This window comes from Acidovorax sp. FJL06, assembly GCF_003852545.1.
Classification (GTDB): Bacteria; Pseudomonadota; Gammaproteobacteria; order Burkholderiales; family Burkholderiaceae_C; genus Acidovorax.
In genome coordinates this window covers 1-56,115 of sequence record NZ_QAJR01000040.1, presented here as the reverse complement: position 1 = coordinate 56,115, position 56,115 = coordinate 1, and the positions used below count along the sequence as shown (strand labels likewise).

Genomic DNA, 56,115 nt, shown 5'->3' with positions numbered 1-56,115 from the left:
GGTCGCCTCGTGGCGAATCAAGGACCGTGAGTACCGGGGAATGTCCGAAGCCGTGACGCTGCCTGATTCCGCAGAGCCGCCGCTGCAGGTCTGGGTGGCCGTGGACATTGCTCACCACAAGCACTTCATGTACGAATTGATTTGGGTACTTGTGAGCTACGTGGCATTGGCAACGCTGGTGGCTGGGATCCTGGGCTGGTGGGCCGCAAAGAATGGCTTGGCCCCCCTTCGCGCCATGCGGTCCCGCGCCATGGCCATCACGGCACAGCGACTGGACGAGCGGATGCCAACCCAGGAGTTTCCGGTGGAGATGGCCGACCTGGCGACCACCCTCAACGAGATGCTCCGGCGCTTGAAGGAGGAGTTCGACCGCCTGTCCGAGTTTTCTTCGGACCTGGCTCACGAGCTGCGTACGCCGATCAACAATCTGATGACACAGACGCAGGTCACACTCAGCCAGGCTCGCTCCTCTGAGGAGTACCAGGACATACTGGCCTCCAACGCCGAGGAGTACCAGCGCCTGGCCCGCATGGTGGCTGACATGTTGTTCCTGGCCAAGGCTGACCACGGTCTCATTCTTCCCAGCACGGAAAGAATCGCGGTCCATGATGAAGCTCAGGCTTTGTTTGACTTCTACGAGGCCTTGGCAGAAGAGAAGCAAGTCCGACTGCAATTGATCGGGACGGCGGAGATCACAGGCGACCGGTTGATGTTGCGCCGGGCGCTCAGCAATCTCCTGTCCAACGCCATTCGCTACACCCCACCAGGCGAGCTGGTGGTCGTGGACATCCAGGGGGGCCTGCACGGAACCACCGTGGACGTCGTCAACACTGGACCTTCCATCGAGGCGCAGATGATCCCCCGCCTGTTCGACCGCTTCTTTAGGGCGGACAAGTCGCGCAAGCAGCTGGACTCGGACGGAGCGGGGTTGGGCTTGTCCATTACCCAGGCGATTGTTCACGCACACCGGGGACGGATTTCTGTGAGTTCGGCGGATGGCAGGACTTGTTTTTCGATGTATTTCCCCAGTGCACAGAGCATTGGCAAGCACCTCACGACAGATGCATGACCCTTTGGAAACTCTCATAGACTGCTGGAAGGCAGACCCGAGCAGCACCTACAACACCTGGTTCTTGTGGGATCAGCGGATCAAGAACTTCCGCTCCATTCGCCGAGGCATTGCGCAAGTGGTGGAGGACATCCGGGCCGGAACGTTTGGCAACGCCTACCGAGGCTCCTCGCTGGAGACAATCGTCGGGTCCGTGGCGGAGCAGCGCCAGATCTTCAAGGGTGCGGACCACGCTTTCCTCTGGAAACCCAAGCTGCGGATTCCGGATATCTACGAGAATGCGAGCAACCAGCTCGCCTTCGCAGATCTTCTTCACACTTGCGATCACTGCGACTGCGCAGAAGACGTGGTGGCCGCCATACAGCGCATTGATGCAATTGGCATCAAAGGCTTGGGCCCAGCAGTCGCCAACTTGCTGTATTTCATCCACCCAACGCTGGTCTCTCCCTTCAACACGGCCATCGTCAACGGGTTCAACGCGGTGACCGGGGGGCGCGTGAAGCTCGGGCGCTGGGAGCACTATCTCTCCATGCGGGAGGGCTTGCTGCGCCTGAACGCGCAGTACCGGCTGAAACTGTCGAATGATCTGGGCGCGATTGCAGGACTCATGTTTGACATTGGCAGTGGCCGATATGCAGCGCCGCCACAAGCAATGGATGCAGCGGCGACAGCTCTCTGGCAAGAAGACCTTGAACGTGTGCGCCAGGAATCCACCGCATTGCAACGGGAACTGTCCCAAGCGACCGAGAGTGATGCGACCCACACGGGTGTCCAGGCCTCGCTGCGCGACCTGGGCAAGGCGCTCGGATTTGAGGTCTGGATCGCGTCCAACGACCGGGGCCGCGCCTATGGCGGGGGGTTGCTGGGAGATGGATGCATGGCGCAGTTGCCCGCCAGCCTGGACCGAGGACTGGAGTCCGTGCGACTGATCGATGTTGTATGGGTTGATCCCCAGACCTCGCAATTCGCCGCCGCATTCGAAGTCGAACACACCACGTCCATCTATTCGGGCATCGTACGCATGCTCGATCTGGCCCTGGGCACGCCGGTTGCAGGCAACTGCGCCCTGTTTCTGGTGGCTCCAGACAATCGCAGAGACAAGGTCGCTGAGCAACTTCAAAGGCCTGCCTTCTCCAGGGTGTCGGAGCTGGGAATCCGGTACTTGCCTTACAGCCAGCTGGAGCAGAACCATGCCTCCATGAGCCGCTTTGGGTCCAGCATCAAGCCGTTGCTGGAGATTTCGCAGCGGCTGTGAGCCACGGCTATTTCGTGCGGCGCGCTTCGCTGCGCTCGGCTCTTTGGGCCCCAGGGATGCGGCGACCCACGGCGATGTCGGCAAGATGAAGTTTCTGTTATCCCGAACGGCGGGATTGACGGGTGGCGCCTTGCGTTGCGAAAGCTACAGATCGAACTCCAATCTCTACGATTGGGCGTTGCCTCGGTACAGATTTCGAGGCAGAACTTCGCAAACTCTTCGCCCCAGAAAGCCTCGGCATGAACGTCACGACAAAGCCATTGGATGCACTATTGCCTGTCAGTTCGCTGGGAAACTCTGTGCCCAAAGCACCGAGCATCCAGGGAGGCGGTTTTCTGGACGCGATGAAGCAGGCGCTTTCAACCACAAGCCAGTTGCAGAGTGAGTCTGGTCGCCTAAGCCGCGAGGTCACATTCGGCAATCCCACGGTCAGTCTTGAAGAAACGATGCTCGCTGGAGTCAAGTCGAACATCGCGTTTCAGGCCACTCTTCAGAGCCGCAACCGCATTGTCCAGGCCTACACCGATGTGATGAACATGCAAGTCTGATGCTCGGAGGCCAGAGCAATGCAAAAGCAGATGTCGCACGCACTTGCTGCTAGCGCCGCAGACATGCATGGCGAGCCAATTGGAGGAGGCCCTGTTTCGAAAGACCCCTCCAGATCAGCAGCCGACCGCCCGGAGAACCCGTTTAGAACCGAGGGGCCTGGGTGACTTCGTCCGAGGTGGTGGCCACGGCAGCATGGTGCGCAGCGTGGTAGCGGTCAGGATAGATTTCGTTGAGCTTGCGGCCGTCTTCGCCCACAGCGACGATTTCGCCTTCGCGGATGGCGCGTGCCAACTCACTCTTGACTTGTTCCCGCGTCTTCAACGACTTGCCTGCCACGATCGGATAGCGACCAGACATCAACTCATTGCGTTTGACTCCGAATTCACCGGCCACCATGATGTCACCCGTACGGATAGCCTGCTCCAATTCTTCCCGCACTTGCTCGCGGGATTTGCTAGCCTGAGTCGAAGTAGTCGAGCGATAGGCTCCGGGGTTGATTTGCTTGAGAGTCATCCCCGAGTCGCCTGCAGCAAGCATCTCGCCGTTTTGCTGAGCCTGCGCCAATTCAGCCAGCACTTGTTCGCGCGTCTTGCTGACCGCTTGGTCCGACGCAAAAGCGGGGGCTGCGATGAGGGAAAGGACGATGAGGGTGGACTTCAGTTTCATGATGGGGTTTCCTTTTTGGGTAGATGGCAATGGTTCAGGTGCAACCGCAGGCCGGTTTGGGAGGGCACGCGGTTGCCGGTGATCGTTGAGAGGGTTCAGGGCAGTTGGCGGGCATCGACCCAGCCAGCTTCGCCGCCCATATCCCGTACACCGTCACGACCGACGGGGTTGCGCTTGGCTGACTGCAACTCATCGAGGACTTGCTGGCGGGTCTTGGTCAGTTTGGGGCCCGGAACGAGTGGATAAGTGGCAGGGTAGCCACGGCTGATCCAGTACAGCGAACCGTCCTTCTGAGCGGCCAGCACGGTGCTTTCGACCGCTTGGCGGCTCACCGCATTGCCCAAATGGTCGGCGGCCAGGCTCACGCCTTCCTCCTGGCTTGGGCTTGCGTGGTAAACGGAAGTTGCGAAAGAGGCGGTGGCGGATGCAGCAAGGCTGGCGACGAGGATTGCGGTACGAACTTTCATGATGGTCTCCTGTGGCGCCGGATGCCCGATATGGTTCATCCAGGTGGCGTTTTCTGCACCACGGAGAGAAGTCTAAAAATTGCCGCCCCACATGGAGGTGACCTCCTGATTACGCTTTCGACAGCAATCTGCAATCCACTAAAACCCGAGTGCATCCCCCGCGTCGGTTCTGGGCGTCATACGACACTGCGGCCACCTCATTGCGGCAACGAGAGTCTCCCGCCGTCCTGCAGCGACGCAATCAGCGGGCAGGAGACATTCCCTTTTCTCGCATGGCATGCGCATACCAGTTCAGACAGCACCGACTCCATGCGTGCCAAATCGGCTATCTTCTCGCGCACATCCTTGAGCTTGGACTCAGCCAGTGCGCTGGCTTCTTCACAATGAGTTCCATCGTCTAGCCGCAGCAGCTCGGCTATTGCATCCAGGCTGAAGCCCAGGCGCTGAGCCGCTTTGACGAAGCGCACCCGCGTCACATCTGCATCTCCATAGCGGCGGATGCTGCCGTGAGGCTTGGCCGGCTCGGGCAACAATCCCTTGCGCTGATAGAACCGGATGGTCTCTACATTGACCCCGGCCGCCTCGGCAAAAGCGCCGATCGTAAAACTCTCCAAATTGGCTTTCATACCGCTTGACTCCGTACATGACTACGGAAGTAAGGTTACGGGATTCAACCAATTTTGAAAGGTCAAGCGCATGTCGGAGCCAAACAACGGGCGCACAGCGCTCTTCGCCGGAGGGCTGGCGGCCATCCTTGCCTCGACTTGCTGCCTCGGACCGCTGGTCCTGATCACCCTGGGATTCAGCGGGGCATGGATTGGCAACCTGACCGCGCTGGAGCCCTACCGCCCGATCTTCATCGGGGTCGCGCTGGTGGCGCTGTTCTTCGCCTGGCGGCGCATTTACCGCCCGGTGCAAGCCTGTAAACCGGGGGAGATCTGCGCGATTCCCCAGGTGCGAGCTGCCTACAAGCTTATTTTCTGGAGCGTGGCCGCACTGATTGTGGTCGCGCTCGGGTTCCCCTATGTCATGCCATTTTTCTATTGATCACAGGAGTTCTTCATGAAACAACTACTTGCCTCCCTGGCGCTCACCCTGGCCGTTGTCCCCGTGTGGGCCGCCACCCAGACCGTCATGCTGGCCATTCCCGGCATGACCTGCTCCACCTGCCCGATCATCGTCAAAAAAGCGCTTTCCAAGATCGAAGGCGTTAGCGAAGTTGAGGTGACCTTTGAGACGCGCGACGCAGCTGTCACCTTCGATGACGCAAAGACCAGCGTGCAGAAGCTGACCAAGGCAACCGCAGAGGTGGGGTTTCCATCCAGTGTCAAGCGGTGAAGCATTGACAACTGCACTGCAGCGCATGTGATGCCGTTACCTGGCGCGCACAAGCAAAAAGGATCTGTCGCATGACCCATCTGACAATCACCGGCATGACCTGCGGTTCGTGTGCGGCACACGTCAAAAAAGCCTTGGAAGACGTGCCCGGCGTACAGTCGGCATTTGTCTCCCACCCCGAAGGCACTGCCCAACTTGTCACCCTGCCGGGCACATTGCCCGATGCTCTGACTGCCGCTGTGGCCAGACTGGGCTACAAAGCAATGCTCGCCGATGTCCCCCCCAAACACAACCACGCTGGATCGCTCGATCAGGTGCGTCAGTGGACAGGGGGCGCTGACAAGCGCCGTGGCAACGAGCGTCCGCTGCAAATAGCCGTGATCGGAAGTGGTGGAGCCGCTATGGCGGCAGCACTGAAGGCCGTCGAGCAAGGCGCGCACGTCACGCTGGTGGAGCGAGGCACCATCGGCGGAACTTGTGTGAACATTGGCTGTGTGCCGTCCAAAATCATGATCCGCGCCGCGCATATCGCGCATCTGCGCCGAGAAAGCCCGTTCGATGGGGGCATGTCACCCACACCGCCGACGATCCTGCGCGAGCGGTTGCTAGCGCAGCAGCAGGCACGTGTCGAAGAACTCCGCCATGCCAAGTACGAAGGCATCCTGGACGGCAACCCAGGCATCACGGTGTTGCACGGTGAAGCGCGTTTCAAGGACGATCGGAGCCTTGTCGTCCGTTTGAGCGAGGGGGACGAGCAGATCGTGGTGTTCGACCGCTGTTTGGTCGCGACAGGAGCCAGCCCGGCCCTACCGCCGATTCCGGGTTTGAAAGAGTCACCCTACTGGACTTCGACGGAGGCGCTCGCCAGTGCCACCGTTCCCGAACGGCTGGCTGTGATTGGCTCGTCGGTGGTGGCGCTGGAGCTGGCCCAGGCTTTTGCCCGGCTAGGCAGCAAAGTAGTGATTCTGGCGCGCAGCACCTTGTTTTTCCGGGAGGACCCGGCCATCGGAGAGGCCATGACTGCTGCTTTTCGTGCCGAAGGCATCGAGGTGCTGGAGCACAGGGAAGCCAGCCAGGTCGCGCATGTTGACGGTGAATTTGTGCTGACGACGGGGCACGGAGATATCCGCGCTGACAGGCTGCTGGTCGCAACGGGGCGGACACCGAACACGCACAGCCTCGCGCTGGACGCGGCGGGGGTCACAGTCAATGCGCAGGGGGGCATCGTCGTTGACAAGGGCATGCGCACCAGTGGCCGGAACATTTACGCGGCAGGCGATTGCACCGACCAGCCTCAATTCGTCTATGTGGCCGCAACCGCAGGCACGCGCGCGGCCATCAACATGACCGGTGGGGAAGCGGCACTCGACCTGACCGCGATGCCCGCCGTGGTGTTCACCGATCCACAAGTAGCAACCGTGGGCTACACCGAAGCAGGAGCGCGCAATGGCGGCATTGAGACCGACAGCCGGCTGTTGACGCTGGACAACGTGCCACGTGCGCTCGCCAACTTCGACACGCGTGGTTTTATCAAGCTGGTGACCGATACCACCGGGCACTTGATTGGCGTGCAGGCGGTCGCGCCGGAAGCTGGCGAACTGATCCAGACGGCGGCCCTGGCAATTCGGCACCGCATGACAGTGCAGGAGCTGGCCGACCAGTTGTTCCCCTATTTGACGATGGTCGAGGGACTCAAGCTCGCGGCGCAGACCTTCAGCAAGGACGTCAAGCAGCTTTCTTGCTGTGCAGGATGAGAAGCGGGCGAGATGATGAGAGTGCCCGCACAGTAGCTCAAATCGCTATTGATTGGCGCCGACTTGCCAAGCAACAGCCAACGCCGAGCGAACTTGGTGCAGGGACACTTTTCTGAGTGAAATTTCTCAGCATCCGAAACGCTTCACGGCGCGCCCAAAGCGGCGCCTGCCAGCATTACAGAAATATCATCGACCCATCATCTTCTGGTGTGTTGCTGTATTCCAAACTTCCCCTCGTCACGACGCGCACCGAGCCCATCGGACCGCGTGGGGCCGTCAGCCTGGCTGACGTTTCAATGACTCATGATGAGGGTTAAGACCATGTTCAAAAAGATCTTTGCACCCGCCGTTGTCGCGGCGCTGTCGATGGCTTGTGCAGTTGCTTTCGCAGCTTCCGCTGGCAACGAGGCACGCGACCAGGCATCGCCGGTCAAGATGCAGGTCGGGGAAGAAACGGCACGCTACTGGAGTCATCCGAGGCTGGGAATGGTCAAGGTGGACGCCGCTGGCCGCATGCTCACGGGTGACTCTGCCAAGGATGATGCTGCGCGATCTGCAGCTCCTTCCGGCAATCCCTCGACCCGCACACGTTGACGCACCCCGGCGAGGCGGTGCAACACCCGTAGCGTCCAGGGAAGGCGGCAAGGGAGCATTGCTGCGATCAAAGTTGAACGCCTGGACATACCGCCATTCATGTGACGCAAGTCAAGGATTGATGATGATCATGCTTGACATTGCCACCATGTAAACCCTTATCGTTCCCCCAAGGTCCATCACCATCTCGATGACCACTTCTTGGAGATCGCCATGAACCACGACCACACCACAGGGCATTCAGAAGCTGCCAACGCCAGCGGAGGCAGCCGCAAATTGATCGGCGCGGTGATCATGCTTGCGCTCATCGGGGCATTCTTCTTGCTCAGGGAGCATTGGTCGCACATCGCGGGCTACTGGCCGTATCTGCTATTGCTGGCTTGCCCGTTGATGCACCTCTTCCATGGGCACGGGGGGCACGGCTCTCACGAAGGCGATTCGAGCAAAAAGTAATCTTGCAGGCACACAACACATTTGCAGGGAGGCCATTCATGTCCAACGCGGAACCGCACGATCACACCCACCATGGCCATCAGCATCATGAGGGGGTCCACGGGGATACACCGCCGCCCATGACGAAACTGAAAGATCCAGTCTGCGGTATGGACGTGACGGAACAATCGCATCACTCGGCGGAGCATGAGGGGCGGCACTACTACTTCTGTAGCGCCAAGTGCCAAACGAAGTTTGTTGAGGACCCGGACAAGTACGCTGTCACGCCTCCCGGTACCGACAAGGTTGCGCGAGAGCCAGAAGCCACTCAGCCCGGCACCATCTACACCTGCCCCATGCACCCTGAGGTGCAGCAGGACCACCCCGGGAACTGCCCCAAATGCGGCATGACGCTGGAGCCCATGCTCCCCACGCTGGATGAGGGAGAAAACGCCGAACTCGTGGATTTCCGGCATCGCTTCTGGTGGACGTTGCCACTGACCGTGGTGGTCACTGTTCTGGCCATGGTGGGGCACAGGCTGCAGTGGTTCGAAATGGCCACGCAGAGCTGGATCGAACTGGTGCTGACGGTTCCCATCGTGCTGTGGGCTGGCTGGCCCTTCTTTGTGCGTGGCGCCCAGTCCATCGTGAACCGCAGTCCCAACATGTGGACGCTGATCAGCCTGGGCACCGGTGCCGCTTTCGCCTACAGCGTGGTCGCCACCGTTGCGCCTGGGGTATTTCCATCCTCATTCCAGGCCATGGGCCGCGTGGCGGTGTACTTCGAAGCAGCAGCCGTCATCATCTCGCTCACGCTGCTCGGCCAGATGCTGGAGCTCAAGGCACGCTCGCAGACCTCGGCCGCCATCAAATCGTTGCTGGGCCTGGCCCCCAAGACGGCGCGGCGTATCGACGCTAACGGTCAGGAGAGTGATGTTCCCTTGTCCCATGTCCATGTGGGAGACCTCTTGCGCGTGCGCCCCGGTGAGAAGGTGCCGGTGGATGGCGTGGTGGTCGAGGGGAGCAGCGCGGTGGACGAAGCCATGCTCACTGGCGAGCCGGTGCCCATCGTCAAGGGGCCTGGTGATGCAGTTATAGGTGCCACCCTCAATACCAACGGCGCTCTGGTGATCCGATCTGAGCGGGTGGGCTCCGCGACCATGTTGTCCCAGATCGTTCAGATGGTTGCGCAGGCACAGCGCTCGCGGGCTCCCATGCAGCGCATGGCGGACCAGGTGGCGGGCTATTTCGTGATGGCCGTGGTGGGTATCGCGTTGCTCACACTGTTCGCGTGGGGCCTGTTCGGTCCGGAGCCACGCTGGGTCTACGGCCTGGTCAATGCAGTTGCGGTGTTGATCATCGCGTGCCCTTGTGCGTTGGGATTGGCAACACCCATGTCGATCATGGTGGCTACCGGCCGGGGGGCGACCAGCGGGGTTCTGTTCAGGGACGCAGCAGCCATCGAGAACCTGCGCAAGGTGGATACGCTGATCGTGGACAAGACTGGCACGCTCACAGAGGGCAAGCCTTCCTTCGAGCGGGTTGTTGCCATGCCCGGTCTGTCCGAGGATGAGGTTCTGCGCCTGGCAGCCAGTCTGGATCAAGGCAGCGAGCATCCGCTGGCCGATGCCATTGTCCAAGCGGCCCGCGCCAAGGGGCTGGCCCTGGACAAGCCCGAGGACTTTGAGTCCGGGTCTGGCATCGGGGTGCGCGGACAGGTCGCTGGACGCCAGCTCGCCCTGGGCAACACAGTCCTCATGGAGCAGGTCGGGGTTTCTGCGAACCCGCTGCTTGCGCAGGCAGAGGCCTTGCGCGCCACAGGCGCCAGCGTGATGTACCTGGCGGCCGATGGCCAGCTTCAAGGCCTGCTTGCGGTCTCGGATGCCATCAAGGCCAGCACGCCGGAAGCGCTGGCGACCTTGCATGCGGCGGGGCTGCGCATTGTCATGGCCACGGGCGACGGCATGACCACCGCCAAGGCGGTGGGGGCAAAGCTGGGGATTGATGAGGTTCATGGCGAGGTCAAGCCTGCGGACAAGCTGGCCCTGGTGTCCCGGCTGCAGGCCGAAGGCCGTGTTGTTGCCATGGCGGGTGACGGGATCAATGACGCGCCCGCCCTTGCCAAGGCAGACGTGGGGATCGCGATGGGTACTGGCACCGATGTGGCGATGAACAGCGCACAGGTCACCTTGGTCAAGGGCGATCTGCGAGGGATTTCCACGGCGCGGGAACTGTCGGAGGCAACGGTGGGCAACATGAAACAGAACCTCATGTTCGCCTTCCTCTACAACGCGCTGGGCATACCGATTGCTGCAGGGCTGCTGTATCCCTTCACCGGCTGGCTGTTGTCGCCAATGATCGCGGCCTTGGCAATGAGCCTGAGTTCGGCGTCCGTGATCGCCAATGCCCTGCGACTTCGCAAGGGCTGAGATGGCTCGGCAGGCCCGGATTTGATCTAGGTTAAGTCCGTGGCCATCGCTGGGGATACCATTCGCACCATGATCTTCGCCAGAAGCACCGTATCGCGCCAAGGACGCTGGATAGCCAGCGTTCTGGTCGCGGCATTGCTTCTGATGCAGTTCGCGTTGGCCGCCTATGCCTGTCCCAAGTTGGACTCTGCAGCCCATGCGGCATCGATGCAAAAAGCGAGCATGGCCATGGAAGATGCCGTCGGCATGCCCTCCATGCCCGATTGCCACGCGATGGCGGGTACCATGGATGAGCAAGATCCTCAGCTGTGTCGAGCCCATTGTGATGGCGAAAGTTTGTCCTCCCCCTCGCTCCAAGGTCTCGATCTGCAGGCGCTCGCGGCGCACGCCATCTGGGTCGCCTATGTGCTGCCTGTGATCCTGGACTCCGAGCGCCACATTGACCCTCGGGCTGTCTACGCGGAGCTGGACAGTCGAGCGGGCGCTCCCCCCATCTATCTAACCCATCAGGTCTTTCGGAATTGATCGTGCACGCCTTGCGCGCTGCCTTGCAGCGTTTGCGCAAGTCTGACTTCGTGCCCCTTCATTTCGAGGACCACCATGCCCATCATCTCCTTCGGCGCTCCCTGCGAGCGCCTGTCTGCGCACCAGCGCATTCACCCCATCTCGCAGCGCATACAGGTGCGCAACCTCCGCCAACTGCGCCTGGGCGCTCTCGGGGTCCTGTTGACCAGCATCGGCTTGGCTGGCAACCAGGCCCACGCCCTGGGCTTTGCAGAGGCCTTGGATCTGGCGGAGCAGCACAGCCCTCGCATCACGGCCCAGCGGCTGCAGATTGACGCAGCCACCAGCACCCGGCAGGCGGCGGGAACGCTGCCGGATCCCAAGCTCTCGGTCGGTATCGAGAACTTTCCCATCAGCGGCATGGACCGCTTCAGCCTCACGCGTGAGTCCATGACCATGCAGCGCCTGGCGCTGATGCAGGAGGTGCCCAACCGGGCCAAGCGCGATGCCCAGATCGCCGGTGCCGAGGCCAAGGTGGAACGCGAACGCGCCACCCTGGCGGTCCAGCGCCTGCAGATCCGCCAGGAACTGAGTCAAGCGTGGATCCTGGCCCAGGCTATCGAGCAACGTGACCAGGTACTCACCGGTCTACTGAGTGAGAACCAGCGCCTGCAGGACAGCCTGCCCGCCCGCATCGCCGGAGGCACGGCCCAGGCCGCAGACCTGCTGATGGCCAGGCAGGAGGCGCTTGCGCTGTCGGATCGCAGGGACGATCTGCAGCGGGACCGGTCCAAGGCCAGGGCGATGTTGCGGCGCTGGGTTGGCGCTCGCGCCGACGAGGCGCTACAGGGAACTCCTGGGCCGCTGAGCCGCCCCTTGGATCAACTGCGGTCTGAGGTACACCGCCACGCGGAACTTGCGCAGTACCCCGCCATGCAGGCCATGGCCTTGGCGGAAACGCGCGAAGCCCAAGCAGAAACCAAGGGTGATTGGTCCTGGGAAGTCGCCTACAGCCGCCGCGACCGACGCTGGGGCGACATGGTGTCCTTCCAGGTGACCTTTGACCTTCCCTGGCAACAGGAGCGGCGCCAGGGACCCCAGATCAAGGCCAAGCAGCTGGAGCTGCAGCGCCTGGACGCCGAGCAGGAAGACGTGACCCGCAGGCACCTGCAGGAGCTGGAGGACAGCGCCTCAGAGCTGGCGGCACTGAACAGTCAGATCGAGCGGCTGCAATCGGCGGGCATGGGCTTGGCACAGGGGCGTGCCGAACTCGCGTTGGCCAATTACCAGTCTGCCAAAGGCGACTTGAGCGCCGTGCTGGCGGCCAGGGCCCAAGTGCGGGAGACGCACTGGCGGCTCATTGATCTGCAGGCGCAGCGGGACACCGTGATTGCCCGTCTGAACAGCCTGATCGCGGACTGAAGGGAGAACCACATGACCAATACCGTTTTCAAGAAGACCACTGTGGCCGTGGCACTGGTGGCTGCTGGCATTGCCCTCGGTTGGGGCGTCTCCCAATGGCGCATTGCGAGCAGTCATCCATCTGGCGCTACCCCTCCATCGGCAGAAGCGGCGAAGGCCGACCGCAAGGTGCTGTACTGGTACGACCCCATGGTGCCAACGCAGAAGTTCGACAAGCCAGGCAAGTCGCCCTACATGGACATGGCGCTGGTTCCCAAGTACGCCGATGAGGACGCACAACAAAGCACCGGTTTGAATGTCTCGGCACAAGCGGTGCAAGCCCTCGGCCTGCGCACCGCCACGGTGGAGCAGCGCGACATTGGATCCGATGTGGACGTGCTGGGCACGGTCCAGCTCAATGACCGGGATGTGAGTATCGTCCAGGCGCGTTCTGCAGGATTTGTGGAGCGTGTCTATGCCCGGGCCCCGGGTGACGTGGTGGCCGCAGGCGCGCCATTGGCCGATTTACTGCTGCCTGAGTGGGTGGCTGCGCAGCGCGAGTTCCTCGCTGTCCGGGCGCTCAAGGAAGAGTCGCTGACGGCCGCTTCGCGTCATCGGTTGTCACTGCTGGGCATGCCTGCCTCGCTCGTGGCCCAGGTGGAGCGCACGGGCGAACCTCAGGGCCGCTACACGGTGACCTTCCCACAAGCAGGGATGGTGGCCGAACTGATGGTGCGCCAGGGCATGACGGTCTCTGCGGGTGCCAGTCTCGTACGCGTAAACGGTCTGGCCAGCGTCTGGATCGAAGCGGCCGTTCCCGAAGCGCAAAGCGGTCCCTTGCAACTGGGGCAGGACGCCCAGGTGCGCCTGGCCGCGTTTCCGGGCGAAACCCTCAAAGCCCGTGTCGTGAGCATCCTCCCGGAGGCCAACCGGGACACCCGCACGGTGCGCGTGCGCCTGGAGCTTCCCAACCCCACCCAGCGGCTGAAGGCGGGCATGTCCGGGCAGATTGTCCTGGCGGGACGCACCCAACCGGCGTTGCTGGTGCCCAGCGAAGCGGTGATCCGCACCGGCAAGCGGGCGCTGGTCTACGTGGTGGATGGCCCCGGCAAGTACCACCCCGTCCAGGTACAACTTGGCGCGGAAATCGATGACCGACTCGTCATTCAAAGCGGACTCACCGCAGGGCAGCAGGTGGTCGCCTCGGCGCAGTTCCTGATCGACTCGGAAGCCAGCCTGCGAGGCATCATGCCCGCTCAACCTCCCGGCAGCAGCGCACAACCCATCGCTGAACAGGGTTCCTCGGCCTCTGCGGCTCCGGCGTCCAAGAGCTTTACGGTGCGAGGGGTGGTCGATGAGGTCACGCCAACCGAGCTGACCCTTACCCACGAGGCCGTGCCTGAACTGAAGTGGCCCGGCATGACCATGCCATTCAAGCTGGCAAACCCAGAGCTGGCCAAGGCCCTGAAACCGGAGCAGCAGGTCAAGTTCACCTTCCAGCAGCAAGGCAAGGACTTCGTGATCACTGCCGTGGAAAGGATCAAGCCATGATCGCACGTCTGATCCGCTGGTCGGTGGCGAACCGACTCCTGGTTCTGCTGGCGACCGTGATGCTCACGGCCTGGGGCGTGTGGGGAGTGCGCAGCACCCCCGTGGACGCTCTCCCTGATTTGTCGGATGTCCAGGTCATCATCCGTACCTCCTATCCCGGCCAGGCGCCGCAGATCGTGGAAAACCAGGTGACGTACCCGCTGGCCACCACCATGCTGTCCGTCCCGGGCGCCAAGACAGTGCGCGGCTTCTCGTTCTTTGGCGACTCGTTTGTCTACATCCTGTTCGAGGACGGCACGGACTTGTACTGGGCGCGTTCCCGCGTGCTGGAGTACATGAACCAGGTGCAGGGACGACTACCCGCCACGGCCAAATCGTCGCTCGGCCCCGACGCCACGGGGGTCGGCTGGATCTACCAATATGCGCTGGTGGACCGCACCGGCAAGAACGATCTCGCCCAGTTGCGGGCCCTGCAGGACTGGTTTCTGAAGTTCGAACTCAAGAGCCTGCCCAATGTCGCGGAAGTGGCGTCGGTGGGCGGCATGGTCAAGCAGTACCAGGTAGTGCTTGATCCAATCAAACTCGCAGCCCAAGGGCTGACCCAGGGGCAGGTGCGCGAGGCCATCCTGGGAGCCAACCAGGAAACCGGGGGATCGGTGCTGGAGTTGTCCGGGGCCGAGTACATGGTGCGCGCCAGCGGCTACCTCAAGACGCTCGATGACTTTCGTTCCATCCCGCTGGTGTCTCGCGCCGGGATTCCGGTGCGCCTGGGCGATGTTGCAACGCTCCAGATCGGGCCAGAGATGCGGCGCGGCATCGCCGAACTCGACGGCGAGGGCGAGGTGGCCGGTGGCGTGGTGGTCCTGCGCTCGGGCAAGAATGCCCAGGAAACCATCCAAGCCGTCAAGGCCAAGCTCAGCGAGCTGCAAAGCAGCCTGCCCCAGGGCGTGGAGATCGTCACAACCTACGACCGCAGTGCGCTCATTGAGCGGGCGATCCAGAACCTCACCACCAAACTCGTGGAGGAGTTCATCGTGGTGGCTGTGGTCTGTGTCTTGTTCCTCTGGCACCTGCGCTCGGCACTGGTCGCCATCATTTCTCTGCCTCTGGGGATCATGGCGGCGTTTCTGGTGATGCGCTACCAGGGCATCAACGCCAACATCATGTCTCTGGGTGGCATTGCGATCGCAGTGGGCGCCATGGTTGATGCGGCCGTGGTGATGATCGAGAACGCCCACAAGAAGCTGGAGGCCTGGCAGCACAAGCATCCCGACCGCCAACTGGTGGGGGAAGAGCGCTGGAAGGTAATCACCGAAGCCGCCGAGGAGGTAGGCCCCGCGCTGTTCTTCTCGCTGCTCATCATCACCTTGTCCTTCGTGCCCGTCTTTACGCTGGAAGCACAGGAAGGCCGCCTGTTTGGACCGCTGGCGTTCACTAAGACCTACGCGATGGCCGCAGCTGCGGCCCTCTCGGTCACGCTGATCCCGGTCCTGATGGGCTACTGGATCCGGGGCCGCATCCCAGATGAGCAAAAGAACCCGATCACGCGCGCGCTGATCGCCGTGTACCGGCCTTGCCTGGAGTGGGTTCTGCACCGCCCAAAATCTACCCTGGTCATCGCCGTGCTAGCGCTGACGACCACGATCTGGCCCCTCTCGCGGCTGGGGGGCGAGTTCCTGCCCAGGCTCGATGAAGGCGATCTGCTGTACATGCCTTCGGCGCTCCCGGGCCTGTCGGCACAGCGGGCGACGGAGCTTCTGCAACTGAGCAACCGGATGATCAAGACGGTTCCCGAGGTCGAGCGCGTCTTCGGCAAGGCTGGCCGCGCGGAGACCGCAACCGATCCGGCACCGCTGGAAATGTTCGAGACCACGGTGAAGCTCAAGCCCAGAGACCAATGGCGTCCAGGAATGACGCCCGAGGGTCTGATCGAGGAGCTGGACAAGGCCGTCAAGATTCCTGGCCTGTCCAACATCTGGATTCCACCCATCCGCAACCGGATTGACATGCTGGCCACCGGCATCAAGAGTCCCATCGGGGTCAAGGTGACCGGCAACGACCTGAAGGTGATCGACGGGATCGCTGCCCAAGTCGAGCAGGTCGCCAAGGGCATTCCGGGAGTGACTTCGTCGTTGGCAGAGCGCCTGACGGGGGGGCGCTACGTCGATGTCCGCATCGACCGCACGGCCGCAGGGCGCTACGGGCTGAACGTAAGCGAAATCCAGGCCGTGGTCTCCGGGGCCATCGGTGGAGAAAACGTCTCTGAAACGGTCGAGGGCCTGGCCCGCTTCCCAATCAACCTGCGCTATCCGCGTGAATGGAGAGACTCCCCAGAACGCCTGGCCCAGTTGCCCATCTCCACCCCCATGGGTCAGCAGATCACGCTGGGTACGGTGGCCAGCATCTCCATCACCGATGGGCCGCCCATGCTCAAGAGCGAGAACGCCCGCCCATCGGGCTGGGTGTATGTCGATGTGCGGGGGCGCGATCTGGCATCGGTGGCCAATGACCTGCGCGATGCCGTGAGCCGACAGATCAAGCTGGAGCCCGGGGTCAGCATCACGTACTCAGGCCAGTTCGAGTACCTGGAGCGGGCCAATGCCCGCCTTAAGGTAGTCGTGCCCGCCACCTTGCTGATCATCTTCGTGTTGTTGTACTTGACCTTCTCACGCATGGGGGAGGCAGGACTGATCATGGCGACACTGCCGTTCGCATTGACCGGGGGTATCTGGTTCCTGTACCTGATGAACTACAACTTGTCCATCGCAACGGGCGTTGGCTTCATTGCCCTGGCAGGGGTGGCAGCAGAGTTTGGGGTGGTCATGCTCATCTACCTCAAGCAGGCACTCGCAGAGAGATGTCCAGACGGCAAGCAGCCCACGCTGGAAGATCTGCTGGACGCGATCCGCGAAGGTGCCGTGCTGCGCGTCCGGCCCAAGGCCATGACCGTAGCCGTCATCCTGGCGGGCCTGGTACCCATCGTGTGGAGCAGCGGGACAGGCTCGGAGGTCATGAGCCGCATCGCGGCTCCCATGCTGGGCGGTATGGTGACCGCACCGCTGCTTTCTTTGTTCGTGATTCCTGCAGCCTATGTGCTGATGCGAAAGCCAAGGAGAGTGAAAACAGAGGCATCTGGAGGCTGAACGCTGCGTTGCGCAAGCTGGTGCTAGCGATAAACCAGTTGTTTCTCACTCCCAATCGCGCACGCTTGCATGCTATTTTGCGCACGGTGCAAGCGTCAGGCGTGCAAAATCTGCGGACTGACCGCCCGGAAAGAACAACAGTGGAAATTCGTAAGCGCAACAACGTGCATGTGATCGATGCAATTCGCCCGGACGTCCCCGTGCTCGTCTATGCGCACGGCTTTGGGTGTAGCCAGCATATGTGGCGACACATCACTCCGGCCTTTGAAGGTAAGTGCCACCAGGTCTTGTTCGACTACGTCGGCTGCGGCCAATCAGACTTGGCCGCCTTTGACCCCGTGAAGTACGCAAGTCTGAAAGGCTACGTGCAAGATCTGCTGGATGTATGCGACGCATTGGGCATCGAGCGCGGAGTGCATTTTGTTGGACATTCGGTCAGCGCCAGCATCGGCCTGCTGGCCTCCATCGAGCGACCTATGCTTTTTGATCGCCTGATTCTGGTCGGCCCGTCGCCTTGCTACATCAATCACGCTCCGGACTACCTTGGAGGGTTCGAGCGCCAGGATTTGGAGGGCCTATTGGACCTCATGGACCAGAACTTCATGGGCTGGTCCAGCTACCTCGCACCCATTGTGGCGGGAGCGCCGCAGGCAGACAGTCTGGGCGGAGAGCTGTCCGAGAGTTTCTGCTCAACCGATCCTACGATGGCTCGTATCTTTGCGCAGGCAACCTTCTTTGCGGATACCAGAGAGGAGCTGTCACGCGTGACCCGGCCGAGTCTGATCTTGCAGCATGGCAACGATGCGTTGGCGCCCCATTCGGTGGGGGAATACATGCACAAGAAGCTCAGGGACAGCACGCTGGAAGTGCTGGACGTGACCGGACACTGCGCCCACATGAGTCATCCGCACTTGGTGACGGCCGCCATGCAGCGATATCTCTCCTTAGCGTGAGCGAAACCGAGAGGGCGGAACATGCTGGCGGTTGATGACATCCCTTGCGCGATGATGATCACGGACCCGGTGGGGCACATCGTGCGGATGAACAGGGAGTTCCTTGTCCTGATCGGGGGCACGGAGGCGTTTTGGCTCGGCCACTCCATGGATGAACTGTTGACACCAGCTTCTCGAATTTTCAGCCAGACCCACCTGTTTCCCACGCTGCATCACGCCAAGAGTGCGCGCGAAGTATTCCTCCACCTGCGCGGTGTTGGCGGCGAGACTGTTCCTGTCATGGTCAATGCGGTCAGCAAGCGCCTGGAGACGGGCGACCACATCGTATGGGCCTTTTTTGTGGCCCGCGAACGCAGCCGTTTCGAAGGCGAGTTGATCAAGGCCCGTGCAGAGGCCCAGGGTCTTGCCCAGCGCTTGGCCGCCAGCAATGAACAGGTTGAATTGCAGAATCGCCAGCTTTCGGAACTGAGTCTCTCTGATCCGCTTACAGGTCTTAAAAACCGCCGTGCGCTGGAATTGACCGTGCAAGAGTGGCAACGGACGGCCTCTCGACAGAGTTCCGTGTCGTTGTTGATGGTGGACGTGGACTACTTCAAACGGATCAACGATGCGCATGGCCATCCCGAGGGCGACCGGGTGCTGGTGAACTTTGCTCGCCAGTTACAGGCAGGCGCCCGTGGTTCGGACCTGGTGGCGCGATACGGCGGGGAAGAATTCGTCCTCTGGTTACCTGATGCGGACGCAGAAGCCGCTGCCCGAATCGCGGAGCGGGTGCACAAATGCGCCAGACGGGTTCGCTCATTGGCGGGGCCAGTAACGGTCAGTGTCGGGCTGGCATGTGCAGTACACCAAACCGGAGCGGATTTCCTCGCCCGGCTGCTAAAACGCTCTGATGAAGCTGTTTACAGGGCAAAGGCGCTCGGGCGCAACTGCACAGTGGTTAGTGACTGAGTCACCCAGCCTCGCGCAGCTCACCAGCGTTTGGAATAGTGATAGCTTCCCCCGCAAAGAACGTTCGCGGTGAGACTACTTGGATGGCATGGCTGCTTGGCGGTCCACCATCATTTGCATCATCTGCTCCATCATGGCCATACGGCGCTCCATTTGAGCGTGCATGCCCATCATGCCTCCCATACCCGAGTTTCCGGAGGCTGCAGGCATGGCAGGTTTGGTCTGCGCCCCTTGCTGCATCATTCCCATCCCCATGCCACCAGAACTACCCGCGCCCATCGTGGCCATGCCTGACTGCATGAGCTTCATGTGCTCCTCCATCAGCGCTGAGCGTTCGGCGGGAGTCTTGGCCGCCTGCATTTTTTTGTGCATTTCCTGCATCGCCTTCATCTGACGATCAAAGGCGTCCGGTGCAGACGCGGCAGTGGCTGCCGGGGCAGACTGGGTTGTGACGCCGCCGCTCTGTGCATCTCCGGGGTGGTGGCCTGCGTGTTCGTCCTCAGGTTTTGGCGATTGCGCGACGGCACAGCCTGCCACGAATAGGGTTGTCAACAGCCCAGCGACGATGTTCAGACGCATGATGGTCTCCTTGGTAGTTCAACTGCAGCATGACGACGTCTGCCTTGCACCGTCTTGATCCACGTCAACAGGGGCTACGGGCCGAGACGCACAGCAGCAGCCACCGGTTGTTCGGCGAGATGCAGGACTCACCGCCGCGTCTGCTTTATATCCAGCACGCTCAATCGCTGAGCGGACAAGCTCCACGGTGCTTTCTCCGGCTTGCGCCGGGATGCGTACCTGACGTGTAGCTACGTCGATTTCTACTTCGACGCCCCCAGGCAGTTGGGCCTGAGCTATTGCACGACCAATGCGCTGGGCGCAAGTGCCGCACGTCATATCAGGAACATTGATATGGACCATGTGAGCCTCCTTTGGTTGATTCACGTTTTGACTATGAACCTTGCCACGGTGGGAAGGTCAAGGCCTCACGGAATTCAATCGGCATATAAGCTCGGAAAGCAGCAAACGAGCCCATTGCTGGTGGTGTCTCTACGAGTTAGAACGCTCGCGCCTTGGGTGAACGACCGTCGAAAATCTCCATCTCAGCCGAGGGGAAGGACACCTTTGGCGCCTTGCGCATTCCCGCCGCGTGCCTAGCGCGCAGGCGCCACCATAGCGGTGGCAATTGCCAAATGCTGGGCTGGCCCTGTACCTGCCTGAGAGAGAAAGCCCTCGGCGAACGAGAAGTTTTTAGCAGATCGAACCACATGCGCTTGGAATGCAAGCGACTCGTTGACAAGTGCAAGGGACAAAAATTTGACCGACAACTCCAGAGTGACGACGACCTTGGAATCGTAGTGACCCAAACCGGCAAGCACGAAGGCTGCATCAAAACCTGCGGCGATAACACCGCCATTGATTGCGGAGGTTCCTCCACCTCCCTGAAGGCCAGATTCGATTTTGGTGAAATTGATGATCGCCAAGCCTGGCTCTTTGAACGCCCCCCTAAACCCAAACCAAGCAATTTCTTTCCTGGCGTTGAATTGAGCCAATTGCTCTTCGCGCTGAGTGGAGACTAGGCGAAACGGGATGGTCGGACTATGCATGGGAAAGCAATGGTGCGTTTACCGTCCAAATGTACATTGAGGGCTCGTCCAAATGTACATTCAGGATGCGTCCAACCTTGCATCCAAGACACTTGCGGCAGGGGATTTCTCGAATGAAGGTTCGATAGTTAGGGCAACGCTGATTAAGGTCCACCGTTGATGGGGGTCAAACGTTATCCGCAGATGAAGCAGCAGACCCTGGCAATGGCCGCAGATCAAGACAACGGATTCGAGCATTCGCGCAAACCCACCCGACGCGAAGATTTCTTGCGGACCATGCAGACAATAGTGCCATGGGCCGCTCTGTGTCAGGTGATAGAGCCGCACTACCCCAAGGCAGGCAATGGCCGCCCGCCCATTGGCCTGGAGCGGATGCTGCGCATCCATTTCCTGCAACACTGGTTCAACCTGGCCGATCTGGCGTGCGAGCAGGCCCTGTATGACAGCGCCAGTCTGCGCCGCTTTGTGGGCATTGACCTGGGTCGCGAACGCGTGCCCGATGCCACCACGCTGCTGAAGTTGCGCAAACTGCTCCATGAGCACAAACTGGGCGAAGCCTTGTTCGCCAAGGTAGGCCAGCAATTGCAGGAGCGGGGCTTCAAGGTCAATACCGGAACCATCGTGGATGCCACCATCATCGCAGCGCCCAGTTCTACCAAGAACGCCGACAAGGCGCGTGACCCCGACATGCATCAGACTCGCAAAGGCCAGCAATGGTATTTCGGCATGAAGCTGCACATTGGCGTGGACAGTCAAAGCGGGCTGGCGCACAGCGCTGTGGTGACGGCGGCCAACGTGCACGACAAACATCCGCTGCCCGATCTGCTGCATGGCAACGAACAGCGCGTGTACGGCGACTCGGCCTACGCCGGCCAGAAAACACTGATAGCGAGCAAAGCCCCCAGGGCCAAGGACTTCACCAACCAGCGCACCCGCCGTGCGGGCGAGGTGGACGAAGTTCAGCGGGCCAAGAACCGCAACAAGTCACGGGTGCGCGCTCGGGTCGAGCATGTCTTTGCGGTGGTAAAGCGCCTGTGGGGATTCACCAAGGTGCGCTATCGCGGGCTGCAAAAGAACGCCACGCGTGCGTTCACGGCCTTGGCGCTGGCCAACATCTACCTTGCCCGAGGGCGCCTGCAGGGACATGTGCCCGTAAGGGTCCGAAGGGGGCTCAAAGGCTCCCGAAACAGGCCCTGTGGGGCAAAGCACAGTATCTTTGCGGGCCATTTGGCATTCAAATGGCTTTGCGATGGATATGACGTTACTTGTTCAGCATTGCCTTAAGCTGGCTTGAAAGCGCAAGCCATGTGAGGAGCTAATAGATTGGTGTTCTCTATCTCCATCCAAAAATATGGCCCACTACTCCGAACGACCGATGAGAGATCGTCAGCGGACTTCCATAGCGGCAGGACGAGTGACGGCAACCGCTGCAAAACAGATCTCCAGCGTGCGAGCGCCGCCACTCTCAGGCCCGCGCCACCGGCACATCCTCCCACCGCGTCGTGTACTGCGGCGTTCGCCTCTCCTGCTTCATCCCCCAGCCCTTGCCCTTGTTGGTGCCCCCCGTGGCACCTGAATGCACGGTGCCCTTGCCATAGCGCTGGTTGAGCGCATCCAAAGCCACCATCAGCTGGGTGCGGTCCCGGTGGTCTTCATCCTCCAGATCCAGCTCTCCCTGCAGCGCATTGCCCGGCACCAGGTCCAGCAGCATCACCCCTGCCTTGGCCATCTTGTACCCAGGCTCGTACATGCGGCGCATGCCAGCTACAGCCGCCCACACCAGCTTTCCCGTGTCAGCCGTAGGCCGGCGCAGTGGCACCACGATGCTGCGGTTGAATCGGGGTCCGGGTCGGAAAGGTGAGGTGTGGCAGAACACCAGCAGCTGGCTTGCCAGGCTCCCTTGCTTGCGCAACTTCTCGGCCGCACGGCTGGCGAACTCGCTCACGGCCTCCACCAGCGGCGGCAGCTCGGTCACCGCCTGGCCGAATGATCGGGTGCAGGCAATCTCTCTTTTGGGCTCAGGCGCGTCATCCAGATCTATGCACTGCATGCCCTGCAGCTCACGCACCGTGCGCTCCAGCACCACGCTCCAGCGCCTGCGCACCATGGCTGGGTCCAGCCGGGCCAGGTCCAGGACCGTATGCACCCCACACTGATGCAGCTGCGCGCCGATCTTGCGGCCCACACCCCAGACTTCTTCCACCAGCGTGCTGGCCAACAGGTCATCAAGGTCTTGAGCCGGCAATGTGGTTAGGTTGCACACTTGGGCCAGCTCGGCCGGGTAGCTCCCCGGTTTGCGCTCGGCCGTCTTGGCGATGTGGTTGGCCAGCTTCGCCAGCGTCTTGGTGTGACCAATGCCGATGCCGCAAGGAATGCCCGCCCATTGGTGGATGCGGGCGCGGATGGCGTGGCTGCGGGTGGTCAGGTCGCCGCGCATGCCCTGCAGGCCGATGAACGACTCATCGATGCTGTAGATCTCCTGCGAGGGCCCCAGGCCCGCCGCCAGGCTCATCATCCGATTGCTCATGTCGCCGTATAGCGTGAAGTTGGCACTCAAGGCCACCAGGCCGTGGGTCTCTTCCATGTGCCGAATCTGGAACCACGGCGCCCCCATCTTGATGCCCAGGGCCTTGGCTTCATTGCTGCGGGCGATGGCGCAGCCATCGTTGTTGCTCAGCACCACCACCGGGCGGCCGTTCAGGCTGGGGCGGAAAACCCGCTCACAGCTCACGTAAAAATTGTTGCCATCCACCAGCGCATACATGCTGGCCTCCGTCCATCAGATCAGGTGAGAAACAGCTTCACGCACCCGCTCACCACGCCCCACACCTCAATGGTCTGACTTTCTCGGGGAATGATGTCGGGATAGGTAGGGTTGGCCGCCCGCAGCTTGATCCGGCCGGCGCGCTGGTGCAGATACTTCACGGTGCATTCGCCGTCCACAATGGCCACGACGATGCTGTTGTGCTTGGGCTTGATCGCCCGGTCCACGGCGATGATGCTGCCGTCCTCGATGCCAGCGTCCCGCATCGAGTCGCCCCGCACGCGCCAGAAATAGGTGGCCTGGGGGTGCTTCACCAGCAACTGCATGATGTCCAGCCGCTCCACCACGAAGTCGTCCGCTGGCGATGGAAACCCCGCGCGCACGCTCACCCCGCACAGGGGCAAGGCCAGCGACTGCGCCGCCGTGTGGTACGGCACCGGTAGCGAGGAATTCCAAAGACTGTACATATTTACAGTATAGCTCCCTGCTGCCAGAATGATGCCATGTGTACCTACTACGAGGTCCCGGGCCGTGAGCAGCTGGTGCTGCACTTCGGTGACGTTCCCGAGGAAGAGTGGCGCGACAAGATGAGCCCGCTGTACCGTGGGCCGTTCCTGCGGGCCAAGGGCGAAGCTGGACGAGAACTGGTGGTAGGCCAGTGGGGCATGATCCCGCCGCACTCCAAGACGCACATCCCTACCGGCACGGACGGCAAGCGCCTGAGCACCGTCAACGCCCGGCGCGAGGGCATGGCCAAGTCATGGACCTACGGCGGCCCCTGGCGCAAGGGGCAGCGCTGCATCATCCCGGCGCAGCTGTATGTCGAACCCTACTGGGGCACAGGCAAGCACATCCCATGGCAGTTCGAGCGGGCCGACGGCGAGCCCTGGGGCTTGGCGGGCCTGTGGAGCGAATGGACCGACCCGGCCACGGGCGAGGTGCTGCCCAGCTACACCATGATCACGCAGAACTGCGACGACGTGCCGGTTCTCAACCTGATGCACCGGCCTGACCCCAAGCGCGCGCCCGACATGCAGGACAAGCGTACCGTGGTGCCGCTGGAAAAGGGGGACTGGGATACTTGGCTGCGAGGCACTATCGAGCAGGCAGAGGCGCTGATCAAAGTGCCGCCACTGGAGCTGTTTGTGCACCGGGCGAAAGATCCGGCACAGCAGGTAGAGTTACCTGTCGAATCAGTGTGATGCATGAAGAAGCCCTCACCCTTTGGCGAATTCAGCGCCATGGAACTTGGCATACCAACTGCTTGGGTTGAATTGATGCAGTTGCAAGACTTCCCATGGTGGTGGCACATCGCATTTGCGGGTGCTGGTGCCGTGGGGAGTGTTCACTGAACCGCAGGGGCGGGCAGGCAGATCGGGCTCCCTTTGGGGAGCCCTTTCTGTTTGTGCCCCCCACTCTGCAAGCAGCTGTAAATCCCTGCAGGATCTGAGCATTCGGGCCAGAAGCGAACCGTGAACGGTGCTCCAATCTGGCATCTTTTTTTTCCACTTGCTCGCCTCTTCTGTGAATCGTTTTTTCTCTTGTCCAGGCCGTGTGCGCCTGGCGGCTGTGCTGGCCCTGTCTCTTGCCGGCATTGCTCTCCCGAATCTTTCCTGGGCACGTTCTCAGCAGTTCGACAGTGCGGCGCTGCTCACGCCCGAACCCACCTCCTTTGCGCAATGCCCGCAGTTCTTTGCGAATGGAACTCCTCCGGCCATCACGCCCCGGCCACAGCTGCGCGAGCTTTGCTATGAAGCGTTTGCGATACTGCACTCCGGTACTACCAAGACACCGGTGTTCGTAGCCCAACGCTTGAACCGCAAGCTCATCGAGGATGCCGATGAGAAGCGTGCCAAGCGGTTCTTTGCGGATGCGCGCTTGCCCAGTGGCGAACGGGCGGAGCTGGAGGACTACAAGAACTCTGGCTACAGCCGTGGGCACATGGCACCTGCGGGAGATATGCCAACGCCAACGGCCATGGCCCAGAGCTTCAGTTTGGCGAATATGGTCCCCCAGAATGCTCAGCACAACGGTGGCGCCTGGAACAAGATTGAGCAGGACACGCGGCACTATGTAAAGCGGGCCAAGGGGGATGTGTTTGTGATCACAGGTCCCGTTTTCACCGAGAGCAGTCCGCGCGTTGGAGACAACGGCGTGCGCGTGCCGACCTATCTCTACAAGCTGGTGTACGACGCGACGACACAGCGGGCATGGGCGCATTGGCAGGCGAACCGTGAGCGTGAGGTAGCTGGGCCACCGATCAGCTATCAGGAACTGGTCAAACGCACGGGGATTGAGTTCTTAAACAAAGGTGGTCAGCAGCGCTAAGCCCAGGCGCGACTATGTAGTTTAACGCAGCCAGAAGCTCTCATGCCACAGATGACAGGCTGCGTCCACACATGTACACATGTCTTGAATCCGTGAGAAAACGTCATATCCTCGAGGGTCGCAATTCTTCGATATCGGCCCACGAAGGGGCAAGCTGCGCTCCATGAAAACCCCCGCTGCTTTCACTCCTGCTGATTTCGAGAGGTCCGTCCACAGCGTGTGCCCGAGTTCCACACCGAACTTTGATCGACGTGAGTGTCCAGACAGGTTAGTTGGCCGCATTTCACAGCTAACTGATCTGAGGGACTGGAGTTCGGTGGCACAGGCACTGCCGGAAAGGTGCAGCGAAGTCCAATGCATCCTGCTCGTCTTGGAGTCACCCCACATCGATGAATACGGGTCCAGGCAGCCGTACACGCCCTGGCCCGCAAATGGGGTGACGGGGCGCCACATCCGCAAACGAGCCGGATTGCTCGTGCCTCCGTGTTGGAATAAGAACGAGACCCAGCTTTACTTGATCAACGCCATCCCCCTATCAATGCTCGCTCGGTCAGGCCACTCGCCTTTACAGGAGCAAAGTGTTCCGTGAGGCATGGGACAGCGGAGCGAGGGCGTACTTTCAGGAACGGCTCAAGCTGATTTACCGCCAAGGGGATCTTGTCGTGAACGCGTGCACAGTCGGGAAACCTGGGCCCTCATTGAGAGCGCTCGTCGAAGCCGCGATTGAAGAGGTGCTTCCCAATTCACTGCGCTCAAGGCGCGAGCACCCTTTCCGATGGATGAGCGATGAAGCAGTGCGTCGAACTTGGAAATGACACTCTGACCAGAGCAGGCTCCGCAAAGTCGGTGCAGAGTTGACCAAAAACTGTCCGTTAGACGCGTCTGGGGCTGAGTTACGGTGTTCTCGCACCAGACCGATTGCACAGTCAGTGCCCAAGTATCAAAGGGCCCCTGATAAGCCACTTGAACACCACTTCAGGCTCCGGGTGCGTTGGTTGCAACTTCCGCTCATCAACTTTGAAACTGTCACCAGACTGTCACCAGCCCCAAAATGGAAAAAAGCCCGCTATGTTTTAAATAGCAGGCTTTCTAATATCTACAATGTGTTGGTGGTAGGACGTACAAGATTCGAACTTGTGACCAACGGATTAAAAGTCCGCTGCTCTACCAACTGAGCTAACGTCCCAACCGATTGCATCAATCCAAATTGATCAGACTGCTGCAAAGCCTTGAATTATAGCGTCTTTTTTGCGCCCAGCCCGGAAGCCGTCGCAAGTTTGTCGAGCACCCATCCCGCAGCGCAGTGGCCAAAAGTGGCCGTGACCGCCACCACGGAGCCATAGCCGTGGCAATTCAAGGTGCCATCGCCTTCAATATTGCAGGAGGCATCAGGGGGGGCCACGGCTTCGCGGCTGAAGACGCAGGTGACGCCGATCTTCCGGCCCTCGCGTGGTGCACGGTGGTGTTTGCGCATCTGGTAGCGCAGTTGCGCGAGCAGAGGGTCGTGGGTGGTCTGGGCCAGATCATCCACGTCGACCTTGTGCGCCTGGCGCTTGCCGCCGGCAGCGCCGACGGCGATGTGCAGCACGCCCGCCGATTGCGCCCATGCGGCGATGGCCACCTTGGCCCGCACCTGGTCGCAGGCGTCAATGACCGCATCCACAGGGCCCGCCAACAGCCCGGGCCAGTTGCCGGGCTCGACGAACTCTTCGATGCAATGGACGGTGCAGGCCGGGTGGATCTGGGCAATGCGGTCCCGCATCGCCAGCACCTTGGCCTGCCCCACGGTGTCCGTCAGGGCATGAATCTGGCGGTTGATGTTGGACTCGGCCACATGGTCCAGATCGACCAGGGTGATCTGCGCCACGCCGCTGCGCGCCAGCGCCTCTGCAGCCCAGGAGCCCACGCCCCCAATGCCGATGACAGCGACATGGGCGCGGCGGATCCGGGCCGCGCCCTGCACGCCATACAGCCGCGCCAGTCCGCCAAACCGGCGCTCCAGCGCGGCCTCGGCATCCTCTGGCAAAGGCATGCCGGGCGAAATGACATCACCCTGCATTACTTCAGGCGGGAAAGCCGCTCTTTGGCCGCGACGGCAGCCTCGGATTGCGGATACGCGCGGACCAGGTCTTCGAGCGTCTTGCGCGCAGTGCGCGTGTCCTTGAGCTCGATCTGGCAATTGGCAATCGACAGGGCGGCCTCCGGAGCGCGGGCGTGCCCGGGCGCATCCGCCAGCATCTGCTTGAAGTTGCCGATGGCGTCCTTGTATTCCCGCGTGGCGTACTGGGCATTGCCCAGCCAGAAACGCGCCGACGGGACATAGCCGCCGCGCGGATACTGCCGCACGAAGCCGGCGAACGCCGTGCTGGCTTCCGGGAACTTGCCCGAGCGGAAAACGGCCAGGGCGGCTTCAAAATCCCGCTTCTCGGCGGGGTCGGCCTGGAACTCCTTGCCATCCACGGCCACCTTGACCGGCTCGAACTGGCGAAGCCGCTCATCCACGCCTTGGGCGATGTCCTTCTGGCGCCTTTGCAGGTCGCCCACATCGCGCAAGAGTTGCTCGTTCTGGCCATTGAGCTTGGCTTGCTCGGCCCGCAGGGTCTCTATCTGGGTTTGCAGGTCCAGCAGGCTGCGGCGCAGTTGGGCGTTCTCTTCGCCCAGCCTGCGCAGCTCCTCGGCAGAGCGCTGGCCGGAGGCCTGCAACCCATCCACACGCTGGCGCATCTCCAGGATGGCACGGCGCGCTTCGCCATCCTCAAAAATGGCGGCCTGGGCCGCAGGCAGCAAGGCCACCGACAACGCGGCAGCCGCCAATAGCCGAAGAGGGAACACCACGGCAGCGGTTCGCATCAACGGTAGGACAGTTCAGCACGGCGGTTCTGCGCGTGCACATCTTCCGAATTGCCCTGCGCTGCTGGCTTTTCCTTGCCAAAGCTCACGGCTTCCACCTGGCTGTCCGGCACGCCCAGCAGGCCCAGCGAACGGCGCACGGCTTCTGCGCGCTTCTGGCCCAGGGCCAGGTTGTACTCGCGGCCACCGCGGTCATCGGTGTGGCCTTCGATCATGACCTTGCGGCTGGGGGCCGCCTTGATGAAGCGGGAGTGGGCCTCGATCAGGGCCTGGAACTCCGGCTTGATGACGTAGCTGTCGTAGTCGAAATACACGATGCGCGCCACGCCCACGGGGCCTGCACCATCACGGCCGGATTGCCCCAGGTCCACACCGGCCACGCCGCTCTGCGAGGTATTGCCAGAGTTGGCACCGCTGTTGGCGCCGCCCATGGTGGAGGTTGCGTTTTTGTCTTCGACAGGCACATCGTCCAGCTTCACGCCGGAACTGCAGCCGGCCATCAACGCAACAACGGTAAGGGCAAGGGTAAAACGTTTGATCATCCAAAATTCTCCTGAAGGCTTGATAACTGAAAATATCTATAAGTTCATTGCTTTTGAAACGGACCCCAGTCCGGTTCGCGAAGATCGCCCGCCTGCCCCGCGAGACGGGCCTTGATCTTGCCGTCCAGCGTGGTGGTCATCAGCGCTTCACGCCCCTGCTGCTGGGTGGCGTACACGATGAGGCGGCTGTTCGGGGCAAAGCTCGGGTTTTCGTCGGCCATGGTGTCGGTCACGGCGTTGACGGTGCCTGAAGACAGGTCCATCACATGCAGTTTGAAGGCCCCCCCCACGCGGGAGATGTAGGCCAGCCAGCGCCCGTCCGGGCTCACGGTGGGCGAGATGTTGTAGGTGCCCGTGAAGGTGACACGTTCGGCATTGCCGCCCGACACACCCACCTTGTAGATCTGCGGCGCGCCACCACGGTCGCTGACGAAATAGATGCTGCGGCCATCGCCCGAGAACACCGGCTCGGTGTCAATGCCCGAGCTTTGCATCAGGCGGCGCGGCTCGCCGCCGTTGGCGTCAATGGTGTAGAGCTGCGAGCCGCCGTCGCGGCTCAGCGTGACGGCCAGCGAGCGCCCATCGGGGGCCCAGGCGGGGGCACTGTTGGAGCCCCGGAAGTTGGCGATCAGGCGGCGGCGGCCCGATGCCACGTCGTGCACATACACCACCGGCTTGCGGGACTCGAAGGACACGTAAGCCAGCTGCCCGCCATTGGGCGACCAGGCCGGGGAGATGATGGGCTCCGGGCTCGACAGTGCCGACTGGGCATTTTCGCCATCGGCATCGGCCACCCACAGGCTGTAGCGGGGGCCCGTCTTGGTCACATAGGCAATGCGCGTCGAGAAAACGCCGCGCTCGCCCGTGAGTTTTTCATAGATGAAATCGGCAATGCGGTGCGCCACCAGGCGCAGGTCGCCTTGCGTGACCACAAAGCTCTGCCCCCCCAGGTCTTGCCCCTTGACCACGTCCCACAGGCGAAAGCGCACATCAAAACGCCCATCGGCCAGGCGCGTCACGCTGCCGGTGGCCAGGGAGTCGGCGCTCTTTTGCCGCCACAGCGCCACATCGGGGCGGGCCGTTTCGTCCAGCGCTGCACCCGCAGCATCAATGGCACGAAACTGGCCGCTGCGCTCCAGATCGGCCTGGATGATGGCCGCAATCTTTTGGGGGGCTTGCGCCTCGCCCCGGAACGGGGCAATGGCAATCGGCAACTGGGTGAGGCCCACGCCTGTCACCTCGACGCGAAACTGCGCCAGGGCCGGAAGCGTGGGGGTTGCGATCAGCGCGGCCAACAACTGGCGGCGCAGGGGGAGCGGCGAAGCCGCAGAAGAGGGATGTTTGGAGATTCGATCTGTGGTCATTGGCATCCAGCAGTGGCCGAACAAATGCCGAAGGGCAACCCTGAATGGTACACACAGCAAAAAGACCCCTGTGACAAACTGTGCGCAAACGCGCGCTCCCAGTCCCGTGCCACCAGGTGCGCTGGTGCAGTCCTCTGGTGCAAGCCGCCGCCAGGGCGGCCCACAACCTTAGAATCCGGGCCACATGCAAGCCACCGACACGGGCACCACGCCCGCCAATGCTCCCCTCCCTCCCGCCAGCCTGGCCGCACGCCTGAAGCGGTTGTCCGTCTACTTTGGCGGCCAGCGGCTGGCCTGGGGGCTGGCCATTGTTGCGACGCTGGTCGGGGCGATCACCGAGCCCCTCATCCCCGCCCTGCTGCAGCCTTTGCTGGACCAAGGGTTCACCCAAGGCAGCCTGGAGCTGTGGATGGTCCCGCTGGCCATTCTTGGCATCTTCCTCGTGCGCGGGCTTGCCCAGTTCGTGGGCCAATACGCACTGGCACGCATTGCCAATGAAGGCATGTTCACCCTGCGCACTTCGCTGTTTGAGCGGGTGCTGGCCGCCGAAATGGGCTTGTTCAGCCGCCAGTCGGCCAGTGCGCTGTCCAACACCGTGGTCTATGAAGTGCAGACCGGCGCAACGCTGCTCGTGCAGGCGCTGATGGGGATTTCGCGCGATGGCTTCACGCTGGTCGCCCTGCTGTTCTACCTGCTCTACCTGAATTGGCAGTTGACGCTGATCGTGGCCGTGGTGGTGCCCGGCGTCGCCTGGATCATGAAGACACTGTCCAAGCGGCTGTACCACCTCACCAAAAGCAGCCAGCAGGCCACGGACGAACTGGCCTATGTGGTGGAAGAAAACGTGCTGGCACACCGCATGGTCCGGCTGCACGGTGCACAGGCAGGCCAAGCCCAGCGCTTCGAGGGCCTCAGCCGCAGTCTGCGGCGCTTGGCCATCAAATCCACGATCGCATCGGCGGCCATGACGCCGCTGACCCAGCTCCTGGCCGCAGCAGCATTGTCGACCGTGATCTGCATTGCACTCTGGCAGAGCCGTGGGGCCGTGGATGCCAAGGGCGTCACCGTGGGTGGCTTTGCCGCCTTCATCACGGCCATGCTCATGCTCATCGCCCCCATCCGCCGCCTGGCCGACGTCGCCAGCCCCATCACGCGCGGCGTGGCAGCCCTGGAGCGCGGCTTGGCCTTGCTGGGCGAAACTGGCGCCGAAAGTGGCGGCCAGTACCGCACCGATCGGGTCCGGGGCGAACTGGCGCTGGAACGGGTCACGGTGTCCTTCGGGCCGGACCATGCTCCAGCCCTGGACCAGATCAGCCTGAAAGTGGCGCCCGGCGAGATCGTCGCGCTCGTCGGCCCCTCCGGCGCGGGCAAGACCACGCTCGTCAACTTGCTGCCACGTTTCATTGCACCGGCGGGCGGCAACATCCTCGTCGATGGCCATCCCGTCCAGGACTGGGATTTGATGTCACTGCGTTCACAGTTTGCGATGGTGAGCCAGGACGTGGTCATGTTCAACGACACCATTGCCGCCAACGTGGCGTTGGGGTGCGCGGTGGACGAACAACGGGTGCGCGACTGCCTGCAAGCCGCCAATCTGGCGGGGCATGTCGCCGGGCTGCCGCAGGGCATCCACACCATCGTGGGCCACAACGCCACACAGCTGTCGGGCGGGCAGCGCCAGCGGCTGGCCATCGCACGGGCGCTCTACAAGGACGCACCCATCCTGATCCTGGACGAAGCGACCTCGGCGCTCGACACCGAATCCGAACGCCTGGTGCAGGAAGCCCTGCAGCGCCTGATGCAAGGGCGCACCACGCTGGTCATTGCCCACCGCCTGTCCACCATCGAGCATGCGAACCGGGTGGTCGTCATGGAGCGCGGACGCATCGCCGAGCAAGGCACGCACAGCGCACTGATGGCCCAGGGCGGGCTGTACGCACGCCTGCAGGCACGCCCGGCGGTCGGCAGCACGGCCGCACCGGAGTAACCCCCGGGCGACGCGGCTACCAGCGACGGCTACCAGCGACGGCTACCAGCGACGGCTACCAGCTACCACTTGCCCCGGTTCGGCTGCCGCCGCCGGATGGCCGCAGCGATCTTTTCTGCCGAATCCGTGCGGCTCACGCGCAGGGCGAAATCGGTCGCCGTCAAACCCAGCTGGTTCTTGAGCGTGGGGTCCGCGCCCTCTTCCAGCAAAAGCTGCACCGCCTCGATCGACCCATAGTGCGCGGCCATCATGAGGGGCGTGGTGCCGTTGGGCGACGCGGCATCGATGTAGGCATGGCTTTCCAGCAGCAGCGAGATGATGGCCGCATGCTGCGGCGACCCTGCAGACGCCGCGTAGTGCAGTGGCGCCCACCCCCGCTTGTTCACGTCCGCATCGCGCGCAATCAGGGCTTTCACAGCCTCTACGTTGCCCTTGAGCGCGGCCATCATGAGGGGGCTTTCGTCCTGGGCGTTGCGCGCCTCCACGTTCACCCCGCGCGCGGCCAGCAGCGCGGCAAAGGCCTTGTTGGCCCCATTCTGCAATGCCAGCGTGAGCCCCACCTGGCCCTTGGGGTCGCGGGTGTTGGGGTCGAAACCCCGGCGCACCAGCGCGCTGATCGCGTCGCCATCGTCCCGCAGGATGGCCACAAAGAAGTCTTCATACGCACCCGCCCAGGCCCGGGCAGACACCGCGCCCAGCGCCAAGGCAGCCAGGGAGGTCAAGGCAGAACGTCGGTGCAGGCTCATGCCATCACCCCCGGGAACAAGCGATCAAAGTTGCGGCTGGTGGCCTCGGCCACGGCCTCCAGCGCCAGGCCCTTGGTCTCGGCCACCTGCCGGGCCACATGGGGCACATACGAGGGGTTGTTGGTCTTGCCCCGGTAGGGCACGGGCGCAAGATACGGGCTGTCGGTCTCGATGAGCAAGCGGTCAAGCGGAACAAACGCCACCACGTCGCGCAGCTCCTGTGCGCTCTTGAAGGTGATGATGCCCGAGAACGAAAGGTAGTAGCCCAGGTCCAGCGCGGCCCGCGCCACCTGCATCGACTCGGTGAAACAGTGGAAAACGCCCCCCGCCTGGTTGCCGGCGCCATCCTCGCCCTCTTCCCGCAGGATGGCCAGCGTGTCGTCGGACGCGCTGCGCGTGTGGATGATGAGCGGCTTGCCACAGGCCCGCGCCGCGCGGATGTGGGTGCGGAACCGGTCGCGCTGCCATTCCAGATCGGCGATGCTGCGCCCGCCCTTGCGGTCTTCCATGCCGTAGTAGTCGAGCCCGGTCTCGCCAATGGCCACCACGCGCGGCAAGGCGGCGCGGTCCAGCAGGTCTTGCACCGTGGGCTCGGTCACGCCTTCGTTGTCGGGGTGCACGCCCACCGTGCTCCAGAAGTTGTCATGGGCCAGGGCCAGGGCGTGCACGCCCTCGAACTCTTCCATGGTGGTGCAGATGCACAGGGCCCGCGTGACCTGCGCCTCGGCCATGGCCTGGCGGATGGCGGGCAGCTGGCTGACCAGCTCCGGGAAGTTGAGGTGACAGTGCGAATCAGTGAACATGAGCTTGCAAAATAAAAAAGCCGACCAGCCAGCGCGGGTCGGCACGGGGCACCGGCAACGCCGATCAGATGGTCTGGGTAGGACGGTCGGAGCCCAGGGCAGTTCCCAGCAATTCCTCGATTTTGGCCTTGAGCTGGCGCGATTTTTCGTCCTTCGGAAACTGGATGCCCACCCCCTGCGTGCGATTGCCTGCTGCGCGCGCGGGCGTGACCCAGGCCACACGGCCCGCCACGGGGTAGCGCTGCGTGTCGTCGGGCAAGGTGAGCAGCACATACACATCGTCGCCCAGCTTGTAGTCGCGCTGGGTGGGCACAAAAATGCCCCCTTCGGCAAAAAAGGGAATGTAGGCCGCGTAGAGGGCCGCCTTCTCCTTGATGGCCAGCTGCATGACGCTGGGACGGGGCGCGGTGGATGGACTGCTCATGGGTGGGAGATAGCGGCTTAGTGTTTCGAGTGTAGGGTGTTTCGCGCCTGGGCGACAAGCGCCTCCAGCATGAGGCCGGCGTTGAATGGATGGTCCGCCGTGCGGGCCGACTTGGCCAGCGCACGCGACCACCGGGTGAGCGCGCCCAGGGGTGGCACCTTGGGCAGGTCGGCCGGCGCAAAGTAACGCGGCGCGGCGCCCACGCTGGCAGCCAGCAGGTCGTGGCAGAGCTTTTGCAGCGCGTCGATCACCTGGGCTGGGGCCCAGTCGCCCAGGGCCGTCACATCGCCCCGCGCCACCGCTTGCGGCAGGGCGCCCCAAGCCTGTGGGCTGCGGCCGGACCGGGCCAGCGCCAGGGCATCGTCGGGCCGCCCGCCGGCCGCGCGCAGGAAGGAGGTGGCCGCATCCCGGGCCAGGCCCTGCGCCTGCAACCACACCAGGCTGTCGGCCTCCGCAGGCCAGACCATGGTGTGCCCCAGGCAGCGGCTGCGGATGGTGGGCAGCAACTGGTGCGCGGCCTCGCTGGCCAGCACAAAGCGCACGTCACCCGGCGGCTCCTCCAGGGTCTTGAGCAGGGCGTTGGCGGTGATGTGGTTCATCTGCTCGGCCGGGTACACCAGCACCGCCTTGCCCTTGCCACGCGCCGAGGTGCGCTGCGAAAACTCCACCGCATCGCGCATGGCTTCGACGCGGATCTCGCGGCTGGGCTTGCGCTTTTTGTCGTCGATGTCGGCCTGGGCTTTTTCGGACAGCGGCCAGCCCAGGGCCATCATCTGCACCTCGGGCATGAGCACGCACAGGTCGGCATGGGTGCGCACGTCGATGGCGTGGCAGCTGCCGCAGTGGCCGCAGGCGCCCTGCTCCGTCGGCGCGTCACACAACCATGCGCGCACCAGCTCCAGCCCCAGCGCGTACTGCCCCAGGCCCGATGGCCCCTGCAGCAGCCAGGCATGGCCCCGCTGGGCCAGCAGGCGGCTGCGCTGCGTGGCGATCCAGAGCGCCAAAGGCACGGAGGTCTCGCTCATTGCGGCCCCCCTTGCGATGCCACCATGATGGCCAGCCAGCCCTTGCGCACAAACACGCTGGTGAGCTGCTGCCACACCCGGTGGCGCTCCTGCGCTGCGTCCAGCCGCGCAAAGCGCGCGGGCGCGGCGGCGGCGCGGTCGGCATAGCCCTGGGCCACGCGGCGGAAGAACTCGACCGGCTGGGCCTCGAAGCGGTCGGGCACGCGTGCACCGGCCAGGCGTTCGGCCGCCACCTCGGGGGCCAGGTCAAACCACACCGTCAGATCGGGTTCACGCATCAAATGGGCCTCTGGCGCCAGTCCCGTCTGCGCAAGGCGCTCCAAAGTTGATAGCACGCCCAGATCGAAGCCCCGCCCTGCGCCCTGGTAGGCAAAGGTGGCATCGGTGAACCGGTCGCACAGCACCACATCGCCCCGCGCCAAGGCGGGCTCGATGACGTTGAGCAGATGGTCGCGGCGGGCCGCGAAGATCAGCAAGGACTCAGTGAGCGCGTCCATGGGGTCGTTCAACACCAGGGTGCGCAGTTTTTCGGCCAGCGGCGTACCACCGGGCTCACGGCTCACGGTAACGGTGCGGCCCTGGGCGCGGAACGCCGCCGCCAGGCCCTCGATGTGCGAGGACTTGCCTGCGCCGTCGATGCCTTCAAAGGTGATGAACAGTCCGGGTCGTGACATGGTGGCCTTGCTTGATTGCTTACTGCTGCCCGCGCTGGTAGCGGTTGACGGCGCGGTTGTGCTCTTCCAGCGAGGCACTGAAATGGCTGCTGCCATCGCCCTTGGCCACAAAGTACAGGGCGCGCGTCGCCTGGGGCTGCACGGCGGCCAGCAGCGCGGCCTTGCCGGGCATGGCAATGGGCGTGGGCGGCAGGCCGGGGCGGGTGTAGGTGTTCCAGGGGGTGTCGGTCTGCAGGTCGCGCTTGCGCAGGTTGCCGTCAAATTTTTCGCCCAGGCCGTAGATCACCGTGGGGTCGGTCTGCAGCAGCATGCCGATGCGCAGCCGGTTGGCAAACACGCCTGCAATCTGGCCCCGGTCGCTGGCCTTGCCGGTTTCCTTCTCGACGATGCTGGCCAGGACCAGCGCTTCGTCCGCCGACTTGAGCGGCGTGTCGGCCGCGCGCTGCGCCCAGGCGGCGTCGAGCTTGCGATCCATGGCATGCAGGGCGCGGCGCAGCAAGGCGATGTCGCTGGAGCCCTTGGCGTAGGTGTAGGTGTCGGGGAAGAACCGCCCCTCGGGCGCCACGCCGGGGCGGCCCAGCTGGGCCATCAGCGCTTCGTCGGTCAAAGTGGCGGAGTCGCGCTTGAGCTGCTCCTCCTTGGCCAGCGCCTGGCGCACCTGGCGCCAGTTCCAGCCTTCAACCAGGGTGAGTGCGCGCAGGGCTTCTTCGCCCCGGGCCAGCTTTTGCAGCAGGCCGATGGGGGTGGTGCCGGGCGGGATTTCGTAGTTGCCGGCCTTGATGGCGCGGTCCTGCCCCGAGAAGCGGAACCAGGCGTACAGCAGGCGGGCGTCCGTCTTGACCCCGGCCGCCACCACATCGCGGGCCACGCCGCGCGGCGTGGTGCCGGGCTCGATGGCCAGCTCCAGCGGCTCGGGGCCCAGGTCCAGCGGCTGGTGCAGCCACCAGTAGGCAGCACCACCCAGTGCGATCCCCACCAACACCATCAAAGCCAGTAAACGTCGCACAACCCTGCCGTCTGTATGTATGAAACAGGGCATCATAATTCAGCGATGACCTACCCCTTGAATGGCATTGCCCCCCTGTCCCACCTCGGCGTGATTCGCGTGGAAGGCGAAGACGCCGCCAAGTTTCTGCACGGCCAGCTCACCCAGGATTTCGCCCTGCTCGGCATGGACCAGGCCCGCCTGGCGGCCTTCTTGTCGGCCAAGGGCCGCATGCAGGCCAGCTTCATCGGCTTCAAGCGCAGCGCCACCGAGGTATTGCTGCTCTGCAGCCGCGACCTGCTGCCCCCCACGCTCAAGCGCCTGTCGATGTTTGTGTTGCGCGCCAAAGCCAAGCTGACCGACGCCACGGCCGATTTTGCGCTGTATGGCCTGGCTGGAGATGCTATCAACACCGTAGCTGGTAGCGCACAGCCCGCTTGGGTGAAGGCCGATATTGGCACTGCCAACCTGGTGCACCTGTACCCGGCCGACGGCACCCCGCGCGCGCTGTGGGTGGCCCCGGCATCGGACCCCGCCCCCGCAGGCCCCGCGCTGGATGCCGCCCTGTGGCGCTGGAGCGAAGTGAAGAGCGGCGTGGCCACGCTGACCACGCCCGTGGTCGAGGCCTTTGTGCCCCAGATGCTCAACTACGAATCCGTGGGCGGCGTGAACTTCAAGAAGGGCTGCTACCCCGGCCAGGAAGTGGTGGCGCGCAGCCAGTTCCGGGGCACGCTCAAGCGCCGCGCCTACATCGCCCATGCGGTGGCCGAGGTGGCGATGGGCGCCGAGGTGTTCAATACGGCAGACCTGGAGCAGCCCTGCGGCACGGTGGTGCAGGCGGCCCCCGCACCGGGCGGTGGCTTTGATGCCATCGTGTCGCTGCAGATCAGCGCAGCGCAAGAGGGTGCACTGCAGGTGGGCGCGGCGGGTGGCGTGGCGCTGTCGCTGCTGCCCCTGCCCTACCCCTTGCTCGAAGATATTTGAACAAAAATGGGCTCTTGCGCGCGTCCATCCGGCGCAAGAAGCTCACTTTTCAATAGCAACTCAACGACTGCAGCCTAGAGCCGCCGCGCCATCGCGATGTGCGCAATTCCGGCTTCTTCGTAGGGCTCGCCCACCACGGTGAACCCCGCGCGGCGGTAGAAGCCCTCGGCGCTGCTCTGGGCGTGCAGCTGCACCTCGGTGTCGCCCCGGGCCCGGGCGGCGTCCACCAACGCATCCAGCAACTGCCGGCCCCATTGCGCGCCGCGCACCGAGCGGTCCACCGCCATGCGGCCGATGCGGCCCACGCCCGGTGATGGCTGCAACAGCCGGCCGGCGGCAATGGGCATGCCCAGCCGGTTGTAGAGCACCGCATGGCGGGCCGAGATGTCTTGCAGGTCGGCCTCGATCTCGGCGGGAATGCCCTGCTCATGCACAAACACCGCCGTGCGCACGCGGCCTGCATCGCGGCCCAGGGTGTTCCAGTCGCCGGTGCGCACCTCGGCCATGTCGGTGCCCGCCTCAAAGCCTTCAAAGATCGCGCGCAGCGCAGGCGGCACGGGGCGGGAGGTCTGCGTGGCCGGGTCGGCAAACACATAGACCAGCTCGGCCGAGATCAGCAGCCGGTCGCCACTGAAGATGCCCGCCGTGAACAGGCAGGACGAGTTGCCGATGCGCGTGCATTGCAGGCCCACGTCCAGCGTGTCATCGAGCCGCGCCGAAGCGTGGTATTCCACGGTGGCCTTCTTCACATACATCTCGCCGCCCAGGGCCAGCATGCTCGCTTCGTACGGCAATGCCAGCGCGCGCCAGTAGTCGGACATCGCCGTGTCGATGTACATGAGGTAGTGCGCGTTGAACACGATCTTTTGCATGTCCACCTCGGCCCAGCGCACGCGCAGGCGGTGGAAAAAGCGGAAGTCACTGCGTTGCATGGATGGCATTACTCCAGGTGAAAAGCCAGGCGCAGCGCACGGGCTGCGTCGGCATGGGCCTTGCGCGCCTCGGGGATGGCGCGGCCCATCTTGATGAATTCGTGGGTCACGCCCCGGTAGATGTCCAGGTCCACCGGCACGCCGGCCAGGCGCAGCTTGTCGGCGTACTCGATGCCTTCGTCCACCAGCGGGTCGCATTCGGCCAGGCCGATCCAGGCGGGGGCCACGCCCTCCACATCGGGTGCCAGCAGCGGCGCAAAACGCCAGTCCTCGCGCTCCTCACGGGTGTGCACATAGTGGCCGAAAAACCAGCTGATGGCGGGCTCCTCCAGCACCAGGCCGCGCGCAAAGGTGGCGTGCGACGGCGTGTCCTGGTGCGCGGCGCAGCCGGGGTAGATCAGCAGCTGCAGCGCCAGCGGCAGGCCCGCATCGCGCGCCAGGATGGCGTTGACGGCGGCCAGCGTGCCACCCGCGCTGTCGCCGCCCACGGCCAACCGTTCAGGGTCTGCCCCCAGGCCCTTGGCATGGGCCGCCAGCCACTGCAGCGCATCCCAGGCATCGTTGCTGGCGGTGGGAAAGCGGTGCTCCGGCGCCAACCGGTAGTCCAGCGACACCACCATGCAGCCCGCCAGGCGCGCCAGCTCGCGGCACAGGATGTCGTGCGTGGCGATGTTGCCGATGGTGAAGCCGCCGCCGTGCGTGTACAGCAGCACGGGCAGGCCCGTGTCGGTGCTGGGCGCGTACAGCCGCGCGGGCAGCAGGGCGCCATCGCGGGTGGGGATCTGCAGGTCGTCCACCCGTGCCAGCGCCGCCTTGGGCACCTCCAGCACATCGGCGCCCGCCTGGTAGGCGGTGCGGGCCTCCTGGGGCGAGCGGGTGTGCAACGGGGCGTGCCCCGCGCGGGCCATGCGTTCGAGCACGCTGCGCATCTGCGGGGTCAGGCGGGTGTGGTGGATGTGCAGGTCGGTCAACGGTCAGGGTCTCGGTAGCAGAAAGAAAAGCCATGGCCCGCACAGCGGCGGGCCGATCGGGGGTCGCCTACTTGAAGATCACGCGCACCGGCGCGGCGCCAGGCAGACCGTCATAAGTCGCTGTGACCGCCAGGCCCGCCTTGGGCGGCAGCAGCGGCGAGAACGAGCCCAGGCTGATCAGATCGCCCGGCTGCATGGCCAGGCCTTCCTGTGCCAGCGCACCGGCCAGCCACACCACGGCGTTGAGCGGGTGCTCCAGGATGTCGCTGCCCTTGCCACCGCCCAGGCGCGTGCCCGCGCCATCGGTCAGCGACACGTTCATGTCGGCCAGCGCCTGCAGCAGGGCAAAGCGCTCGCCCCGGTACGCAGGCACAGCAACGGGCGCGCCGGCCACGCCCAGGCGCGCGCCCACGTTGATGGCCGTCACGCCCGCGCCGTTGAGCTTGGGCGGCGCCTGCACCATGAGGTCGGGCAGCTCGATGAAGGGGATGACCTGGTCCACGGCGTCCAGCACGTCCATGGGTGTCTTGGCCTGGTTGATGGCCGTGCTTTTCACGCGCACCAGCATGTCGGCCTCGTACAGGGGGCGGGCACCGAATGTGGGGTCCACCGTGGCGCCGCTGGCCAGCACCATGCCTTCGTAGAGCTTGCCCCACACGGGCTTGTCGGTGTTGAAGCGTTTTTGCACGGCGGGGTTGGTCAGGCCGGCCTTGTAGCCAATCACCTTGCCCATGCGCTGGGCCAGCAAGGCATTGACCTTGCCCCGCGTGCAGGCGCCATCGGCGTCCGACAGGTTCTCGGGGTTGGCGGCCGGGGTCTTGGCCACATAGCTGGCCACCAGCTCGGCGGCCTGTGCATCGGTCAGGCACTGGGCCTGGGCCGATGTCACAGAGGCGACGGCCACCAGGGCTGCCATCAGGGTTTGCTTCGTTTTCATGTGTGTCTCCTCCTTATAAAGTGGGTTTGGAGCGGCCAACAAAACTCTTCTGGCGCCATTGCCGCGTCTTGTCGTACGACCCGTACTGCCTGCGGCGCAGCGCCTGGCCAGAACCGCTTCGCTGAGTTTTGTTGACCGCTCTGAAGGCTGGCGGGCTATCGTAATCGCTGGCACTCCCATTCACACACCCTGTTGCACCATGGCTTTCATCTACTACGTCACCCAGATCCAGTTTGAATTCGGCGCTGTCAAGCTGCTGAAACAGGAATGCGAGCGCGTGGGCATCACGCGCCCCCTGATCGTGACGGACCCTGGCGTGAAGGCCGCTGGCGTGCTGCAAAAGGCGCTGGACGCGCTGCCCGGTCTGACTGTGGCGGTGTTTGACCAGACCCCGTCCAACCCCACCGAAGCCGCCGTGCGCGCGGCCGTGCAGATGTACAAAGCCCAGGGCTGCGACGGCCTGATCGCCGTGGGTGGCGGCTCGGCCATCGACTGCGCCAAGGGCATCGCGATTGCCGCCACGCACGAGGGGCCGCTCACGCACTACGCCACCATCGAAGGCGGCTCGCCTCGCATCACCGACCGGGCCGCGCCCCTGATCGCCGTGCCCACCACCAGCGGCACGGGCAGCGAGGTGGCGCGCGGCGCGATCATCATCGTGGACGACCACCGCAAGCTGGGCTTTCACTCGTGGAACCTGGTGCCCAAGACCGCCATCTGCGACCCCGAACTCACGCTGGGCCTGCCCCCCATGCTGACGGCCGCCACGGGCATGGACGCGATTGCGCACTGCATGGAGACCTTCATGTCGGCCGCCTTCAACCCACCCGCCGACGGCATTGCCCTGGACGGCCTCACGCGCGGCTGGGCACACATTGAGCAAGCCACCAAGAACGGCAGCGACCGCGACGCGCGCCTGCACATGATGAGCGCCAGCATGCAGGGCGCCATGGCCTTCCAGAAGGGCCTGGGCGCCGTGCACTCGCTCAGCCACAGCCTGGGCGGCGTGAACCCGCGCCTGCACCATGGCACGCTCAACGCCATGTTTTTGCCCGCCGTGGTGCGCTTCAATGCGGGCGCTGAATCGGTGCAGAAAGAAAAGCGGCTGGAACGCATGGCCCACGCCATGGGCCTCGCATCGGCGGGCGACATCCCCGAGGCCCTCCGCGACATGAACGCCCGCCTGGGCCTGCCCACGGGCCTGGCCGCCATGGGCGTGACCGAAAGCATGTTCGACGACATCATCCAGGGCGCAATGGCCGACCATTGCCACAAGACCAACCCGCGCGTTGCCACGCCCGACGAGTACCGCGGCATGCTGTCGCAGTCGCTCTGAACCAGGAGCCCCCAGGCCAGCCACTGGCCCGGGGCGCAGAGCAGCCCCCGGCGCAGGCTCCGCCCTGCGGGCGCTACAAAATGTCACAGCCTCGCCACACCCCACCAGACGCGCCCACGGAAAAGGCCGCCCACGCAGCACCTCCGGCTAGACTCCCAGTTCCAGTTCACCATTAATTAACCATTCATTACCTGGGATGGGGGAGAGGGCCACCGCCGATGAAGCGCACCGGAAATCTCAGCACCTGGCTTCTGCGGGGCACCTACCCCCGGCTCTATGTCCCCATCGCGCTGATCATCCTGCTGGTCAGTGGCGTGCGCTACCACTACCTGCTGCAGGCCGAAACCGAAGAGGCCCACCGCCATGCCGCCGCCGAGCTGCGGCGTGCCAGCGACTACCTCCTGCCCCGCCTGGCGGCCGTGCCCGCCCCGGATTCCGCCGCCCTCGCAGGCCTTTTGCGTGAAGGCATCACCCACCTCGGCCCTGGTGTGCAGGCGCTCACATGGGAACCCGCCGAATCCGCCCACCAGCCCGCCGCCGAAGTGCGGGCCCCCGCCCCCGCCGCCCTGGCCCCCGGCTGGTTCGCCCGCTGGCTGGACCTCCCCCACCCCCTGCAGCAGTCCGCCCAGCGCCTGGCCGACGGCACCCCGGGCCGCCTGAGCATCGCCCTGCATGCACAGCCGCAGGTGGACCGGGTCTGGAGCACGGTGATCGTCCAGGCCCGCATCTCGGCGCTCAACATCTTCACCATCCTGTTCCTGCTCACCCTGCTGCTGCGGGCCAATGCGCGCATGCTGCGGCGGCTGGCACAGGCCACCGATGCGTTCCGCCAGGGCCACCTGGGCACCCGCATGGAGGTGGCCGGCACCCTCGAATCCCGGGCCATGGCCGAGGCATTCAACGACATGGCGGGCAAGGTCCAGTCGCTGGTGCTGTCGCTGCATGACACCCAGCGCCAGCAAAGCGAACAACTGCATTTCACGCGGCAACTGATCGACGCCCTGCCCCTGCCCGTGTTCGTGCGCCATGCCGACGGCACCTACCTGGACACCAACCGCGCCTGGCAACGGCTGTTCCAGGCACCGGTGGACCCCACAGGCGCACACCACGCGTCCACCGTGCCCGAGGCCCTGGCGCCCGAACGCTCTGCCCAGGTCGCGAGCGCACAGGACAACGTGGTCGCCATCCACCCGGCCCACCAGCCGCCGATGTACATGGCGTACTACGAAGCGCCCTTCACCAGCACCAGCGGCGCGCTGGCAGGCACCATCGGCACCCTGGTGGATGTGACCGAACGCAAGCGCGCCCAAGAGGCCCTGCACGCCGAAAAGGAACGCGCCGAAGTCACGCTCGCCTCCATCGGCGACGGCGTCATCACCACCGACCTGGCGGGGCGCATCGACACCCTCAACGAGGCCGCGCAGCTCATGACCGGCTTCACGGCCCAGCAGGCCGTGGGCCGGCAGCTGGACGACGTGTTCCGCCTGTATGAAGAGCCCGCCAGCCGCAACGCCAGCTCGGCCACCGAGCGCGACAGCCAGCCCGGCGCGCTGCAGCAGGCCACGCGCGAGGTGCTGATCCACCGCTCGGGCGAACGCTACGCCATCGAATACACCGCGTCGCCCATCCGCAAGCACGGTGGCCTGGCCGTGGGCTGCGTGCTGGTGTTCCGCGATGTGACCGAAGCCCGCAACCTGCGCCACCAGATCTCCTGGCATGCCCGGCACGACCCGCTGACGGGGCTCTACAACCGCGCCGCGCTGGCCGAGCGCCTCACGCACGCCCTGTTCGTGGCTCGCGACAAGGGCCTGCTGCTGGCCGTGTGCATGCTGGACCTGGACCATTTCCAGGCCGTGAACGACGCCTTGGGCCACCGCGTGGGCGACCGACTGCTCAAGGAAACCGCCCGGCGCCTGGGGGCCTTCATCACCCCGGGCGACGCCGTGGCGCGCATGGGCGGCGACGAATTCGTGCTGCTGCTGGGCGAGCAGCCCCACGTGCCGGCCATCGAAGCCCGCCTGGCCGTGCTCATGCAGCAACTGGCCGCCCCCTACGCCATCGACGACCGCGTGGTGAACACCACGGTGAGCATCGGCGTGGCCGTGTTCCCGCAGGACGACGCCAGCCCCGACACCCTGCTGCGCCACGCCGACCAGGCCATGTGCCAGGCCAAGAGCTTTGGCCGCAACCAGCTGCATGTGTTCGACGTGCAGCAGGACCACGCCGTGCAGACCCAGCACACACGCCAGACCCGCGTGGCCCAAGCCCTGCACGCGGGCGAGCTGGTGCTGCACTACCAGCCCAAGGTCAACCTGCGCACGGGTGAGATCATCGGGCTGGAGGCCCTGCTGCGCTGGCAGCACCCCGAGGAAGGGCTGCTGGGCCCACAGCATGTGCTGCCCCTGGTGGAAGACACCGAGCTGGTGGCGGAACTGGGCGAATGGGTGCTGCGCCAGGCCCTGGCCCAGATGCGGCAATGGACCAGCGCCGGCATGCTGTGGGAAGTCAGCGTCAACATCGCCGCGCCCCACTTCCACCGGCCCAACTTCGTGCCACGCCTGCAGGACATCCTGCACACCTGCCCCGAGGTCTCGCCCACCCGGCTGGAGCTGGAGATCCTCGAATCCGCCGCGCTCGAAGACATGCAGTACATGCGCCGCATGATGCAAAGCTGCCAGGCCCTGGGCGTGCGGTTTGCTCTGGACGACTTCGGCACCGGCTACTCGTCGCTGTCCTACCTCAAGCGCCTGCCCGCCGAGACGATCAAGATCGACCAGTCCTTCGTGCGCGGCATTCTGGAAGATGGCGACGACCTCACCCTCGTCCAGGCCATCGTGGCACTGGCGGCGGCCTTCCATCGCCATGTGGTGGCCGAAGGCGTGGAGACCGCCGAACATGCGGCCCGGCTGCTGGAGCTGGGCTGCGAGCGGGCGCAGGGCTACGGCATCGCGCGGCCCATGCCCGCCCACGAGGTGCTGGGCTGGGCGCGCGAGCATGCGGCCCGCCACGCCGCGCGGGCGGTGCGGGGCTTGGACACGCTCAGCCCGAACGGTGCGGATGCTTGAGAGCGAAGGCAAGGCGGCGATACCACCCAACCACCGACATGCCGACCTCTCTACAGCGGGTGCACGGCCCCCAGGTCCGGCCGCCGCAGCCACTCGGCCCATTCATCTACCAGTTGTTGGCTGGCGCTCGTGGCGCCCAGCCAGGCCTGGGCGCGGGCCCGGCTGTCCGTGCCGTAATGGGTGAAGTCCTTGCGGTCGGGCAACTTGGCATTGGGCAGTGAACGCACCCAGTCGGGGTGGGGCGACAGCACCACCATGTTGTCCAGCGCGGGGGTGGCCCGGTGGCGCCACTTCAGGCCCTTGTCCAGCCAGCCCGGCACCACCTGGTGCTGGAAGTGCGGGTACAGCACGATGCCCGCAGAACCCGGGCGCACGCCCGCTGCAGCGGCCCGCGCCCCCCCATCGCTCAAAGGTTTTTGGCTGCTTCCGCCCGCCCCTGCTGCCCTAAAAGCTATCAAATCAGAAGCACTGGCACCCAGATGGCGATAGGCCAGATGCAGGTGGTAGTCGGTGATGCCGCCATCCCAGTACGCCCCGGGCGGCGCCCCCGGAATGTTGTGCACGGCCTGCAGCACAAAGGGGATGGAGCAGCTCGCCTGCAGCGCCGGCATGAAGTTGGCCGCGCTGAGCCGCACCTGCCGCGTGCGGTAGTCCGAGGTGCCAAACGGCAGGGCCGCGCAGGCCGCCCCCGGCACCGATGCATCGGGCGACGAAAACACCACCCGCTCCAGCCAGGCCCCCATGGCCTTGCGGTGCACCGTATTGGTCAAAAAGGCGCCCAGGTAGCCCAGCGGCGTCGCCACGCCATGCTCGCGCCCCAGCAGGTGGCGCCCCCGCGACGTGATGATGTGCAGGCGGTAGCGCGGATGGCTCAGCACCTCATCCACCCGCCCGCCATAGAACGCGTCCAAGTTGCGCCCAAACCGCTCGCTCACATGGGCCGCCGTGGGGCGCTTCTTACCCGGGGGCAGCTCATAGTCCTGGTGGATGTAGTCATGCTCCAGCCGCTCGAAAGCCGCCACCGATTGCTGCAGGCAGGCCGTGGCCATGCGCCACGCGCCAATCGATGCGCCCACCAGGTGCACGGGCTGGTCCGATTGCGGCAGCCACTCCCCAAAGAGGAACCGGTCCAGCGGCCCCAGGATCAGCCCCTTGGGCCCGCCGGCCGCTGCGGGGATCACGCCCACGTCGCCGGGCTGCAGGCCATGGTGCTCAAGGTGTTGCCGGGCACGGGGGCCGGCATGGATGCGCAGTGCTTTCATGGCGCCGATTGTCGCAAAGCAACCCGCCGCAGGCTGTCGCCCAGTCGCGGGGATCAGGCAGTTTTGCTGGCGGCCCCCAGAGCGGATAAAAAAACCAGCGCAGCGGTTCTGGCGAGGCGCCGCGTTGCAGGCAGTACGCGCAGTACGACAAGACGCGGCAACGACGCCAGAAGGGTTTTGTTCGTCGCGCTACACCGCGAAATCCGCCACTTCGGGCCGGACCGTCCAGTCGATGGGGTCTTGCTGCAACACCATGTCGATGTCCAGGCCCAGGGTCAGGCCCACCTCGCCGGGGAAGGACACGGCCAGCTCCTTCTCGCTCAGCTCGGCCTCGCGGGCCCGGGCGCGCCAGGCGGCCAGGTGGATCACGCCCGCCAGCGGCTCGTAAGCCTTGTTGTCAAACGGCGCACTTTGGTACTGCAGGGCGTCGATCACCACCTCGGGCAGCTGCCAGCGGCGCGCGCAGCCGGCCGTGACATGGCCATAGCTGTAGCCAAAGATGCGCTGCTCGATCTTGTCGCGGCGCAGGTCGAACGGCGCCACCAGGGTGTTGACCGACTGGGCTTTTTCCGGGTCTGCGAGGTGGATCACCAGCTCGCCCAGCGCATGCAGCAGGCCCGCCGTGTAGGCCGCAATCTGGTTCTGGTGCACGATGCCGGCCAGTGAGCGCGCGAGCTTGGCGGTATTGAGGCTGTAGCGCCAGAACTGCTGCATGTTCACCCCCGGCACCGAGCGCGAGGTGGTGCCCAGCGGGGCCGACGTGACCAGCGTGCGCAACTGGGCCGTGCCCAGCAGCGCCAGGGCCTCGGGGATGCCCGCAATCTGGCGCGGCAGCTGGAAGGTGGGCGAATTGGCCAGCTCCAACAGGCGCGCGGCCAAGGCGGGGTCGGTGCCAAACAGCTGGGTCAGGCGCCGCAGGCTGGGCTCGCCATGGGCCAGCTCGCTCATCAGCAGCGCCACGGCGCGCGGAAGGCTGGGCAGTGCCACAGGCTGGGCCAGCAGTGCGTTCAACTCCATGGGACAGGGCACCGGTTGTGATGGGGGTGCTGGCGATTATGGCCCCCGGCGGGCCCCATCCGCCAGCCCGCAGTTACCGGCCCTTGGCCTGTTGCAACTTCGCAAACGCCGAGGCCATGGCCGACGGCTGGGCCGCCTCGTTGGCGCGGCGCGGGGGCTGGGCGTAGCCCCGGCCTGCGCCTTCAAAACGGTTGTCGCGCGGCGCACCACGGTCGCCGCCCTGGCGCGGCGGCGCATCGCCCAGCTTCATCGACAGGCCGATGCGCTTGCGCTCCACGTCCACTTCCATGACCTTGACCTTGACGATGTCGCCGGTCTTGACCACTTCGCGGGCGTCGTTCACGAACTTGTGCGCCAGCTGGCTCACGTGCACCAGGCCGTCCTGGTGCACGCCCAGGTCCACAAAGGCGCCGAACTGGGCCACGTTGCTCACCGTGCCCTCCAGGATCATGCCTTCCTTGAGGTCCTTGATGTCCTCCACGCCGTCGTTGAAGCGTGCCACCTTGAAGTCCGGGCGCGGGTCGCGGCCGGGTTTTTCCAGCTCGGCCAGGATGTCTTTGACGGTGATTACGCCAAACTTCTCGTTGGCGAACAGCTCGGGCTTCAGGGTCTTGAGCATGTCGGCGCGGCCCATGATCTCGGCCACGGGCTTGCCCGTTTTTTCCATGATCTGCTCGATCACGGGGTAGGTTTCGGGGTGCACGCCGGTCATGTCCAGCGGGTTCTCGCCACCCCGGATGCGCAAAAAGCCCGCGCTCTGCTCGAAGGTCTTGGCGCCCAGGCCCGCCACGTCCATGAGCTGCTTGCGGCTCTTGAACGCACCATTGGCCTCGCGCCAGCGCACCACGGCCTTGGCCACACTGCCCGACAGCCCCGAGACGCGCGAGAGCAACGGCACGCTGGCCGTGTTCAAGTCCACGCCCACCGAGTTCACGCAGTCTTCCACCACCGTGCCCAGGGTGCGCGCCAGCTCGCTCTGGTTCACGTCGTGCTGGTACTGGCCCACGCCGATGCTCTTGGGGTCGATCTTCACCAGCTCGGCCAGCGGGTCCTGCAGACGGCGTGCAATGGACGCCGCACCACGCAGGCTCACATCCACATCGGGCATCTCTTGCGAAGCATATTCACTGGCGGAATAGACGGACGCGCCCGCCTCGCTCACCACCACCTTCTCGATAGCGCGCTCGGCCTTGGCAGCCATCTTGATCAGGTCGGCCGCCAGCTTGTCGGTCTCGCGGCTGGCCGTACCGTTGCCAATGGCGATCAGGTTCACGCCATGTTTTTCCACCAGCTTGGCCAGGGTGAACAGCGAACCGTCCCAGTCGCGCTTGGGCTCATGGGGGTACACGGTGGCGGTCTCCACCAGCTTGCCGGTCGCATCGACCACGGCCACCTTCACACCGGTGCGGATGCCCGGGTCCAGGCCCATCACCACGCGCGGGCCGGCTGGCGCCGCCAGCAGCAGGTCGCGCAGGTTGTCGGCGAACACCTTGATCGCCACCTTCTCGGCATCGTCGCGCAGGCGGGCGAACAGGTCGCGCTCGGTCGACAGGGACAGCTTCACGCGCCAGGTCCAGGCCACGCACTTGCGCAGCAGGTCGTCGGCTGGGCGGCCCGCGTGACTCCAGCCCAGGTGCAGCGCAATCTTGCCTTCGGCCAGGCTGGGCTTGCCCGGCTCGGGCTCCACAGGCAGCACCAGCTTGGCTTCCAAAATCTCCAGCCCCCGGCCCCGGAACACCGCCAGCGCGCGGTGCGAAGGCACACGGCCAATGGGCTCGTCGTATTCAAAATAATCGCGGAACTTGGAGACCTCGGGGTCATTCTCGTTCTTGGATTCGATCTTCTTGCTGCGCAGCAGGCCCTCGGCCCACAGCCATTCGCGCAGGTTCTGCACCAGCGCCGGGTCTTCGGCCCAGCGCTCGCTGAGGATGTCGCGCACACCATCCAGCACGGCTGGCACAGTCGAGAAATCGGCGCCCGGCTTGCCATCGTCCAGCACCTCGGGCGGTTTGGTGAAAGCGGCAGCCTCCTGGGCGGGGTCCAGCGTCGGGTCGGCAAAGAGCTTGTCGGCCAGCGGCTCGATGCCGAACTCGCGGGCAATCTGGCCCTTGGTGCGGCGCTTTTGCTTGAAGGGCAGGTAGATGTCTTCCAGCTCCTGCTTGGTGGGCGCGGCCGCAATCGCGGCGCGCAGCGCATCGGTCAGCTTGCCCTGCTCGTCAATGGCCTTGAGCACGGCCACGCGGCGGTCTTCCAGCTCGCGCAGGTATGACAGGCGCGCCTCCAGCTCCCGCAGCTGGATATCGTCCAGCCCGCCCGTCACCTCCTTGCGGTAGCGCGCGATGAATGGCACCGTGGCCCCACCATCGAGCAACTCCACCGCTGCGCGCACCTGGGATTCATTGACTTTGATTTCTGCGGCCAACTGCCGAACGATCTGCTGCATGGGGGACGGACTCTCTGAGACGCGGTCAAACGATAGGAAGAAAAGGCGAAGCGCGGGAGTTTGCCACAGGCGGTTTGGCGACTCCACGGCACTCCCACAGCCGGAACGTCGATTGTTTTCAATACTGGAACAGTTAGTTTGCGACCAAGTAGTTTTTCCATGGACGCTATCGGCGTACAGTTCAACCCATCGATGAGCCGAACCCGCAAGGCGACTCACCGAACCCGGTTCAGGAATGGTTTTTGACCCGGCTTTTTTGAGACGCTTTTTTACTTTCAAGGATTTTCATCATGAACAAGACCGCCCGTTTCCTCTCCGTCGCTGCTGTTGCCGCTTTCGCCGCTTTTGGTGCCCATGCCGACGAAGCTGACAGCTCGCAATTCGCCCTGCAGTTCGACACGAATCGCACCCGCGCTGAAGTGAATGCCGAAGCGGTTGTCGAAGCCCGCACCCACAGCCTGGAGCCCGCAGGCTCGCGCGTGGTGACCTACAAGTCCAACGCCGACCGCACTGCCGTGCGTGCCCAGGCTGCCGAAGCCGTGCGCACCGGCCAGATCCCCCACGGCGAATTCAGCGCCATGTAATCGGTTGACCGATTGACACAGTTGCGGGACTTCCCATGGTGGTGGCACTTCGCGCGGTGCGGGTGCTGCTGCCATGGGAGGTGTTTTGAAGACACCCGCGACTGGCCATGCAAACTGGGCTCCCCTTGGGAGCCCTTTTTGTTTGTGGGTGCACGGAGCTTTCGGCCCTTCATAAAATGGGAAACTTCTCTCTCACGCCCCATGCCCCACCCCTCCTTCCCCATCCGCACCGAATGCCCCCCCGGCACCTGCGTCTGCGACCGGGACGCGCTGCTGCAGGCACCCAGTGGGGATGTGCGCATCCTGATGCTCACGCGGACGGAAGAAAAAAAGATGCTGGACCGGCTGGAGAACCTGGCCAGCCTGGCGGACCTGCGCAAGATGCAGGAGCGCATGGAGCAGCAATTGGGTATCCGCCTGTCGATCACACAGAGCCCGCACGAGGTGCGCAGCCTGCGGGGCATTGCGATCCTGGTGCTGGAGCAGCCGGGGCTGTGCCGCAAGACGCGGCAGGCCATTCCGGCGGCCATCAAGAAGAGCATGGATGCGCAGCCGCAGATCACGTTTGACCTGCTGGACGAGGGGGGGTTGTTTGGCGGTTCGTAGCGGGCCCACTGGATACGCCCTCCCCGGCTCTATGGCTGATTGACTGCGCATGCAAGACGATCTTTTTGGTGACGCGTTGCCCAAGCCCCCCACAGGGGGCGCTGCGGTGCAGGTGCCTTCCGACACGTCTCCCACCCAAGGTGCCGAGCCCCCTGCGCGGCGCACTCGGTCTGGCACGGTGGCCCCCATCGCTCCCGACGATGCGTTGACAACCCTGGCCGCCGCCTTGCCTGCGCAGTTGCGCCTGGGCACGTCGTCGTGGACCTACCCGGGATGGAAAGGGCTGGTGTGGGAGGGCGAGCACTCCGACGCGCAGCTCTCCAAACAGGGGCTGGCCGTGTACGCGCAGCACCCGCTGCTGCGCACGGTGAGCATCGACCGCAGCTTTTATCGCCCGCTCACCGCGAGCCAGTTCGAGCGCTACGCATCCCAGGTGCCCGATGACTTTCGGTTTGTGGTGAAGGCGCCCAGTGTGGTGACGGATGCGCTGGTGCGCAGCGAGGACGGCCGGGGCCGCCAGCCCAACCCGGCGTTTCTGAGCCCCGAGCTGGCGCGCAGCGAATGTGTGGAGCCCGCGCTGCAGGGCCTGGGGCAAAAGCTGGGGGCGCTGGTGTTTCAGCTCAGCCCCCTGCCCCTGGCGCAGCTGGACCGCATGCCGATGCTGCTGGAGCGCCTGCGCACCATGCTGCTCGCCCTGCCAGCCCTCGCGCCGACGGCCCCCGATGGCGTGATTGCGGTGGAGGTGCGCGACCCCGAATGGCTGACCCCCGACTTTGCCGCCGTGCTGCGCGAAGCAGGTGCCACCTACTGCCTGGGCCTGCATGCCAAGATGCCGCCGCTGCAGGCGCAGTTGCCTATGCTGCGCGCGCTGTGGCCCGGCCCCCTGGTGTGCCGCTGGAACCTGAACCCGGTGCATGGCCCCTATGGCTATGAAGATGCCGAGCGGCTGTACGAACCCTACGACCGGCTGCACCACCCGGACCTGGAGACGCGGGCGGCGCTGGCGGCGGTGATTGCGGGCATCACGGGCCGGGGGCAGAACGCGCTGGTCACCATCAGCAACCACGCCGAGGGCAGCGCGCCGCTGACGGTGCGGGGGGTGGCGGAAGAGGTCGTGAAGCTGGCGGGGCGGTAGGGGCTGGCGGCGCGGTTTCGGGTCACCAGCGCATCACGCAGGCGCCAGCTCAATCCGGTTGCGCCCGCCCTGCTTGGCGCGGTACATGGCGCGGTCAGCGCGGCGCACCAGTTCTTCGGGCAGTTGGTCGCGCTGGGGCTGCAGGCTGGCCACGCCAAAGCTCACGGTCACGATGCCATGCGGTGCGCCTTCGTGGGGCAGCGCCAATTGCTGAATCGCCGCCTGAACATGGTGCGCCACCTCGGCGGCGGCGGCCAGGTCGGCACCCGGCAGCAGCACCACAAACTCTTCGCCGCCAAAACGCGCGGCCAGCTCGCCCTCGCGCCGCGCGCCCACCTGCGCGAGCGTGGTGGCCAGGGTCCGCAGGCAGGCGTCGCCCGCCAGGTGGCCGTAGTGGTCGTTGAAGTGCTTGAACACGTCCACATCCAGCAGGATGAGCGCCAGCGGCGCAGCCCCCCGCTGCGCGCGCGCCCACTCGCGCGCCAGGGCGTCGTCGAAATGGCGGCGGTTGGCAATGCCGGTGAGGCCGTCGGTGTTGCTCAGCAGCTCCAGACGGTGGTTGACCTGGGCCAGGGCCTGGGTGCGCTCGGCCACCAGTGCCTCCAGCTCGCGGTTGCGCTGGCGCAGTTCTTCGATGGGGTAGACCTCGTCGCCACGGGCCGTGCCAAACGGGATGGAGACACTCACATGCACGATCTTCCAGTCGCTCTGGCCGCCAGGACTGCCTTCGCGCCGAAACAGCACCACCTTGCGCGCGGTTTCGCGCGCAAACAATGCGTCGGGGATGGGCAGGTGGATGTGGAAAAAGGCGGTGGCGGCCAGCAGGTCTTCGCCCAGGTCCTGCGCGAACAGCTCCACCATCTCGATGCCGATGCGCTCCGGCACCTGCGCAAAGTCTTGCTGCGTCAGCTCGGCCCATTCGGCGCGGCTCTTGATCAGCTGGTCGCTGCTGCCCGAAAAGCCGCTGAAGTTGTCACTGAAGCGTGCGAGCAGCCTGGCATCGCGCGCGGCATACATCTCGATGTATTCATCAAAGAGCATGCGGGTCAGTCGCTCGCGTTCCGGTGACATGCGGTGGGGTCCTTGTCGGGGGCAGGAGAAAGCGCTGCGGCCGGCAGCCTCGCCCGGCGCGCCGCACAGGGCAACAGGTGCGTTTGAATGTAACACCCGCCCTGCCCCGCGAAAACACGGAACTACCCTGCTGGCCTGGCGGCGCCCAGGCCCAGCCAAGGCAGGTTCAGGACACCGCCGCCTCGCGCAGGCTTTCGACCAGCGAGCGCAGCCCGGCCAGGTAGGAGTGGGGCCCAAAGCCCTGCACCGTGGCCTTGACGGCGGGCGAGATGATGGAGTGCGCGCGCCAGGCCTCGCGTGCGGCGATGTTGGACATGTGGACCTCGATCACCGGGAAGGGCATAGCCTTGATCGCGTCGTGCAGCGGCACGCCATGCTGGGTGAGGCCCGCCGGGTTCACCAGCGCGCCCTGCGCGGCGTCGATGTTGTCGTGCAAAAAGTCGATGAGCACGCCTTCGTGGTTGGACTGCACGATGTCCAGTTCCACGCCCAGTTCGGTGGCGAGCTTTTGCAGCCGCTCGTTGATCTGCGCCAGCGTGGTGGTGCCGTAGATGTGGGGTTCGCGGCGGCCAAACAGGTTGAGGTTGGGGCCGTGGAGGATGAGGATTTTCATGGTGTGTCGGGCCGGATGGCTTACTTGCGGATACGGGCCAGTTCGTCGTTGTAGAGCTTGACCATGGCCGGGTCGTAGCTGGCCGCGAATCTGTCGGCCACGGGCTGTGCGATCTGCTGCATGCGCTTTTGCTCGGCCACGGCCACTTCATTGAACTGCATGCCCTTGGCCTGCAGCTCGCCCACCGCCCGTTGCGCGGCAGCGCGGCTCACCTGGCGCTGGTAGTCGCGCGTTTCGCGGGCGGCGTCGTGCATCATCTTTTGCTCGGCGGGGGCAAGCTGGTCCCAGAACTTCTTGCTCACCAGCACGATGTTGGCCGCATAGACGTGGTTGGTGGCGCTCACGTACTTCTGCACCTCGAACATCTTGTTGGACAGGATCACGGCGAACGGGTTTTCCTGGCCGTCCACCGCCTTGGCTTCCAGCGCGCCATACAGCTCGGCGAACGGCATGGGCACGGGGTTGGCCTTGAAGGCCTTGAAGGTGTCAAGGAACACCGGGTTGGGGATCACGCGCAGCTTGAGGCCGTCCAGGTCTTCGGCCCGGGTGATGGGGCGTTTGCTGTTGGTCACGTTGCGAAAGCCCAGGTCCCAGTAACCCAGGGCCACCAGGCCCTTGTCGGGCAGTTTGGCAATCAGCGCCTGACCCAGCGGGCCGTCGAGCAGGGCATCGGCCTGCGCAAAGTTGGCCACCGCGAAGGGGAAGTCCACGAGGCCGAATTCCTTGACGATGCCGGCCAGCGAGGTGGTGGCCGGCGCCGACATCTGCTGCACCCCGCCCTGCAGGGCCGACTGCTGCTGCAACTCGTTGCCCAGCTGCGAGGCGGGGAACTCCATCACCTTCATCTTGCCGCCGCTCTTGGCCGCCAGCAGTTCGCCAAAGCGCTTGACGCCAAAGCTCACCGGGTGGTCGGCATTGTTCAGGTGGCCAAAGCGGATCACGCGCTCTTGCTGGGCGCTGGCAGGCCCGGCCAGCAGCAGGGACAGGCTGGCGATTGCCAGAAGGCAGGCAGTTTTTCTCACGGGGCTTCTCCAGTCAAAAAGAACCAAGGGGCGACCGCTGCCCGGCCGCACAGCGGTGGGAAGCACATGGTGGCGGATCGTAGAAAAAAGTGGAAACAGTTTCCATAGTAGAAACCCTTTAACAATTTTTGGTACATTGCGGCCCAGCAGCCCCCTGCCCGCCCCTGATCGAAAGCCTTTGCCATGAGCAGCATCCTTGAGCGCAGCTTCAAAGTCCTGGAACACCTGGCGCCCCACCCCGAGGGCAAGGCGCTGTCGGCCCTGGCGTCCGAGCTGGACATGCCACTGAGCGCCACGCACCGCCTGCTGGCCGAGCTGATCCGCTGCGGCTATGTGCGCCAAGACCACAGCCAGGGCAACTACACGCTCACGATCAAGCTGGTGTCGCTGGGCCTGTCCCACCTGAGCGCCACGGGCGTGGTCGATATCGCCCAACCCTTGCTGGACCGGCTTGCAGTGGAGTCGGGGGAACTGGTACGGCTGGCCGTGGTGAGCGGGGACGAACTGACCTTCGTGGCCAAGGCCCAGGGCGCCGTGCGCGGCCTGCGCTACGACCCGGACATGGGCCTGTCGGTCAACCTCTCGTGCAGCTCGGCCGGCCATGCCTGGCTGTCGACCATGAGCGACGAAGAGGCCCTGGCCCTGGTATCGCGCCAGGGCTTCGGCAAGCCGGATGACTACGGCCCCAATGCCCCGACCACGGTCAAGGAACTGCTGGCCTACCTGCGCACGGCGCGCCAGCAGGGCTTCAGCACCATCGTCGAGGTGTTCGCGCCGGCCATGACGGCCATGGCCGCGCCCATCCGCCGGGGCAACGGCACGGTGATCGGGGTGGTGACGATCGCCGGCCCGCTGGTGCGCCTGACGCCCGAACGCATGCAGGCCCTGGGCCCTGCCCTGCTGAACACCACGCACGAGCTGGCGATGGCGAGCGGAGGCTCGGCCTTGTTGAAGAAGCGCGGATAGGGCCTGCTCACACTAA

53 protein-coding genes, 1 tRNA gene and 1 pseudogene (1 of these 55 only partly in view) are annotated in these 56,115 nt (G+C 64.4%); 27 read left to right on the top strand and 28 right to left on the bottom strand.

Features of this window, described 5'->3' with window-relative positions:
• The 3 genes from DBV10_RS19810 to fliE all read left to right on the top strand — a co-directional run.
• A protein-coding gene (locus tag DBV10_RS19810; RefSeq protein ID WP_056419624.1) for a heavy metal sensor histidine kinase crosses the window boundary here: on the top strand, window positions 1-1,069 show its 3' portion. Its footprint begins 338 nt before the window's first position; 1,069 of the gene's 1,407 nt are visible here — the last part of the coding sequence; the start codon falls outside the window, past its left edge; the stop codon is at window positions 1,067-1,069.
• On the top strand, window positions 1,062-2,324 hold the full coding sequence (locus tag DBV10_RS19805) for a type II restriction endonuclease (RefSeq protein ID WP_108625379.1): 1,263 nt from the start codon (window positions 1,062-1,064) through the stop codon (window positions 2,322-2,324). Before DBV10_RS19810 ends, DBV10_RS19805 begins: the two co-directional genes overlap by 8 nt.
• A 239-nt stretch (window positions 2,325-2,563) precedes the next feature.
• Window positions 2,564-2,872 (top strand): flagellar hook-basal body complex protein FliE, encoded by a 309-nt coding sequence (fliE, locus tag DBV10_RS19800; RefSeq protein ID WP_015012923.1) that lies wholly within the window; start codon window positions 2,564-2,566, stop codon window positions 2,870-2,872.
• A 142-nt stretch (window positions 2,873-3,014) separates the two neighbouring features.
• Here the strand turns inward: fliE and DBV10_RS19795 are convergent, their stop codons facing one another.
• From DBV10_RS19795 to merR, 3 genes are all read right to left on the bottom strand, one after another.
• Complete coding sequence (locus DBV10_RS19795) at window positions 3,015-3,539, bottom strand: DUF4148 domain-containing protein (RefSeq protein ID WP_108625378.1); 525 nt, start codon at window positions 3,537-3,539, stop codon at window positions 3,015-3,017.
• Between the two features lie 95 nt (window positions 3,540-3,634).
• Window positions 3,635-4,006 (bottom strand): hypothetical protein, encoded by a 372-nt coding sequence (locus tag DBV10_RS19790; RefSeq protein ID WP_100409585.1) that lies wholly within the window; start codon window positions 4,004-4,006, stop codon window positions 3,635-3,637.
• Between the two features lie 197 nt (window positions 4,007-4,203).
• Complete coding sequence (gene merR, locus DBV10_RS19785) at window positions 4,204-4,632, bottom strand: Hg(II)-responsive transcriptional regulator (RefSeq protein ID WP_015012926.1); 429 nt, start codon at window positions 4,630-4,632, stop codon at window positions 4,204-4,206.
• Between the two features lie 70 nt (window positions 4,633-4,702).
• Here merR and merT point away from each other — a divergent pair, with 70 nt between their 5' ends.
• The 12 genes from merT to DBV10_RS19725 all read left to right on the top strand — a co-directional run bounded on the left by merT (window position 4,703) and on the right by DBV10_RS19725 (window position 19,056).
• A complete protein-coding gene (merT, locus tag DBV10_RS19780) occupies window positions 4,703-5,053 on the top strand; it encodes a mercuric ion transporter MerT (RefSeq protein ID WP_108625377.1) in 351 nt (116 codons plus the stop codon).
• A 15-nt stretch (window positions 5,054-5,068) separates the two neighbouring features.
• Complete coding sequence (gene merP, locus DBV10_RS19775; protein WP_008905582.1) at window positions 5,069-5,344, top strand: mercury resistance system periplasmic binding protein MerP; 276 nt, start codon at window positions 5,069-5,071, stop codon at window positions 5,342-5,344.
• 71 nt (window positions 5,345-5,415) lie between these two features.
• A complete protein-coding gene (gene merA, locus DBV10_RS19770) occupies window positions 5,416-7,098 on the top strand; it encodes a mercury(II) reductase (protein ID WP_015012928.1) in 1,683 nt (560 codons plus the stop codon).
• A gap of 321 nt (window positions 7,099-7,419) precedes the next feature.
• On the top strand, window positions 7,420-7,692 hold the full coding sequence (locus DBV10_RS19765; protein ID WP_015012929.1) for a hypothetical protein: 273 nt from the start codon (window positions 7,420-7,422) through the stop codon (window positions 7,690-7,692).
• A gap of 213 nt (window positions 7,693-7,905) precedes the next feature.
• Window positions 7,906-8,145 carry a DUF2933 domain-containing protein gene (locus DBV10_RS19760; protein ID WP_015012930.1) on the top strand — a complete coding sequence of 80 codons (240 nt, stop codon included), beginning with the start codon at window positions 7,906-7,908 and terminating at the stop codon, window positions 8,143-8,145.
• A gap of 119 nt (window positions 8,146-8,264) precedes the next feature.
• Window positions 8,265-10,553 (top strand): heavy metal translocating P-type ATPase, encoded by a 2,289-nt coding sequence (locus DBV10_RS19755; protein WP_108625376.1) that lies wholly within the window; start codon window positions 8,265-8,267, stop codon window positions 10,551-10,553.
• 69 nt (window positions 10,554-10,622) lie between these two features.
• The gene (locus DBV10_RS19750) at window positions 10,623-11,078 is read left to right on the top strand and encodes a hypothetical protein (RefSeq protein ID WP_060987635.1); all 456 of its coding nucleotides are present in this window, start codon (window positions 10,623-10,625) and stop codon (window positions 11,076-11,078) included.
• A gap of 75 nt (window positions 11,079-11,153) precedes the next feature.
• Entirely contained in the window at window positions 11,154-12,479 is a 1,326-nt protein-coding gene (locus DBV10_RS19745; RefSeq protein ID WP_108625375.1) for a TolC family protein, read from the top strand.
• A 12-nt stretch (window positions 12,480-12,491) separates the two neighbouring features.
• Entirely contained in the window at window positions 12,492-14,009 is a 1,518-nt protein-coding gene (locus tag DBV10_RS19740) for an efflux RND transporter periplasmic adaptor subunit (RefSeq protein WP_056419591.1), read from the top strand.
• Complete coding sequence (locus DBV10_RS19735; RefSeq protein WP_108625374.1) at window positions 14,006-17,152, top strand: efflux RND transporter permease subunit; 3,147 nt, start codon at window positions 14,006-14,008, stop codon at window positions 17,150-17,152. The genes DBV10_RS19740 and DBV10_RS19735 overlap by 4 nt, the downstream gene beginning before the upstream one ends.
• Window positions 17,153-17,217: 65 nt before the next feature.
• Window positions 17,218-18,105: an alpha/beta fold hydrolase gene (locus DBV10_RS19730; protein ID WP_233589994.1), complete on the top strand. Its 888-nt coding sequence runs from the start codon at window positions 17,218-17,220 to the stop codon at window positions 18,103-18,105.
• A 21-nt stretch (window positions 18,106-18,126) separates the two neighbouring features.
• Complete coding sequence (locus DBV10_RS19725; protein ID WP_056419579.1) at window positions 18,127-19,056, top strand: sensor domain-containing diguanylate cyclase; 930 nt, start codon at window positions 18,127-18,129, stop codon at window positions 19,054-19,056.
• 75 nt (window positions 19,057-19,131) lie between these two features.
• Here DBV10_RS19725 and DBV10_RS19720 read toward each other — a convergent pair whose 3' ends face one another.
• The 3 genes from DBV10_RS19720 to DBV10_RS19710 form a co-directional block, all read right to left on the bottom strand.
• A complete protein-coding gene (locus DBV10_RS19720) occupies window positions 19,132-19,635 on the bottom strand; it encodes a hypothetical protein (RefSeq protein ID WP_015012969.1) in 504 nt (167 codons plus the stop codon).
• 18 nt (window positions 19,636-19,653) lie between these two features.
• Window positions 19,654-19,977, bottom strand: a complete 324-nt coding sequence (locus tag DBV10_RS23410) for a heavy-metal-associated domain-containing protein (protein WP_082493245.1) — start codon at window positions 19,975-19,977, stop codon at window positions 19,654-19,656.
• A 233-nt stretch (window positions 19,978-20,210) separates the two neighbouring features.
• Entirely contained in the window at window positions 20,211-20,663 is a 453-nt protein-coding gene (locus DBV10_RS19710) for a PaaI family thioesterase (RefSeq protein WP_056419573.1), read from the bottom strand.
• 183 nt (window positions 20,664-20,846) lie between these two features.
• Here DBV10_RS19710 and DBV10_RS19705 point away from each other — a divergent pair.
• Window positions 20,847-21,800, top strand: a pseudogene (locus DBV10_RS19705) (IS5 family transposase); the annotation flags it as partial.
• Between the two features lie 328 nt (window positions 21,801-22,128).
• Here the strand turns inward: DBV10_RS19705 and DBV10_RS19700 are convergent.
• Both DBV10_RS19700 and DBV10_RS19695 read right to left on the bottom strand, forming a co-directional pair.
• Window positions 22,129-23,427: a Y-family DNA polymerase gene (locus DBV10_RS19700; RefSeq protein ID WP_108625373.1), complete on the bottom strand. Its 1,299-nt coding sequence runs from the start codon at window positions 23,425-23,427 to the stop codon at window positions 22,129-22,131.
• Window positions 23,428-23,447: 20 nt separating this feature from the next.
• Entirely contained in the window at window positions 23,448-23,894 is a 447-nt protein-coding gene (locus DBV10_RS19695; protein WP_124515294.1) for a LexA family transcriptional regulator, read from the bottom strand.
• 36 nt (window positions 23,895-23,930) lie between these two features.
• On the opposite strand from DBV10_RS19695, the gene DBV10_RS19690 reads away from it, so the two are divergent.
• The 3 genes from DBV10_RS19690 to DBV10_RS19685 all read left to right on the top strand — a co-directional run bounded on the left by DBV10_RS19690 (window position 23,931) and on the right by DBV10_RS19685 (window position 25,755).
• Window positions 23,931-24,629: an SOS response-associated peptidase gene (locus tag DBV10_RS19690; protein WP_056419560.1), complete on the top strand. Its 699-nt coding sequence runs from the start codon at window positions 23,931-23,933 to the stop codon at window positions 24,627-24,629.
• Window positions 24,630-24,632: 3 nt separating this feature from the next.
• Window positions 24,633-24,779 (top strand): hypothetical protein, encoded by a 147-nt coding sequence (locus DBV10_RS22800; protein WP_156371538.1) that lies wholly within the window; start codon window positions 24,633-24,635, stop codon window positions 24,777-24,779.
• A gap of 295 nt (window positions 24,780-25,074) precedes the next feature.
• Entirely contained in the window at window positions 25,075-25,755 is a 681-nt protein-coding gene (locus DBV10_RS19685; RefSeq protein ID WP_233247328.1) for a DNA/RNA non-specific endonuclease, read from the top strand.
• 1,110 nt (window positions 25,756-26,865) lie between these two features.
• On the opposite strand, the gene DBV10_RS19680 is transcribed toward DBV10_RS19685, so the two are convergent.
• The 5 genes from DBV10_RS19680 to tolB all read right to left on the bottom strand — a co-directional run bounded on the left by DBV10_RS19680 (window position 26,866) and on the right by tolB (window position 30,511).
• Window positions 26,866-26,941 (bottom strand) — tRNA-Lys (locus tag DBV10_RS19680).
• Window positions 26,942-26,989: 48 nt separating this feature from the next.
• Window positions 26,990-27,787, bottom strand: coding sequence for a ThiF family adenylyltransferase (locus DBV10_RS19675; protein WP_233589993.1), 798 nt, complete (start codon window positions 27,785-27,787; stop codon window positions 26,990-26,992).
• Between the two features lie 26 nt (window positions 27,788-27,813).
• On the bottom strand, window positions 27,814-28,605 hold the full coding sequence (gene ybgF / locus DBV10_RS19670) for a tol-pal system protein YbgF (protein ID WP_124515292.1): 792 nt from the start codon (window positions 28,603-28,605) through the stop codon (window positions 27,814-27,816).
• Window positions 28,605-29,147 (bottom strand): peptidoglycan-associated lipoprotein Pal, encoded by a 543-nt coding sequence (pal, locus tag DBV10_RS19665; RefSeq protein WP_124515291.1) that lies wholly within the window; start codon window positions 29,145-29,147, stop codon window positions 28,605-28,607. Before pal ends, ybgF begins: the two co-directional genes overlap by 1 nt.
• A gap of 44 nt (window positions 29,148-29,191) precedes the next feature.
• Window positions 29,192-30,511, bottom strand: a complete 1,320-nt coding sequence (tolB, locus tag DBV10_RS19660; RefSeq protein ID WP_124515290.1) for a Tol-Pal system beta propeller repeat protein TolB — start codon at window positions 30,509-30,511, stop codon at window positions 29,192-29,194.
• A 184-nt stretch (window positions 30,512-30,695) separates the two neighbouring features.
• Between tolB and msbA the strand changes: the two genes are divergently transcribed.
• Window positions 30,696-32,498, top strand: coding sequence for a lipid A export permease/ATP-binding protein MsbA (gene msbA / locus DBV10_RS19655; RefSeq protein ID WP_124515289.1), 1,803 nt, complete (start codon window positions 30,696-30,698; stop codon window positions 32,496-32,498).
• Window positions 32,499-32,560: 62 nt separating this feature from the next.
• Here msbA and DBV10_RS19650 read toward each other — a convergent pair whose 3' ends face one another.
• From DBV10_RS19650 to mltG, 6 genes are all read right to left on the bottom strand, one after another.
• Complete coding sequence (locus tag DBV10_RS19650; RefSeq protein WP_124515288.1) at window positions 32,561-33,244, bottom strand: ankyrin repeat domain-containing protein; 684 nt, start codon at window positions 33,242-33,244, stop codon at window positions 32,561-32,563.
• Window positions 33,241-34,047, bottom strand: a complete 807-nt coding sequence (locus DBV10_RS19645; protein ID WP_124515287.1) for a TatD family hydrolase — start codon at window positions 34,045-34,047, stop codon at window positions 33,241-33,243. Before DBV10_RS19645 ends, DBV10_RS19650 begins: the two co-directional genes overlap by 4 nt.
• 64 nt (window positions 34,048-34,111) lie before the next feature.
• Window positions 34,112-34,471 carry a PilZ domain-containing protein gene (locus DBV10_RS19640; RefSeq protein WP_015013859.1) on the bottom strand — a complete coding sequence of 120 codons (360 nt, stop codon included), beginning with the start codon at window positions 34,469-34,471 and terminating at the stop codon, window positions 34,112-34,114.
• A 17-nt stretch (window positions 34,472-34,488) separates the two neighbouring features.
• Window positions 34,489-35,496, bottom strand: coding sequence for a DNA polymerase III subunit delta' (locus DBV10_RS19635; protein WP_124515286.1), 1,008 nt, complete (start codon window positions 35,494-35,496; stop codon window positions 34,489-34,491).
• The gene (gene tmk / locus DBV10_RS19630) at window positions 35,493-36,170 is read right to left on the bottom strand and encodes a dTMP kinase (RefSeq protein WP_124515285.1); all 678 of its coding nucleotides are present in this window, start codon (window positions 36,168-36,170) and stop codon (window positions 35,493-35,495) included. Before tmk ends, DBV10_RS19635 begins: the two co-directional genes overlap by 4 nt.
• Before the next feature lie 19 nt (window positions 36,171-36,189).
• Entirely contained in the window at window positions 36,190-37,155 is a 966-nt protein-coding gene (mltG, locus tag DBV10_RS19625) for an endolytic transglycosylase MltG (RefSeq protein WP_233589997.1), read from the bottom strand.
• Between the two features lie 66 nt (window positions 37,156-37,221).
• Between mltG and DBV10_RS19620 the strand changes: the two genes are divergently transcribed.
• Window positions 37,222-38,139, top strand: coding sequence for a folate-binding protein YgfZ (locus DBV10_RS19620; RefSeq protein WP_124515284.1), 918 nt, complete (start codon window positions 37,222-37,224; stop codon window positions 38,137-38,139).
• Between the two features lie 74 nt (window positions 38,140-38,213).
• Here the strand turns inward: DBV10_RS19620 and DBV10_RS19615 are convergent, their stop codons facing one another.
• The 3 genes from DBV10_RS19615 to DBV10_RS19605 form a co-directional block, all read right to left on the bottom strand.
• Window positions 38,214-39,071, bottom strand: coding sequence for a YbgC/FadM family acyl-CoA thioesterase (locus tag DBV10_RS19615; protein ID WP_124515283.1), 858 nt, complete (start codon window positions 39,069-39,071; stop codon window positions 38,214-38,216).
• Window positions 39,072-39,079: 8 nt separating this feature from the next.
• Complete coding sequence (locus DBV10_RS19610) at window positions 39,080-40,000, bottom strand: alpha/beta hydrolase (protein ID WP_233589996.1); 921 nt, start codon at window positions 39,998-40,000, stop codon at window positions 39,080-39,082.
• A gap of 109 nt (window positions 40,001-40,109) precedes the next feature.
• Window positions 40,110-40,979 (bottom strand): 2-keto-4-pentenoate hydratase, encoded by an 870-nt coding sequence (locus DBV10_RS19605; protein ID WP_124515281.1) that lies wholly within the window; start codon window positions 40,977-40,979, stop codon window positions 40,110-40,112.
• 199 nt (window positions 40,980-41,178) lie between these two features.
• Between DBV10_RS19605 and DBV10_RS19600 the strand changes: the two genes are divergently transcribed.
• Together DBV10_RS19600 and DBV10_RS19595 are read left to right on the top strand one after the other, a co-directional pair.
• Window positions 41,179-42,315, top strand: coding sequence for an iron-containing alcohol dehydrogenase (locus DBV10_RS19600; RefSeq protein WP_124515280.1), 1,137 nt, complete (start codon window positions 41,179-41,181; stop codon window positions 42,313-42,315).
• Window positions 42,316-42,533: 218 nt separating this feature from the next.
• A complete protein-coding gene (locus DBV10_RS19595; RefSeq protein WP_124515279.1) occupies window positions 42,534-45,380 on the top strand; it encodes an EAL domain-containing protein in 2,847 nt (948 codons plus the stop codon).
• A 50-nt stretch (window positions 45,381-45,430) separates the two neighbouring features.
• On the opposite strand, the gene DBV10_RS19590 is transcribed toward DBV10_RS19595, so the two are convergent.
• From DBV10_RS19590 to DBV10_RS19580, 3 genes are all read right to left on the bottom strand, one after another.
• Entirely contained in the window at window positions 45,431-46,642 is a 1,212-nt protein-coding gene (locus DBV10_RS19590) for a phospholipase (RefSeq protein WP_124515278.1), read from the bottom strand.
• A gap of 189 nt (window positions 46,643-46,831) precedes the next feature.
• Window positions 46,832-47,659, bottom strand: a complete 828-nt coding sequence (locus tag DBV10_RS19585; protein WP_124515277.1) for an HDOD domain-containing protein — start codon at window positions 47,657-47,659, stop codon at window positions 46,832-46,834.
• A gap of 73 nt (window positions 47,660-47,732) precedes the next feature.
• Window positions 47,733-50,102, bottom strand: coding sequence for a Tex family protein (locus tag DBV10_RS19580; RefSeq protein ID WP_124515276.1), 2,370 nt, complete (start codon window positions 50,100-50,102; stop codon window positions 47,733-47,735).
• Between the two features lie 290 nt (window positions 50,103-50,392).
• On the opposite strand from DBV10_RS19580, the gene DBV10_RS19575 reads away from it, so the two are divergent.
• The 3 genes from DBV10_RS19575 to DBV10_RS19565 all read left to right on the top strand — a co-directional run bounded on the left by DBV10_RS19575 (window position 50,393) and on the right by DBV10_RS19565 (window position 52,427).
• On the top strand, window positions 50,393-50,686 hold the full coding sequence (locus DBV10_RS19575; protein ID WP_124515275.1) for a DUF4148 domain-containing protein: 294 nt from the start codon (window positions 50,393-50,395) through the stop codon (window positions 50,684-50,686).
• 201 nt (window positions 50,687-50,887) lie between these two features.
• Window positions 50,888-51,292, top strand: coding sequence for a hypothetical protein (locus DBV10_RS19570; RefSeq protein ID WP_124515274.1), 405 nt, complete (start codon window positions 50,888-50,890; stop codon window positions 51,290-51,292).
• Window positions 51,293-51,341: 49 nt separating this feature from the next.
• Window positions 51,342-52,427 carry a DUF72 domain-containing protein gene (locus tag DBV10_RS19565; RefSeq protein WP_124515273.1) on the top strand — a complete coding sequence of 362 codons (1,086 nt, stop codon included), beginning with the start codon at window positions 51,342-51,344 and terminating at the stop codon, window positions 52,425-52,427.
• A 33-nt stretch (window positions 52,428-52,460) separates the two neighbouring features.
• Here DBV10_RS19565 and DBV10_RS19560 read toward each other — a convergent pair whose 3' ends face one another.
• The 3 genes from DBV10_RS19560 to DBV10_RS19550 all read right to left on the bottom strand — a co-directional run bounded on the left by DBV10_RS19560 (window position 52,461) and on the right by DBV10_RS19550 (window position 55,133).
• Window positions 52,461-53,498, bottom strand: a complete 1,038-nt coding sequence (locus DBV10_RS19560) for a diguanylate cyclase (protein ID WP_124515272.1) — start codon at window positions 53,496-53,498, stop codon at window positions 52,461-52,463.
• Window positions 53,499-53,664: 166 nt separating this feature from the next.
• Window positions 53,665-54,111 (bottom strand): type II 3-dehydroquinate dehydratase, encoded by a 447-nt coding sequence (locus tag DBV10_RS19555; protein WP_124515271.1) that lies wholly within the window; start codon window positions 54,109-54,111, stop codon window positions 53,665-53,667.
• 20 nt (window positions 54,112-54,131) lie between these two features.
• Window positions 54,132-55,133: a TRAP transporter substrate-binding protein gene (locus DBV10_RS19550; protein ID WP_124515270.1), complete on the bottom strand. Its 1,002-nt coding sequence runs from the start codon at window positions 55,131-55,133 to the stop codon at window positions 54,132-54,134.
• Window positions 55,134-55,316: 183 nt separating this feature from the next.
• Between DBV10_RS19550 and DBV10_RS19545 the strand changes: the two genes are divergently transcribed.
• On the top strand, window positions 55,317-56,099 hold the full coding sequence (locus DBV10_RS19545) for an IclR family transcriptional regulator (protein WP_124515269.1): 783 nt from the start codon (window positions 55,317-55,319) through the stop codon (window positions 56,097-56,099).
• Window positions 56,100-56,115 lie beyond the last annotated feature (16 nt).

Coding starts and splice junctions, on each gene's coding strand:
- DBV10_RS19805 (WP_108625379.1), top strand. CDS start 1,062: ATGCATGACCCTTTGGAAACTCTCATAGACTGCTGGAAGGCAGACCCG.
- fliE (WP_015012923.1), top strand. CDS start 2,564: ATGAACGTCACGACAAAGCCATTGGATGCACTATTGCCTGTCAGTTCG.
- DBV10_RS19795 (WP_108625378.1), bottom strand. CDS start 3,539: ATGAAACTGAAGTCCACCCTCATCGTCCTTTCCCTCATCGCAGCCCCC.
- DBV10_RS19790 (WP_100409585.1), bottom strand. CDS start 4,006: ATGAAAGTTCGTACCGCAATCCTCGTCGCCAGCCTTGCTGCATCCGCC.
- merR (WP_015012926.1), bottom strand. CDS start 4,632: ATGAAAGCCAATTTGGAGAGTTTTACGATCGGCGCTTTTGCCGAGGCG.
- merT (WP_108625377.1), top strand. CDS start 4,703: ATGTCGGAGCCAAACAACGGGCGCACAGCGCTCTTCGCCGGAGGGCTG.
- merP (WP_008905582.1), top strand. CDS start 5,069: ATGAAACAACTACTTGCCTCCCTGGCGCTCACCCTGGCCGTTGTCCCC.
- merA (WP_015012928.1), top strand. CDS start 5,416: ATGACCCATCTGACAATCACCGGCATGACCTGCGGTTCGTGTGCGGCA.
- DBV10_RS19765 (WP_015012929.1), top strand. CDS start 7,420: ATGTTCAAAAAGATCTTTGCACCCGCCGTTGTCGCGGCGCTGTCGATG.
- DBV10_RS19760 (WP_015012930.1), top strand. CDS start 7,906: ATGAACCACGACCACACCACAGGGCATTCAGAAGCTGCCAACGCCAGC.
- DBV10_RS19755 (WP_108625376.1), top strand. CDS start 8,265: ATGACGAAACTGAAAGATCCAGTCTGCGGTATGGACGTGACGGAACAA.
- DBV10_RS19750 (WP_060987635.1), top strand. CDS start 10,623: ATGATCTTCGCCAGAAGCACCGTATCGCGCCAAGGACGCTGGATAGCC.
- DBV10_RS19745 (WP_108625375.1), top strand. CDS start 11,154: ATGCCCATCATCTCCTTCGGCGCTCCCTGCGAGCGCCTGTCTGCGCAC.
- DBV10_RS19740 (WP_056419591.1), top strand. CDS start 12,492: ATGACCAATACCGTTTTCAAGAAGACCACTGTGGCCGTGGCACTGGTG.
- DBV10_RS19735 (WP_108625374.1), top strand. CDS start 14,006: ATGATCGCACGTCTGATCCGCTGGTCGGTGGCGAACCGACTCCTGGTT.
- DBV10_RS19725 (WP_056419579.1), top strand. CDS start 18,127: ATGCTGGCGGTTGATGACATCCCTTGCGCGATGATGATCACGGACCCG.
- DBV10_RS19720 (WP_015012969.1), bottom strand. CDS start 19,635: ATGCGTCTGAACATCGTCGCTGGGCTGTTGACAACCCTATTCGTGGCA.
- DBV10_RS23410 (WP_082493245.1), bottom strand. CDS start 19,977: ATGGTCCATATCAATGTTCCTGATATGACGTGCGGCACTTGCGCCCAG.
- DBV10_RS19710 (WP_056419573.1), bottom strand. CDS start 20,663: ATGCATAGTCCGACCATCCCGTTTCGCCTAGTCTCCACTCAGCGCGAA.
- DBV10_RS19700 (WP_108625373.1), bottom strand. CDS start 23,427: ATGTATGCGCTGGTGGATGGCAACAATTTTTACGTGAGCTGTGAGCGG.
- DBV10_RS19695 (WP_124515294.1), bottom strand. CDS start 23,894: ATGTACAGTCTTTGGAATTCCTCGCTACCGGTGCCGTACCACACGGCG.
- DBV10_RS19690 (WP_056419560.1), top strand. CDS start 23,931: ATGTGTACCTACTACGAGGTCCCGGGCCGTGAGCAGCTGGTGCTGCAC.
- DBV10_RS22800 (WP_156371538.1), top strand. CDS start 24,633: ATGAAGAAGCCCTCACCCTTTGGCGAATTCAGCGCCATGGAACTTGGC.
- DBV10_RS19675 (WP_233589993.1), bottom strand. CDS start 27,787: ATGCCTTTGCCAGAGGATGCCGAGGCCGCGCTGGAGCGCCGGTTTGGC.
- ybgF (WP_124515292.1), bottom strand. CDS start 28,605: ATGCGAACCGCTGCCGTGGTGTTCCCTCTTCGGCTATTGGCGGCTGCC.
- pal (WP_124515291.1), bottom strand. CDS start 29,147: ATGATCAAACGTTTTACCCTTGCCCTTACCGTTGTTGCGTTGATGGCC.
- tolB (WP_124515290.1), bottom strand. CDS start 30,511: ATGACCACAGATCGAATCTCCAAACATCCCTCTTCTGCGGCTTCGCCG.
- msbA (WP_124515289.1), top strand. CDS start 30,696: ATGCAAGCCACCGACACGGGCACCACGCCCGCCAATGCTCCCCTCCCT.
- DBV10_RS19650 (WP_124515288.1), bottom strand. CDS start 33,244: ATGAGCCTGCACCGACGTTCTGCCTTGACCTCCCTGGCTGCCTTGGCG.
- DBV10_RS19645 (WP_124515287.1), bottom strand. CDS start 34,047: ATGTTCACTGATTCGCACTGTCACCTCAACTTCCCGGAGCTGGTCAGC.
- DBV10_RS19640 (WP_015013859.1), bottom strand. CDS start 34,471: ATGAGCAGTCCATCCACCGCGCCCCGTCCCAGCGTCATGCAGCTGGCC.
- DBV10_RS19635 (WP_124515286.1), bottom strand. CDS start 35,496: ATGAGCGAGACCTCCGTGCCTTTGGCGCTCTGGATCGCCACGCAGCGC.
- tmk (WP_124515285.1), bottom strand. CDS start 36,170: ATGTCACGACCCGGACTGTTCATCACCTTTGAAGGCATCGACGGCGCA.
- mltG (WP_233589997.1), bottom strand. CDS start 37,155: ATGGTGTTGGTGGGGATCGCACTGGGTGGTGCTGCCTACTGGTGGCTG.
- DBV10_RS19620 (WP_124515284.1), top strand. CDS start 37,222: ATGACCTACCCCTTGAATGGCATTGCCCCCCTGTCCCACCTCGGCGTG.
- DBV10_RS19615 (WP_124515283.1), bottom strand. CDS start 39,071: ATGCAACGCAGTGACTTCCGCTTTTTCCACCGCCTGCGCGTGCGCTGG.
- DBV10_RS19610 (WP_233589996.1), bottom strand. CDS start 40,000: ATGCGCAGCGTGCTCGAACGCATGGCCCGCGCGGGGCACGCCCCGTTG.
- DBV10_RS19605 (WP_124515281.1), bottom strand. CDS start 40,979: ATGAAAACGAAGCAAACCCTGATGGCAGCCCTGGTGGCCGTCGCCTCT.
- DBV10_RS19600 (WP_124515280.1), top strand. CDS start 41,179: ATGGCTTTCATCTACTACGTCACCCAGATCCAGTTTGAATTCGGCGCT.
- DBV10_RS19595 (WP_124515279.1), top strand. CDS start 42,534: ATGAAGCGCACCGGAAATCTCAGCACCTGGCTTCTGCGGGGCACCTAC.
- DBV10_RS19590 (WP_124515278.1), bottom strand. CDS start 46,642: ATGAAAGCACTGCGCATCCATGCCGGCCCCCGTGCCCGGCAACACCTT.
- DBV10_RS19585 (WP_124515277.1), bottom strand. CDS start 47,659: ATGGAGTTGAACGCACTGCTGGCCCAGCCTGTGGCACTGCCCAGCCTT.
- DBV10_RS19580 (WP_124515276.1), bottom strand. CDS start 50,102: ATGCAGCAGATCGTTCGGCAGTTGGCCGCAGAAATCAAAGTCAATGAA.
- DBV10_RS19575 (WP_124515275.1), top strand. CDS start 50,393: ATGAACAAGACCGCCCGTTTCCTCTCCGTCGCTGCTGTTGCCGCTTTC.
- DBV10_RS19570 (WP_124515274.1), top strand. CDS start 50,888: ATGCCCCACCCCTCCTTCCCCATCCGCACCGAATGCCCCCCCGGCACC.
- DBV10_RS19565 (WP_124515273.1), top strand. CDS start 51,342: ATGCAAGACGATCTTTTTGGTGACGCGTTGCCCAAGCCCCCCACAGGG.
- DBV10_RS19560 (WP_124515272.1), bottom strand. CDS start 53,498: ATGTCACCGGAACGCGAGCGACTGACCCGCATGCTCTTTGATGAATAC.
- DBV10_RS19555 (WP_124515271.1), bottom strand. CDS start 54,111: ATGAAAATCCTCATCCTCCACGGCCCCAACCTCAACCTGTTTGGCCGC.
- DBV10_RS19545 (WP_124515269.1), top strand. CDS start 55,317: ATGAGCAGCATCCTTGAGCGCAGCTTCAAAGTCCTGGAACACCTGGCG.